Genomic DNA, 56,425 nt, shown 5'->3' on the forward strand with positions numbered 1-56,425 from the left:
GAGACCGGCGACGCCGCGTTGCGATCCATCAAGTACCGCTATTCGTAAAGCCACGCTGTTCCTGACCTGACCGCGCCGGCCGGATTCCCGGCCGCGCTGTCGCTCCCGCCTCCCCGCCCGTTCGCCGCGGCCTGCTTCAGCCGCCGCGCAGCGTCGGATCGACCGCCGCCCGCCAGCTGATGGCCTGCGCGCGCGCACCGTTGAAATACGCGATCCAGCCGGCGCGCGCCGCCGCGTCGGGCGCCACATAGTGCGTCGAAAGTTCGTTTACGAACGCGCAATAGTTCGCTTCGGTTAGCCCGCGATACCGTTTCGCCACGTACGCGTCGTACAGCGTCGAATAGACCGGCTGCGCATCCGCGCCCCAGTCGCGCGCCGTGCCGCCGCACGACGTCTGCAGATCGGCGAACGACGGCGCCCGCCAGTTGCCGGCCAGCGGCGGCGTGCCGGCGCTGCACCCGGCCAGAAGGACGGCGCACGCGCCGGCCCACATCCCAATACGCATGATTCACCTCGCGAAACGGTCGATCCCGCCAGTATCGTCCGGGATCGTGCCGCGCGCTACTGGCCCCGCTTCTTCGAACTTTACTTTTTCGATTCCGTTCGTTAAATTTCGAATTCGAACATTTCGTGTTCGCCCATTTCCCTCAGACGATAAGGACAGCAGGTGACCCAACCGAATCGCTTCGATCTGCTCGTGGTCGGCGGCGGCATCAATGGCGCGGGTATCGCGCGCGATGCGGCCGGCCGCGGCCTGTCGGTCATGCTCTGCGAGCAGGACGATCTCGCGTCGCACACGTCGTCGTCCAGCACGAAGCTGATTCACGGTGGCCTGCGCTATCTCGAGTACAACGAATTCGGGCTCGTGCGCAAGGCGCTGCAGGAACGCGAGACGCTGCTGCGCGCGGCGCCGCACATCATGTGGCCGCTGCGCTTCGTGATGCCGCACATGCCGAACCTGCGGCCGGCCTGGCTGATCCGCATCGGCCTGTTCCTCTACGATCACCTCGCGAAACGCGAACTGCTGCCTGGCTCGCGCGGCATCGACATGCGCCGCCATGCGGCCGGCGCGCCGCTGATCGACTCGATCAAGCGCGGCTTCGTGTATTCGGACGGCTGGGTCGACGACGCGCGCCTCGTCGTGCTGAACGCCATGGACGCGAAGGAGCGCGGCGCCGAGATCCTGACGCGCACCAAGCTCGTATCCGCCGAACGCCGCGGCGACGAATGGGAAGCGCGGCTGCAGCACGCCGACGGTTCGATCCGCGTCGTGCATGCGCGCGCGATCGCGAACGCGGCCGGCCCGTGGGTCGGCGAAGTGCTGCACGGCGCGCTCGGCCGCGGCGCGCATCATAGCGTACGGCTCGTGAAGGGCAGCCACATCATCACGCGCCGCCTGTTCGATCACGACCACGCGTACATCTTCCAGAACCCGGACAAGCGGATCATCTTCGCGATTCCGTACGAGCAAGACTTCACGCTGATCGGCACGACCGACGTCGAATACACGAACGATCCCGCGAAGGTCGCGATCGACCGCGACGAAACGCAGTACCTGTGCGATTCGATCAACCGCTACTTCAAGCGCAAGATCGCGCCGGCCGACGTGCACTGGACCTATTCGGGCGTGCGCCCGCTGCTGGAAGACGAGAACGCTACGAACGCATCGGCCGTCACGCGCGACTACCGCCTCGAGCTGGACGACGGCGCGGGCGCGCCGCTGCTGTCGGTGTTCGGCGGCAAGATCACGACCTTCCGCAAGCTCGCGGAAGAAGCCGGCGACATGCTGTGCCGCGCGCTCGGCCGCGACGCGAAAACCTGGACGGCCGGCGTTGCACTGCCGGGCGGCGACATCGCGAACGCGAAGTTCGACGCGTTCGCCGACGCGTTCGCCAAACGTCACCCGTGGCTGCCCGCCGCGCTCGCCCGCCGTTATGCGCGTGCCTACGGCACGCGTGCGGAGCGCGTGGTCGACGGTGCGAAGTCGCTCGCCGATCTCGGCGCCGAGATCGCGCCGGGCATCCGCGACGCCGAACTGCGCTACCTGCGCGACGCCGAATGGGCGACCTGCGCGCAGGACGTGCTGTGGCGCCGCTCGAAGCTCGGCCTGCACGTCACGCCGGGCTCGCTCGATGCCGTGACGGCCGCGGTCGATGCTTGGTTCGCCGCCGCGCACGCGCCGCACGCGTGACCCGAATGCAGTTGCAGTTGTCTTACCGACGTTGACTCACCGACGCGCCGCCCACCATGCGGCGCGCATCACAACTAAGCAATCCACGGATGGAGATGAGAGACATGCAGGACCAGTACATCCTCGCGCTTGACCAGGGCACCACGAGTTCCCGCGCGATGCTGTTCGATCGCCAGGGCAATATCGTATCGATCGCCCAGAAGGAATTCGAACAGATCTACCCGCAACCCGGCTGGGTCGAGCACGACCCTCAGGAAATCTGGTCGACGCAAGCCGGCGTCGCCGCTGAAGCCGTCACGCGCACGGGCCTGAACGGCACGTCGATCGCGGCGATCGGCATCACCAACCAGCGCGAAACGACGATCGTCTGGGATCGCGAGACGGGCCAGCCCGTCTACAACGCGATCGTCTGGCAGGATCGACGCACGGCCGACTTCTGCGACTCGCTGAAGCAGCAGGGTCTCGAAGCGAAGGTGCGCGCGAAGACCGGCCTGCCGATCGACTCGTACTTCTCGGCGACGAAGATCCGCTGGATCCTCGACAACGTGCCGGGCGCGCGCGACAAGGCGCGCCAGGGCAAGCTCGCGTTCGGCACCGTCGACAGCTGGCTCGTGTGGAACTTCACGAAGCACGAACTGCACGTGACCGACGTGACGAACGCATCGCGCACGATGCTGTTCAACATCCATACGCGCGAGTGGGACAACGAGCTGCTCGAACTGCTCGATATCCCGCGCAGCATGCTGCCGGAAGTGAAGGCATCGTCGGAAATCTACGGCTACACGAAGACGACCGTGTTCGCGTCGAAGATCCCCCTTGCGGGCATCGCCGGCGACCAGCAGGCCGCCCTGTTCGGTCAGATGTGCACGACGTCGGGCATGGTGAAGAACACCTACGGCACCGGCTGCTTCCTGATGATGAACACCGGCGACAAGCCGATCGAGTCGAAGAACAACCTCGTCACGACGATCGCCTGGCAGGTCGGCGACGACGTGCAGTACGCGCTCGAAGGCAGCATCTTCATCGCGGGCGCGGTCGTGCAGTGGCTGCGCGACGGCATGGGCATCATCAAGAGCGCCGCGGAAATCGAAGCGCTCGCCGCGAGCGTGCCGCACACCGACGGCGTCTATCTCGTACCCGCGTTCGCCGGCCTCGGCGCACCGCACTGGAACGCGCGGGCGCGCGGCTCGGTGTTCGGCGTCACGCGCGGCACGACGTCCGCGCACCTCGCACGCGCGGCGCTCGATGCGATCGCGTACCAGTCGCTCGACGTGCTGGCCGCGATGGAAGCCGATTCGGGCATCAGCATCGGCGAGCTGCGTGTCGATGGCGGCGCGAGCGCGAACAACCTGCTGATGCAGTTCCAGGCCGACCTGCTCGGCGTCGACGCGGTGCGGCCGCAGATCACCGAGACGACCGCGCTCGGCGCGGCGTATCTCGCGGGTCTCGCGATCGGCTACTGGAAGAACCTCGACGAAGTGCGCGACCAGTGGCAGCTCGACCGCCGCTTCTCGCCGTCGATGCCGAAGGAGCAGGTCGAACGCTGCATGTCCGGCTGGCAGCGTGCGGTGCGCGCGGCGAAGGCGTGGGCCGACGACACGCAGTAACCGTCAGCGCTCCATACGAAATACAACAACACCGGCGGACCGCGCAGCGCGCGAGTCCGCCGTGACATTCGAGAGACAACCATGTCACCTTATATTGCAGAATTCATCGGCACAGCGATCCTCGTGCTGCTCGGCAACGGCGCGGTCGCAAACGTGCTGCTTGCAAAGACCAAGGGCAAAGGCGCGGACCTGATCGTGATCGTGATGGGCTGGGCGATGGCCGTGTTCGTCGCCGTCTACGTGACCGCGTCGTTCAGCGGCGCGCACCTGAACCCGATCGTGACGATCAGTCTCGCGCTCGCGGGCAAGTTCGCGTGGTCGAAGGTCGGCGGCTACATCCTCGCGCAGATGCTCGGCGGGATGGCGGGCGCACTGCTCGTGTGGCTCGCCTATCGCCAGCACTTCGCGAAGGAAGCCGATGCCGACCTGAAGCTCGCGGTGTTCTGCACCGCGCCCGCGATCCGCAGCGTCACGCACAACGTGCTGACCGAAGCGATCTGCACGTTCGTGCTGATCCTCGGCGTGCTGTACCTCGCCTCGCCGCAAGTCGGCCTCGGCGCACTCGACGCGCTGCCCGTCGGCCTGCTCGTGCTCGGCATCGGCATCTCGCTCGGCGGCCCGACCGGTTATGCGATGAGCCCCGCACGCGACCTGTCGCCGCGCATCATGCACGCGCTGCTGCCGATTCCCGGCAAGCGCGACAGCGACTGGCGCTACGCATGGGTGCCCGTCGTCGGCCCGCTGCTGGGCGGCGCCGCGGCGGCCGGGCTGTATCTGCACCTGCACGCGACGGTCTGATCGCTGTTTCACCGAAACGCGCGGCGTCCGTCGCCGCGCGTTTTTCGCCTCCCCTCCCCCGCATCACCGCCGCTTCGCCGGCACCGCCTCCCGCTACCGCTCGCCTTCGGCCGACACCAGCGATTTCAGCTTCACGCCCGCATCCGCGACCGCGGCCGGCGTCACGTCGACTCTCCGCTCGACCAGCATTCTCGCCACGCGCATCTCCTTGACGAACCCCGATGCGCGGCCGAAACCGCTTGCCGCGACCAGCCGCGCATTGCCGTCGAAATGGAAATGGATTTCCGCGTCGTCGCCGAGCACGCGCGCGACCGACCGTTCGCCGAGTGCCGGCTCCCCGGCCACCTGCAGCTGCGCGTCGTACTGATCCGACCAGAACCATGGCGTCTCGCGATACGGCTCGTCGGCGCCGAGCATGTTGCGCGCGGCGACGCGCGCCTGCGTCTCGGCACCGTGCCATGTCTCCTGCCGGACGAGCCGCCCCGACAACGCGCTCGGAAACACCGCGACGTCGCCGGCCGCATGGATGCCGCGCGCCGATGTCTCGAGCCGCGCATTCACGACGATGCCGCGATCGACCGCGAGGCCTGCTTCGCGCGCCAGCTCGTCGGCCGGTTCGATACCGACGCCGGCCACGACCGTGTCGGCGATCAGCGTGTCGCCGTCGTCGAGCACGACGGTCAGTGCGCCACCTGCCGCGCGCTCGATCGCAACGGGTTTCCGGTTCACGCGAATCGCCACGCCCTGCTGCTCGTGCAGTGCCTGCACGCGCGCCGCGATCGGTTCCGGCACCGCGCGCCCGAGCAGGCGCGGCGCCGCGTCGAGCACCGTCACGCAGCAACCGCGCAGTCGCGCCGACGCCGCGACTTCGAGACCAATGAAACCACCGCCGATCAGCACGAGCCGCGCGCCGGGTACGAGGCGTGCGCCGAGCGCTGCCGCGTCGTCGAGCGTGCGCAGCGCGAACACGCCGTCTAACGCCGCGCCCGGGATCGCGAGACGGCGCGCGCGGCCACCGGTCGCGAGCAGCAGCGCGTCGTAGCCGAACACCCGCCCGCCGGACACGCGCACTTCGCGTGCGTGCGGATCGATGCGCTCGACCGTCGCGACGACCGGCTCGATGCCGTCGGCCGCCCAGGCGGCCGGATCGCGCAACCGGCACTGCGCCGCGCTGCGCTCGCCCGTCAGCACGCCCTTCGACAACGGCGGCCGCTCGTACGGCAAGTGCGCTTCGGCGCCGATCAGCACGATGCGCCCGCGCCAGCCGGATTCGCGCAGCACTTGCGCCGCACGGCCGCCCGCATGGCCCGCGCCGACGATCGCCATCACCCGGTCGGTCGTCATCGCGTCACACCTCGATCAGGATGCGGCCACCTTCCACCTTCGCGCGATACGTGCGCAGCTTCTCGCACGCGGGCGCGGACAGCGGCCGGCCGTCGCGCACATCGAAGCGACCGTTGTGCTTCGGGCATTCGATCACGTGATCGATCACGAGCCCGTCGGCGAGATGCACGTGCTCGTGCGTGCACAGGCCGTCGCTCGCATAGACGTGACCGTCGATCCGGTAGATCGCGTACGTGCGGCCTGCGTGGTCGAAGCGTGCGACGTCTTCATCGTCGATGTCGTCGAGCGCGCCGGCGTCGATCCATTGCGTCATGATGCGTGTCTCCTTTGTCGGGTGGTTCGATGTCCGTCACGCGCGCGCCGTGTCCGGCACCGGCCGCACGACGTGATGGGACGGATCGCGCGTCTGCCGGACGAGCGCCGGCACGATCTCCGCATACGCGGCGAGCGTGCTGCGGTACGGCGGCGGCATGTCGGCCTTCACGGCCTCGTGCAGCTTCGGCAGCGCGTGGAACGGCACCATCGGGAACATGTGGTGCTCGACGTGATAGTTCATGTTCCAGTACAGGAAGCGGAACACCGGATTCATCATCACGGTCCGGCAGTTGCGCCGGTGATCGAGCACGTTCTCGGGCATGCCCGCGTGCTGCGTGAGGCCGAAATACAGGTACAGCCACGCGCCGTAGAGGCTCGGCAGCCCGATGTAGAGCAGCGGCAGGATCGTGCGCCAGTACAGCGAGGCACCCACCACGAGCGCGTAGACCGCGAGATGGATGCGCGCCTCGCGCGCGACCTTCGGCCATTCTGATTCGGGCACGTAGGTGCGCGCCTCGTTGTCGAGGCGACCGGTGAACGCGACGGCGATCATCTTGCGCAGCTCGCTGGCCACATGCTTCAGCGCGACGACGTTCAGCACGAGCGCGAGCCAGTCGGTCGGCTTTGGCGCGGCGATTTCCGGATCGCGCCCGACGACCAGCGTATCGGTGTGATGGCGCGCATGGCTCCAGCGCCATGCCGTCGCGCCGCGAAACACCTGGAACGATGCGACCTGGTACAGCGCGTCGTTCATCCAGCGCGTGCGGAACGCGGTGCCGTGCCCGCATTCGTGCCAGCGCGAGTCGGCCGGGCTGCAGTAGAGCGTGCCGTACACGAAGAATGCGGGAATCGCCCACGCCGAATGCGCGTGCCACGCGCACCACGCGAGCACGCCGCTGGCCACAATCGCCGCGTACCAGATCAGCGTGTCGCGGATCGCGCGCGCGTCGCCGCGCTGCATCAGCTGCTTCATCAGCGGCCGTGGCACCGCGCATCGGTACCACACGGCGTTGACGAGCCCCGCCGCGTGTGCGCGCTCGCCGGCGCCGCCGATCAGTCGGTATTCCTGACGGCGCGCCGCCCTGCGATCGTGCGCCTGGTCGTCGGGATGGGCCACTCGTGTCTCCTGGGTTCGTTGTGCGTGGGAAGCGCGGCAAGCGGCTTCGGCATATCTCCGAAATTAGGCGTCCCGCCGCCCCCGCTCAATCGAAACGTTGACGAAATTTCGCCATCGTTTTAGCGTTCCCGGCAACGCCACGCACCCGATGATGGCGACCACCACGATGGAGACGACCATGGCAGGTGAATCCGGGCCGCGCTGGCGCAAGCGCACCGCGCGCTTCGACGAGATCGCGGCGCTCGCCGGCGTCAGCACGACCACCGTCGACCGCGTGCTGAACGAGCGCGGCAGCGTCTCGGCGCAGGCACGCGAACGCGTGGTGGCGGCGGCGCGGCAGCTCGGCGTGCCGCGCCAGCTGCCCGACACGCGGCACGGGCTGATCCACGTCGACGTGCTGCTGCCGGACACCGACACGCCGTTCTTCCGGCGGCTGCAACAGGCACTGCAGCGCTCGCTGCAGATGCTCGACCGGCGCGTGGTCGTGCACCGGACGATCCTGCCCGCCGCGGACGACGAGCGGGCCGCCGCGCTGATCGAACGGCCCGCCTACCGGCGGGCGGCGCTGATCGTCACGGCGCGCGACACGGCCCGCGTGCGCGACGCGCTGGCCGGCGCGATCGCACGCGGCGAGACCGTCGTCACGATGGTCACCGACATCGGCGGCATCGCGCGCAGGCACTACGCGGGCATCGACAACTACCGCGCCGGGCGCACGGCCGGCTACTACATCGGCCGCCTGGCGGCGCGCCCCGGCCGCGTGCTGCTGCTCGGCGGCCGCATGGGCTACCGCGCGCACGTCGACCGGATGGCCGGCTGCCGCGACCAGCTCGCCGACGCGTTCGCCGCGCTGCGCTGCGACGGCGAGCCCGTCGAGACGCTCGACCAGGACGACCGCTGCTACCGCGCTGTGACGAAGGCGATGCAGGCGCACGACGACATCGTCGCGATCTACAACAGCGGCGCCGGCTCGGCCGGCATCGAGGCCGCGCTGCGCAAGGCGGGCGCGACCGGGCGCGTGGTCTGGATCGGACACGAGATGCTCGACGAACACCGCGCCTTCATCGAAGCCGGCGCGATGGATCTTGCCATCGACCAGGATCCGGACGGCCAGGCGATTTCCGCGCTGCAGCACGTGCTGCATGCATGCGGGATCGTCGAACAGCCGCCGCCGGGCGACCCGGTCGAATTCCGTGTGTTCTGCCCGGCGAACGTGAGGACGAGCGCCTACCTGCAGGCCTGAATGTCGCCGCGCCGCGCGCCGAATGCGCGTGGCGAAAAAATCGACCGCCGCGTTGGCGATTTTTCGTCAACGTTTGTCATGCAGCCCGCGCGCCGCATCCGTACATTGGGCAGCCATCCCCAGCACAACAACGGACAGGAGACGATGGCTGAACCGATCCTCATCGGCGTGAACCTCGACGGCGTGCTCGACCACGACGGCCTGCCGCTGCCCGCGCCGGCCGAACGCTTCCGGATGATCGCCGGCGCCGGCGTGTTCGATTACGTCGAAAAGAACCCGACGCGCGACGAAGACCTGTCGCCGTATTTCGCGCTGGTCGAACGCCACGCGCTGCCGATTCGCGTGATCGGCGGCATCTGGCGCGCGGGCCGCGACGACGCACACGTCGCCGATATCATCGATGCGGGCACGCGCTTCGGCAGCACGGTGCTCAACTGCCAGTTGTACGCGCATCACGCGGACGGCCATCCGCTGTCGGACCGCGAAGTCGCCGATTTCTACCTGCGTGCCTATGAACGCGGCGAGCCGGCCGGCTGCCTGCCGAGCCTCGAAGTGCACGTCGACATGTGGAGCGAGGATTTCACGCGCATCGCGCACGTCGCGCGGCATGTCGAGCAGGCCGGTGTGCCGTTCCGGATCACGCTCGATCATTCGCACCTGCTGTTCAAGATCGGCAATCGCGCCGAACTCGATGCATCGGGCATTCGCGAGCAGGTCGACAGCGGCCGCGTCGTGCTCGACCCCGCATCGCCCGCGGCCATCTACGCCGACTGGATCGCGCGCGGCTGGGTCCGTCATGCGCATGCGCGCAGCGTGATTCCGAACAATCCGGACAACCGCTGGATGCGGCGCGCTGACGGCAGGCCCGGCCGCGGCATCCAGTACCCGTTCGTCGCGCCCGCGCCGGGCGCCTATCACGGCGAATGGCGCGCGGCGGCGCTCGATACGTGGAAGGCCGCGCTGCGCCAGTTGCTGCAAGCGCAGGTTCATGCGCGGCCGGCACGCCTCGAGCAGATCAGCTGCGAGTTCATTCCGTTTCCCGACTACGGCGGCGGCGCGCGTTATTCGATCTTCGACAACAACGTCGCGTGCGCGCAATGGCTGCGCGACACGTGGCATGCGCTCGCCGCTTCGCCGGCGAACCTGCCGGCAGGCGACGTCGTGTACGCCGGCCCCCGATTCGAACCCAGCCCCACTCGAGACACGAGGACAGAACGATGACGCAAGCATTCCACTTTTCGCTGAACCGCATGAGCGCGCCGCGCCTGCCGCTCGACCGCTATGTCGCACTGTGCCGGCGCCTCGGCGTCGACACGATCGAGATCCGCAACGATCTCGACGGCGTCGAGATCGCCGACGGCACGCCGGCCGCCGCCGTGCGCGCGACGGCCGAAGCCGGCGGTGTGACGATCCTGACGATCAACGCGCTGCAGCGCTTCGAGCAATGGAACGCCGAACGCGCGGACGAGGCGACCGCACTGGCCGACTACGCGGCGCACTGCGGCGCACGCGCGCTGGTGCTGTGCCCGACCAACAGCCGCGACGACGCGCGCGGCGCCGACATGCGCCATGCGGATCTCGTGAAGGCGCTGAAAGCGCTGAAGCCGATCCTCGACGCCCGCGGCCTGCTCGGTTTCATCGAGCCGCTCGGCTTCGAGGAGTGCGCGCTGCGCCGCAAGTCGGACGCGGTGAAAGGCATCTACGACGCGGCGGGCGAACAGGTGTTCCGGCTCGTGCACGACACGTTCCACCATCACCTGTCGGGCGAGGACATCTTCTTCCCGAACCTGACGGGCCTCGTGCACATCTCGGGCGTCGAGGAAGACGACCTGCCGGTGGACCGGATGCGCGACGGCCATCGCGTGCTGGTCGGCAGCGCCGACCGGCTCGGCAACCTCCGGCAATTGCGCGAGCTGCTCGCGCGCGGCTACCGCGGCGCGTTCTCGTTCGAGCCGTTCGCGAACGAAATCGCCGAAGCCGACGACATCGAAGACCGGCTGCGCGCCAGCATCGAATACGTGCGCGGCGAACTGGCGGATCGCTGACCGTCGCGACGGTGCGCGCCGACACGAGCCGCGTGCCGACAGAAGACAACCCACTCAACAGGAGAACGGAATGATCGAATTCGCTTTGTTCGGCGCGGGACGAATCGGCAAGATCCACGCGGCGAATCTCGCACGCCATCCGGGCGCGACACTCCGCTACGTGATCGACCGCCATGCGCCGTCGGCCGAGGCGCTCGCGCACGCACACGGCGCGCAGGTCGCCGACATCGACCGCGCGCTCGGCGATGCGGCCGTGCAGGCGGTCGTGATCGCGTCGAGCACCGACACGCATGCGGACCTGATCGTCGCGGCCGCGAACGCGGGCAAGGCCGTGTTCTGCGAGAAGCCGGTCGACCTGAGCGTCGAGCGCTCGCGCGCATGCGCGGACGTCGTCCGGCGCAACGGCGTGACCTGCATGCTCGGCTTCCAGCGCCGCTTCGACCCGACATTCGCCGCGCTGAAGGCGCGCGTCGAGCGCGGCGAGATCGGCGCGCCGGAAATGCTGATCGTCACGAGCCGCGACCCGGGCGCGCCGCCCGCCGACTACATCCGCAGCTCGGGCGGCATCTTCAAGGACATGCTGATTCACGACTTCGACGTGTTCCGCTGGATCCTCGGCGACGAAGCGCAGACGCTGCACGCGACGGGCAGCTGCCTGACCGACCCGGCCGTGCTCGATGCCGGCGATATCGATTCGACCGCCGTGACGATCCGCACGCGGCGCGGGCTGCTGTGCCAGATCAACACGTCGCGGCGCGCCGCCTATGGCTACGACCAGCGCTTCGAGCTGCTCGGCAGCAACGGGATGCTGCAGGCCGGCAACGTGCGGCCGACCGAAGTGAGCGCGTGGCTCGCGGGCGGCATCGCGACGGACGTGCCAGAGCCGTTTTTCCTCGAACGCTACCGGCATGCGTACGCGGCCGAGATCGCGCACTTCGTCGACGCGCTGCGCGACGGCACGCCGGTCAGGACGACGATCGACGACGGGCTCGTCGCGCTCGAGCTGGCCGAGGCCGCGATGACGTCGTGGAAAACGGGGCGCGTGATCGAGATGTGACGAAAGCGGCGGCGGCCCGTACAAGCGGGCCACCGCCGTACGACCGCCCCGCGGCACGCGGGCGCGATCGGCAACACACCTGTACGACATGCGGCGACCGTCCGGCTGCATCGGGCATATTTGCCGAAACGTCGTTCGGCATGCGCGTGAAAGCACGTATCATTGCGAGATGCTCGGCGTCGCCGACACCCGCTTTTTCACCATCATGCTCGATCACCTCATCTGTGACTGCGACGGCGTGCTCGTCGACAGCGAAGTCATCGCCGACCGCGTGCTGCTCGAGACGCTGTCCGCCACGTTCCCGAACATCGATTTCGAAGCCGCCGCGAAGTCCGCGTTCGGCCAGCAGACGTCGCGCTTCCTCGCCGGGCTCGAATCCCGCTTCGGGATCGAAACGCCCGCCAACTTCATCGAGACCATCGAGCACAACATCGAGATCGCGCTGGCGCAATCGCTCGCGCCGATCACCGGCGTACGCGACGCGCTGCTGAAGGTCAGCCTGCCGGCGGCCGTCGTGTCGAACAGCCGGCTCGTGCGCGTGCGCAACTCGTTGAAGCGCGCCTCGCTCACCGAGATCTTCGGCGACCGCGTGTTCAGCTCCGAGCAGGTGTCGCGGCCGAAGCCCTACCCCGACGTCTACCTGCACGCGGCGCAAACGCTCGGCGTCGCGCCGGAGCGCTGCATCGTCGTCGAGGACAGCGTGTCGGGGCTGAACGCCGCGCGCGCGGCGGGGATGAAGACGATCGCGTTCGTCGGCGCGAGCCACATCCCCGACAACTACGCGGACGCGCTGCGCGCGATGGGCATCACGCGGATCATGCGCAAGATGGACGAACTGCCGTCGCTCGTCGAAGCCGGCATGCGCGGCGAATTCGGCGACGTGCAGTCGTAAACGTAGCGCGACGGCACGTCGTTGAACGACAAACCGTCGCAAACGAAATGCGCCGTACAGCGCGGCAAGGGCAGCGGGATGCCGCAGGAACGGAAGCCGGCCGGCCAATTGCCGGACTCGATCAGCAGGACACGTCGTCAGTGCGATGCCCGGCGTGAAGCCGGGCCATCGACACTTAACGCAGCCATTCTCGCGGAATCTCCGGCGGGGTGTAGCCGTCCGGGAACATGTAGATGAAATAGCGGCCGCGCGAGCCGCCAACCGCCGCCCCCGGCCAAACGCCACGCTGTGCCGTATCCTCGCGGGCCGCGCCCCGCGCATCGATGGTGCCCGCCGGCAACTGAATCGTGTTCTGGCCGCCCGCCCCGCCACCGACGCACGCGCGTTCCGTCACGTTGATTGTTCGCATGATTTCCCTACCTCTGTTGGTTCGTGATCGACCCCGTGCGCGATCGTCACGGGCTCCCGTGCAAGCACGGCACCACGAACCGGACTGTCGGTGCGCAATGCCGTCGAGCCCGGTCGAGTATAGGTAGCGGTCCGGAAGCCGAACATCACCGAATCTCCAGATTTCGGGGCCCGCGCGGCCATCCGGCTACGCTTCGCTCAGGCAGCCTTCGCGTGCAGCAGCCAGCGCCTCGCGGAACTCGACGAGCTCCGCGATCGTCAGCATCGGCAGGCCGTGCCGTTGCGCGAAACGCTCGACATCATCGCCGCGCGTCATCGTGCCGTCCGGATTCATCAGCTCGCACAGCACGCCGGCCGGCTTCAGGCCCGCAAGGATCGACAGGTCGACCGTGCCTTCGGTGTGACCGCGGCGTGCCAGCACGCCACCCGGTTGCGCACGCAACGGAAACACGTGGCCGGGACGCACGATGTCGTACGGCTTCGCGTTGTCCGCGATCGCCGCGCGGATCGTCGTCACGCGGTCGGCCGCGGATACGCCCGTATGCACGCCTTCGCGTGCCTCGATCGATACGGTGAACGCGGTGCCGTTGCGGCTCTCGTTGGTCTGCACCATCGGCGGCAGCTCGAGCGCGCGCACTGTGTCGTCGGTCAGGCACAGGCACACGATGCCGCTGCACTCGCGGATCAGCAGCGCCATCGTCTCGGGCGTGATGCGCTCGGCAGCGACGATCAGGTCGGCCTCGTTCTCGCGGTCGTGATCATCCTGAAGCACGACCGCACGGCCCGCGCGCATGGCGTCGAGCGCAGCGGCGATGCGCGGCGGCACCGGTTCGGAATCCAGCAAAGGGAGATCGGCAAAGGCGTCGGCGGGTGCCGACGAAATGGACATCAAGGACATGTGAAACGCTCCTCGCAAATACGATTTGGGCGAAAAACGTTTCAGGGCATTGCAAACAGACAGAACGACAACCCGCTTCGCAAGTAGCGCGAAGCGGCCCTGGCGGACATGACTATCTGCACATCTTCTCTCATCCGGACTATGACCGTCGGCTCTGGCATTCGACCAGATCTGCTGACCCCGCGCGGATGCGCGGGCGCTCGCGGGCTCGCCGGCTTACGCCAGCCTACCGCCGGTGGGGAATTTCGCCCCGCCCTGAAGACGCACTGATTGCCGGATGGGGACTGCCCATCACCGGCGGGCCAAGCATACAACAGCTGCGCGCGCGGCGCAGCGAACCACATCGATAACCTTACTGACGACTCCGTCTAACGGCATCGTCCAAACGGCCGACGGCCCGGGTGCGACCCCGCCCGAGGCAGGGACAGCGGCCGTTCCGTGCGGCCCGCGCGGTCAGCCGGCCGCGTGCGCCGCATCGGGCACGAGCCAGCGCGGCGGCACCTCGGGGCTCACCGTCACGCGAAACGCGCGCGCCTCGCTGTCTCCCGGGTTGCGCAGGCTGTACGGCTGGTCGGCATCGAACACGATCGCGTCGCCGGTCGCGAGCAACTGGCGGCGATCATGCACGCTGACTTCGAGCGTGCCTTCGCTGACGACGAGGTTGACGGTCGTGCCGGGCGCGCGGCGGGCACCGGGCTCCGTATGCAGCGGCGCGATCCGCAGTTCGTGGAACTCGGCCGCGGCCGGTTCGCCTTCCGGATACAACGCACGCGCCGAGAAGCGGCCGTTCGAGCTGACGACCCGCGACGCGCGCTCGGCCGCCAGATGCTCGAAACCGTTCACCGCGTGGCGGCGCAGGAACGCGGCGACCGACACCTTCAGCGCCGCGGCAATCTTGCAGAGCACCTTGATCGACGGCACGCTGCGCGCTGACTCGATCTGCGCGAGCATCGCGCGCGACACGCCGGACAACCGCGCGAGCGCATCGAGCGACAGCTGCCGCTCGGCACGCAACCGCGCGAGATTCACACCGACGACCTGTTCGAGGACATCGAGCGACGCGGATGCCCGCGCGTCGGCGGCGTTGCCGGACTCGAAGGAAGACACGTCGCGCACGAGCGCCAGGGATGAAGACATAGCATTGCCTCCGGGCCGCCGCGCGGCCCTGCGTATGGGGTAAGCCGGGATCGGAATCGGGTTGCGCCAGCAATGGCGCGTATCGAGACGCTATCACCCGGCCTGGCGCGGGCAAACGAAGTTATCTTCACACCGTTATCAGCATCGCGGAGGAATGCGTTCCCCGCGAACCTTTTCCCGCCGCTATGGCGCCGCTCATTGCGGCGCCGGCGCCGCACCGCGTGCCGGACCGCGCGCATCGAGCCGCATCGCGAACCACGTGACGACCAGCGCCGCGAATGTCACCGCGACGGCGACCCACGGCAGCGCATCGAGCGCGAAGCCATGCTCCAGCGCGAGGCCGCCAAGCCACGCGCCGCCCGCGTTGCCGACGTTGAACGCGCCGATATTCAGCGTCGATGCGAGATGCGGTGCGCTCGCGGCCTTCTCGACCACGCGCGCCTGCAGCGGCGGCACCGTCGCGAACGCGGCGATCCCCCACACGAATACCGTGACGGCGGCCGCGACCGGCAGGTGGCTCGTCTTCGCGAACACGGCCATCACGGCCATCAGCGCGACGAGGATCGCGATCAGCGACGGCATCAGCGCGCGGTCGGCGAGCTTGCCACCGAGCGTGTTGCCGACCGTCAGTCCCGCGCCGAACAGCACGAGGATCAGCGCGACCGCGCGCGGCGAGAAGCCCGACACGGTTTCGAGAATCGGCGCGATGTACGTGAACACGACGAACACGCCGCCGAAACCGAGCACGGTCATCAGCAGCGCGAGCCACACCTGCGGCTCCTTCAGCACGCGCACCTCGTGGCCGAGGCCGACCGGCCCGCTGTCGTGGCGGTTCGGCACCAGCGCGGCGACTCCGCCGAGCGCCAGCACGCCGAGCGCGGCGACGATCCAGAACGACGCACGCCAGCCGAGCAGCTGGCCGACGAAGGTGCCGAACGGCACGCCGAGCACGTTCGACAGCGTGAGCCCCGTGAACATCAGCGCGATCGCACTCGCGCGCTTGTCGGCCGGCACGAGCGACGCGGCCACGACCGCGCCGATCCCGAAGAACGACCCGTGCGCGAACGACGTGACGACACGCGCGACCATCAGCATCGCGTAACCGGACGCGGTGGCGCACAGCACGTTGCCGACGATGAAGATCGCCATCAGCAGCTGCAGCGCGGCCTTGCGCGGCATGCGGCTCGTCAGCACCGCGAGGAGCGGCGCGCCGACCGCGACGCCGAGCGCGTAACCGGTGACGAGCAGGCCGGCCGACGGCAGCGACACGGCGAGGTCGTGCGCGACTTCGGGCAGCAGGCCCATGATGATGAATTCGGTGGTGCCGATGGCAAAGGCGCTGATCGCGAGCGCCAGTAACGGAATGGGCATGACGTTCTCCGGAGGGCGGCGGACGCGGCGCCCGGTCGGTGCCGCACCGCACAAAATGCGGGATGTGCGCGCATTGTCCCGAAGACGTCTATATTTGATAATTGGCGTGGCGTTTGAACCATTTTCAAATAATTTTGGAAAATCGAATGGATCGACTGGGCGATATCCGGCTGTTCGTCGAAGCGGCGGAACTGGGCAGCCTGTCCGCGGCCGGGCGCAAGCTGAACCTCACGCCGGCCGCCGCGAGCGCGCGCCTCGCGAAGCTCGAGGCGAAGACCGCGACGCGGCTGTTCGAGCGTTCGACGCGGCAGTTGCGGCTCACCGACGAGGGCCGGCTGTACCTGAACTGCTGCCGGCAGGCGCTGCAGGCGCTCGACGACGCGGACGCGATGCTGCAGGAAGGCCGCAACGTCGTCAGCGGCAAGGTGCGGCTGTCGTCGACGTCCGATTTCGGCCGCAACCAGTTGCTCGACTGGCTCGACGAATTCACGACGCGCCATCCCGACGTCACGTTCTCGCTGACGGCGTCCGATTCGTCGTCGAACCTGTGGCAGGACGAGATCGACCTCGCGATCCGCTTCGCCGCGCCGCCCGACGGCGCGCTGATCGCCCGCCGGCTCGCGACCAACCGGCGCGTGCTGTGCGCGGCGCCGTCGTTCGTCGAACGCCACGGCATGCCGGCCGATCCGCACGATCTGGCCCGCTTTCCGTGCAACGTGATCACGATCGCGTCCGGGCCGATGAACACCTGGCACTTCACGCGCGGCGACGAGGTGCAGATCCACACGGTGCCGGTCTCGACCGCGTTCGAGACCAACGACGGCGGCCTCACGCGCGAATGGACGCTGCGCGGCCACGGCATCGCCCTGAAATCGCTGTGGGACATCGCCGACGACGTCCGCGCGGGCCGGCTGCGCGTGCTGCTGCCCGACTGGCGCCATCAGGACGCGCCGCTGCACGCGATCTATCACAGCAAGCGCTACATGGCGCCGCGCGTGCGCGTGCTGCTCGACTTTCTCGCCGAACGCTTCGCGCGCGAGGAAGCCGCGCTCGACGACCTGCTGAACGCGTGCCGCTGACGGCCGGCGCACCGCCGTCCCAGGGTCGGAACCTGACGTTCGGCGTCGCGCGCCCGCAACCGGCCGCCCGTCCGGGGCGGCGTGAAAAGCTATAATGGAAAGCTTTCCCGACGGCTTTCCATGCTTGATGCGCGCCACCTGCGTGCCGCGCGCGGCCGTCCCGATTCACCCTTGACGACGCCCCCAGGTCAACCACTGCGAACGGCGAACCCCCATGACCAAGAAAGTTTACGTAAAGACCTTCGGCTGCCAGATGAACGAGTACGACTCGGACAAGATGGTGGACGTACTCAATGCGGCCGAAGGCCTCGAAAAGACCGACACGCCGGAAGACGCGGACATCATCCTGTTCAACACGTGCTCGGTGCGTGAAAAGGCGCAGGAGAAGGTGTTCTCCGATCTCGGCCGCGTGCGCGAGCTGAAGGAAGCGAAGCCCGGCCTGCTGATCGGCGTCGGCGGCTGCGTCGCGAGCCAGGAAGGCGCCTCGATCGTGTCGCGCGCGCCGTACGTCGACCTCGTGTTCGGCCCGCAGACGCTGCACCGCCTGCCGCAGATGATCGACGCGCGCCGCGAGAGCGGCCGCGCGCAGGTCGACATCTCGTTCCCCGAGATCGAGAAGTTCGACCACCTGCCGCCCGCGCGCGTCGAGGGGCCGAGCGCGTTCGTGTCGATCATGGAAGGCTGCTCGAAGTACTGCAGCTACTGCGTGGTGCCGTACACGCGCGGCGACGAGGTATCGCGCCCGCTCGACGACGTGCTGACCGAAGTGGCCGGCCTCGCCGACCAGGGCGTGCGCGAAGTCACGCTGCTCGGCCAGAACGTGAACGCCTATCGCGGCGCGCTGACGGCCGGTGCGTCCGAGATCGCCGATTTCGCGACGCTGATCGAATACGTCGCCGACATCCCCGGCATCGAGCGGATCCGCTATACGACGTCGCACCCGAAGGAATTCACGCAGCGCCTGATCGACACCTACGCGAAGGTGCCGAAGCTCGTGAGCCACCTGCACCTGCCGGTCCAGCACGGCTCCGACCGCATCCTGATGGCGATGAAGCGCGGCTACACGGTGCTCGAATACAAATCGGTGATCCGCAAGCTGCGCGCGATCCGCCCCGACCTGTCGCTGTCGACCGACATGATCGTCGGTTTCCCCGGCGAGACCGAGGACGATTTCGACAAGATGATGGCACTCGTGCACGAGATGAGCTACGACACCAGCTTCTCGTTCATCTACAGCCCGCGCCCCGGCACGCCGGCCGCGAACCTGCACGACGACACGCCGCGCGAAGTGAAGCTCAAACGCCTGCAACATCTGCAGGCGACCATCGAGGAGAACGTCGCGCGCATCAGCCAGTCGATGGTCGGAAAGGTCGAGCGGATCCTCGTCGAGGGCCCGTCGCGCAAGGACCCGAACGAACTCGCGGGCCGTACCGAGAACAACCGGGTCGTGAATTTCCCGGCGCCGCTCGCGTCGCACCCGCGCCTGATCGGCCAGATGATCGACGTGAAGATCAACCATGCGTACCCGCACTCGCTGCGCGGCGAGCTCGTGCTCGTCAGCGACGACGCGAGCGCGGCCACCCACTGACTGACGCATCACCGGAGCCCGACGCCACTTTGAAGACCACCCAACCCCTGGAATTCATCGCGCCGCGCGACGACAACGCGCGCCTCGCCAATCTCTGCGGCCCGCTCGACGAAAACCTGCGGCAGATCGAACAGGCGCTCGACGTGACGCTGTCGCGACGCGGCCACCGGATCACGATCCGCGGGCGCGGCGCCAAGCTCGCGCTCGCGGCACTCGACAACTTCTACAACCGCGCGCGCGATCCGCTGTCGGTCGACGACATCCAGCTCGCGCTGGTCGAAGTGCGCCACACCGCCGGCAACGGCCGCGAGACCACGCTCGACGTGCGCTTCCGCGGCGACCCCGATCATCCGTTCGACGAGCCGGTCGTGCAGCTCGACGACGAGGCGCTCGAAGAGCAGGGGCCGAAGCTCTACACGCGACGCGCCGACCTGCGCGGCCGCACGCCCGCGCAGCGCGAATACCTGAAGCAGATCCTGTCGCACGACGTGACGCTCGGCATCGGGCCGGCCGGCACCGGCAAGACCTACCTCGCGGTCGCTTGCGCGGTCGACGCGCTCGAGCGCGACCAGGTCAAGCGGATCGTGCTGACGCGCCCGGCCGTCGAGGCCGGCGAACGGCTCGGCTTCCTGCCGGGCGACCTCGCGCAGAAGGTCGACCCGTACCTGCGGCCGCTGTACGACGCGCTGTACGACCTGCTCGGCTTCGACAAGACGGCGAAGATGTTCGAGCGCCAGATGATCGAGATCGCGCCGCTCGCGTACATGCGCGGCCGCACGCTGAACCACGCGTTCATCATCCTCGACGAGGCGCAGAACACCACGCCCGAGCAGATGAAGATGTTCCTCACGCGGATCGGCTTCGGCTCGAAGGCGGTCGTGACCGGCGACACGAGCCAGGTCGACCTGCCGCGCGGCCACAAGAGCGGGCTCGTCGAGGCGCAGCAGGTACTCAGCGGCGTGCGCGGCATCGCGCTCACGCGCTTCACGAGCGCGGACGTCGTGCGCCATCCGCTCGTCGCGCGCATCGTCGAGGCGTACGACGAATTCCACGCTCAGCACCAGGACGGCTGACCGGCCGGCGGCGCCCGCGCGCTGCCCCGGCTCCCCGGCCCGGCCCGCCAGACGGCGCGCCGGGCTTTTTTTCGCCCGCGCGAATTCGGGTGCGATCGGCCGTTTGGTGTATCCTCAACGCGTCCCAATCGCCGCACGCGTCATGAAATCCTCCCGTTCTCGCAAGTCCGGGCGCGCCCAGTCCGCCGCGCCCGAATCTCCCCGTCTTTCGCTGTTCGATGCGAAGGGCAAGGCCCGGACCGTCAACGCGCAAGGGCTGCGGATCGACTTCCCGGACGGTCGCAGCCTGATGTTCGACCTGTCGGGCAGCTCGGGCGACGCGGCCGTCGCGATCGTCGCTCAGCACAACGATCCGGCGATGCGCGCGAAGCTCGCGCTGCAGCCTGAACACTACGACAGCGTGACGCTGCACGTGGGTGCCGAGCCCGCGCCGCGCGAAGACGAAACCGACGACGAGCTGCTCGAGCTGGAACTCGACCTGTCCGTGCAGTATGGCGACGAGATCACGAGCGACGTGCGCAAGACGCTGCCCAAGCGCAAGCTGATCGCCGAATGGATCGAGCCGGCGCTGTTCGCCAGCGCGCAGCTCACCGTGCGCTTCGTCGGCGAAGTGGAAGGCCGCACGTTGAACGACGGCTACCGCCACAAGGACTACCCGACCAACGTGCTGACCTTCGCATACGACGCGGCGCCCGACGGCACCGTGATCGGCGACCTCGTGCTGTGCTGCCCGGTCGTCGAGAAGGAAGCGCGCGACCAGGGCAAGCCGCTCGCGGCCCACTACGCGCACCTGCTGGTGCACGGCGCGCTGCACGCGCAGGGCTACGACCACGAGACGAGCGACGAGGACGCGGCCGAGATGGAAGCGCTCGAAGTCGACATCCTCGCGAAGCTGGGCTTCCCGAATCCGTATCAGTAAGTCAGTCGCCCGATGCGCAACGCCGCGATGCTCCCGCCCGCCTACCCGCCGTCGATCGGCGACGGGCGGCTGCTGACGGAAGACGAGCTCGCGACATCGCTCGCGCACACGATGCGCGACTGGGACGGCCGGCAGGACCTCTGGCTGTTTGGTTATGGCTCGCTGATCTGGAACCCGGGCTTGCCGACCATTGCCGCCGTGCGCGGCAAGGTGCACGGCTACCATCGCGGGCTGTACCTGTGGTCGCGCGTGAACCGCGGCACGCCCGAACGTCCGGGCCTCGTGCTTGCGCTCGATCGCGGCGGCTCGTGCTCGGGCATTGCGTTCCGGCTCGCGGGCCCGACCGCGCAGCCGCACCTCGAGACGCTGTGGAAGCGCGAGATGCCGATGGGGTCGTATCGGCCCGCGTGGCTGCCGTGCTCGCTCGAGAACGGCGAACGCGTGAACGCGCTCGCGTTCGTGATGCGCCGCGACGTACCGACCTATACGGGCAAGCTGTCGGATCCCGTCGTAAAGGAGGTCTTCAGTTGCGCGGCCGGCCGCTACGGCACGACGCTCGACTACGTGAGTCGCACGGTCGACGCGCTGCGCGCGAGCGGCATCCCCGATCGCGCGCTGGAAGGGCTGCTCGCGCGATGCCGGTGACGCCTCGCGCCGCCCGGCTTGCCGCCACCCGATGCCGCACTCCCCGCTGATTCGAACGAGGCCCCTGCCGATGAAACCGTCACCTTGGTCGCGCTGCAAGATCGCCGCGCTGCTCGTCGCCGCGAGCGTCGCGCTGTCCGGCTGCGGAATATTCGGCTGCGGCGGCGCCGCGAGCAACGGCGGAGCCGCCGGCGGCTGCTCGGCCGGCATGCGGTTCTGAGCCGCGCGCCGAACGCGATCGCATGCGGCAGAATGCCGCCGGCGCCGCCCGGCCGGCCGGGCGCCCTTGCGCGTCATACCGGCCCGCTCTTCCCGCACCCGTTTTTTGCCGCTGCTGCGCCGCCGGCCTTTTCTGAGATAGGATGGGCACAAGGACGATGTCGCGCCCGGCGCGGCCGTCCGCGAGCGGGGCCCGCGCGAGCTGCCCACCCTGGCCGTGCGGCCGGTGTGACACGGTCGCGTCGTGCCCTTGGTGTATCCTTGCCTACTCCGTGACAGCGCGCCCCGGCATGACCCGGGCGCACCACCATGAACGATTCGTATCCCAGTCGTAAGCCAACCGACAAACCGCAAGAAAAGCGCTCATTGCTCGAGCGCCTGACCGACTTCATCTCGCCCGAGCCCGAATCCCGCGGCGAGCTGCTGGAAATCCTCCAGGACGCCCACGAACGCAACCTGATCGACGCCGACTCGCTGTCGATGATCGAAGGCGTGTTCCAGGTATCCGATCTGTGCGCCCGCGACATCATGGTGCCGCGCGCACAGATGGACGCGATCAACATCGCGGACAAGCCCGAGGATTTCATCCCGTTCGTCCTCGAGAAGGCGCACTCGCGCTACCCCGTGTACGAAGAGAACCGCGACAACGTCATCGGCGTGCTGCTCGCGAAGGATCTGCTGCGCTTCTATGCCGAAGAAGAATTCGACGTGCGCGGGATGCTGCGCCCGGCCGTGTTCATTCCGGAATCGAAGCGCCTGAACGTGCTGCTGCACGACTTCCGCGTGAACCGCAACCACCTGGCGATCGTTGTCGACGAATACGGCGGCGTCGCGGGGCTGATCACGATCGAGGACGTGCTCGAACAGATCGTCGGCGACATCGAGGACGAATACGACTTCGACGAGGAAGCCGGCAACATCATCTCGGGGCCGGACGGCCGCTACCGCGTGCGCGCGCTCACCGAGATCGAACAGTTCAACGACGTGTTCGGCACCGATTTCCCCGACGACGAGGTCGATACGATCGGCGGCCTGATCACCCATCATTTCGGACGCGTGCCGCACCGCGGCGAGAAACTGCAGCTCGGCAACCTCGTGTTCGAGATCCAGCGCGGCGATGCGCGCCAGGTCCATGTGCTGCTGGTGCGTCGCAACCCGCTCACCAGCCGTCGCGCCGAAACCTCGCACGAGGACTGAGCGTCCCGCGCCAGCCGCGTTTCCTTCAACCGCTCGCCCACTTCCGCTTCACATGGACGATCCGATCCCGTCCCGCCCGGCTGGCGGCCTTCTCGCGCCGGCGCCCGGCCGCGCGCTGCCGCGCTGGCACTACCCGGCCGCGCTGCTCGCCGGCGCGGCCAATACGCTCAGCTTCGCACCGACGCCGCACGGCGGCTGGCTGCAACTCGTCGTATTCGTCTGGTTTTTCGCGCAACTGACGCGCACGTCGAGCTGGCGCGGCGCGGCGCTCACGGGCGGCGCGTTCGGCTTCGGCAACTTCATCAGCGGCATCTGGTGGCTCTACATCAGCATGCACGTGTACGGCGAGATGGCCGCGCCGCTCGCGGGCGGCGCGCTCGTGCTGTTCTCGCTGTACCTGTCGCTGTACCCGGCGTTCTCGGCCGGGCTGTGGTCGTTCTGCGCGGGCCATGCGTGGCATCGCCGCGAACCCGACCCGCGGCCGTTCTCGCCGACCTGGCACGGCGCATTCGCGTTCGCGAGCGCGTGGGCTTTCAGTGAATGGCTGCGCGGCACCCTGTTCACCGGCTTCCCGTGGCTCGCGAGCGGCTACCCGCAGGTCGACGGCCCGTTCGCGGGCTTCGCGCCGATCGTCGGCGTGTACGGGATCGCCTGGGTCCTCGCGCTGTTCGCCGCGCTGGTCGTGCAGGCGCTCGCCGCCGCGCGCACGTCGGACGCGCATGAAAGCGGCGCCGGCGGCAACGCGCGCGTGCGCATTGCCGCGCCGGCCGGCATCGCCGTCGCGCTCGTCGCGGCCGGCCTCGGGCTGTCGCAGGTCACGTGGACCGTGCCCGCGAACGCGCCGCTCACCGTGCGGCTGCTGCAAGGCAACGTGAAGCAGGACATCAAGTTCGAGGAAGCGGGCATCGACGCGGCGATCAAGATGTACCAGCAGATGATCATCGAGAAGCCGGCCGACCTGATCGTCACGCCCGAGACCGCGATCGCGGTGATGATCCAGGAGCTGCCCGAGCCGTTCGCCGTCGCGATCCGCAAGTTCAGCGACACGACGGGCTCGGCCGTGCTGTTCGGCGCGGTCGGCGCGTCGGTGACCGAGGACGGTCGTTACGTCGACTATACGAACAGCCTGTACGGCGTGACGCCGAACTCGCGCGACATCTATCACTACGACAAGCACCACCTCGTGCCCTTCGGCGAATTCATTCCGTGGGGCTTCCGGTGGTTCGTCGACCTGATGAAGATGCCGCTCGGCGATTTCGCGCGTGGCGCGCCCGTGCAGAAGCCGTTCCTGGTGCACAACCAGCCCGTGATGGCCGACATCTGCTACGAGGACTTGTTCGGCGAGGAAATCGCCGCGACGATCCGCGACAATCCGCAGCCGCCCGGCGTGCTCGTCAACGTGACGAACCTCGCGTGGTTCGGCGACACGATCGCGCTCGACCAGCACCTGCAGATCGCGCGGATGCGCTCGCTCGAGACGGGCCGGCCGATGCTGCGCTCGACCAACACGGGGATGACGGCCGCGATCGACGCGCACGGCCGCGTGCTCGGTCAGCTGAAGCCGTTCACGATCGGCTCGCTCGACGTGCGGATCGAAGGCACCAGCGGCTTCACGCCCTACGTGACGAGCGGCAACAACATCGTGCTCGCGGTGTCGTTCGTGCTGCTCGCGTTCGGCTTCACGTTCGGGCCCGGGCTGCGCCGGCGGTCGAACTAGGTCCACGGACGCCAGCATGCGATGTCCGGCCCCGGACGTGTCCCCCACCACACATGACAAGGAATAACGAGAAAATCGATCGATGACGAATCCATCTCGATTTGATCAAGTCATTGCACCGCACCGCCGACGACAGTAAGGTTTCCGACAGCAAAGCAATCAGGCGCCTTCTCCCGGGTGCGTATCGGACGCGATACCCACCCAACTCGATTCGAGGGTAAGCAAATGACGATGCAAGTTCTGTCGGAAAACGAAATTCGTAACGTGTCGGGAGGATTAGGCCCGGTCGGAATGATTCCTGGTGCGCTCGGAGGATTGGCCATGTATGCCGGCGGCCAATTTTTCTCCAGTAAGCCGATGACATGGCAAGGCGCAGCCTGGGCCGCCGGCACAGGTGCCGCGGTCGGTGCAACGGGCGGTGCGCTTATGGTTGCATCCGGCGGCGGACTTGCCGCAAATCTCGCATGGCGTCCCGGCATGGCGGGTACCAATTTGGGCCTCGGCCAGTATTCCGGATATAAAGGCTGGTAATACAGGCGGGTGATTGCTTTCATCGCGTCGCCGCGCGCGACGCGATGAAAGCCCCTGAAAAACCACATGCTCGAGCTCCTGGTCAGCTTCGTCGCCGGCGCGATGGAAGCCCGTTTTCAGCAACAACGCACGAAACCGATGCGTGCGTTCTTGCTCACCTTTCTCTCGTTCACACTCATTTCCGCCATCGGCCTGCCATTGGCCACGCCCTCCGATGCGCCGCAGCGAAGCTGGACGTTCGTCGCTCTGCTGTCTGCAGGATTAGGGCTATTCATGGGTCTCCTGATGTTCGCCCTGATGCATTTCCACCGGCGCAAATCGAAAACCATCGACGCCGATCAATGAACGCCGACGCGTTTGCGATCCTGGTCCGCTGGCCAACGCACTACACCTGTCAATCCGCGGGCCTGTTGTCCGCGAGACACCGCAAATCCCGCGTCACGTCGCCCATCACCGGCTCCCACGCACCGAACGTCCGTTGCCGGTACAGCGTCGCGGTCGGGTACCACGGGCTGTCGCGGCGCTCGAGCAGCCACGGCCAGTGCGGATTCACGTCGAGCAGCACCCAGGTGCGCGCGCCGAGCGCGCCCGACAGGTGCGCGACCGACGTGCACACGGTAATCACCAGATCCAGCGCGCCGATGAATGCGGCCGTATCGTCGAAGCTCGTCAGTTCCGCCGTCCAGTCCTCGATCGCGAAGCCGGCCGCGCGCGCCGCCGCGACATCCGCATGCGCGCCCGGCTGCAGCGAATGAAACGCGACGCCGTCGATCCCGCGGAACGCATCGGCATAACGCTCGAGCCCGACGCGCCGGAACGGATTGCGCTGGTGGCCCGCACTGCCCGTCCACACGAGCCCGACCTTCAGCCGGCCGTCGCCCGCGAGCCGCGCGCGCCACGCATCGCTTGCGCGCGGATCGGCCCGCAGGTACGGCACCGACGATCCGAGCGTCTCGTTCTCCATGCCGAGCATCAGCGGCAGGCCGATCAGCGGCACTTCGTAATCGAATGCGGGCAGCACGTCGACGCCGCCGCCCGCGCCGAACGCATCCGCATGCGCGCCGAGGCTGCGCTGCATCAGCGTGCCCACCTGCGGAAACGTATTCCACACGAGCCGGCCGCCCTCGCGATGCACGCGCTCGGCGAGCGGCGCGACGAAGCGGCTGAACTGCAGTACGTCGCCGAGCCCCTGTTCGCCCCACACGAGCAGCGTCTTGCCCGCGAGCGGCTCGCCCTGCCAGCGCGGGCCCGGCAGCACCGGCCGGCGGCCGCGCAGTTCGCCCGCGCCGTCCCAGCGCGCCTCGTGGCCGCGCCAGCCGGCCGCGTAATTGCCGCGCACGAGCTGGATGATCGCGAGATTGAAACGGAACGACGCATCGTCGGGCGCCAGCTCGCACGCACGTGCCGCGTAACGCTCGGCATCGTCCCAGCGCTGCGCCTCCTTCATCGCCATCGCGACGTTGTTCATCGCGAGTCCGTTGTCGGGCGCGAGGTCCGCGAGCCGCGCGGCACACGCGAGCGCGCCGTCCAGGTCGTGCGTCGCGATCCGCGCGACGACGAGGTTGATCCACGCCTGCACGTCGCGCGGATCGGCAATCACGGCCGCATCGAGCAGCGCGATCTCCTCCGCGCGGTCGCCGCCCGACAGCCGCAGCGCGATCGCGAGGTTGTTGCGCAGCGACGGCCAGCCGGCATCGACCGCCAGCGCGGCGCGGTACGGTGCGATGGCGTCCGCGTGACGGCCGGCCATCTGCAGCGCGTAGCCGTGATTGAAGTGCGCGGCCGCGCCCGGCCGCACGCGCGCCGCGCATTCGGCGAGCGCGAGCGCGTCGGCCACGCGCTGCCGCGCGACGAGCGCCACCGTGAGCTGCGCGAGCGCATCGGCGTCGACCGCATGCAGATGGGCGGCGGCGGCGAGCCACAGATCGTGCGCGGCGCGCTCGCCGCGCGCCTGCGCATCGGCGGCCTGCCCGAGCAGCGCGAGGAATGGCGGAAGCAGCGGAATGAGGATGTCGGTCGAGTCGTCCATGCAATCGGGATCGGCAAGCGGTGGCGCGGCACGCGTCGCGCGCCGCAATATGCGCATCTTAACGCCCGCGCGAAGCGGCGCGGAACGTACGGCCCGAACACGCGCAACGGTGCCTTCTGCCGCGTTCCGGCCGCATCCGGCCGCCGATCCGGTAAAATTACGCGTTTCAGCACACTAACAAGCCGCGCCGCCGCGCGAGCCGACCCTCCGGGCCCGCCCGGAGCGCCGCCCGCAACGGAGCGCCAGCGCCACGAAGGCTCTTCATGCTTACGTTTCAGCAAATCATCCTGACGCTGCAGTCCTACTGGGACAAGCAGGGTTGCGCTCTGCTCCAACCCATCGACATGGAAGTCGGCGCGGGCACGTCGCACGTCCACACGTTCCTGCGCGCGGTCGGCCCCGAGCCGTGGCGCGCCGCCTACGTGCAGCCGTCGCGCCGCCCGAAGGACGGCCGCTACGGCGAGAACCCGAACCGCCTGCAGCACTACTACCAGTACCAGGTCGTGCTCAAGCCGGCGCCGGAGAACATCCTCGACCTGTACCTCGGCTCGCTCGAAGCGCTCGGCTTCGACCTGAAGCAGAACGACGTGCGCTTCGTCGAGGACGACTGGGAAAACCCGACGCTCGGCGCGTGGGGCCTCGGCTGGGAAGTGTGGCTCAACGGGATGGAAGTCACGCAGTTCACGTATTTCCAGGAAGTCGGCGGCCTCGAATGCAAGCCCGTGCTCGGCGAAATCACGTACGGCCTCGAGCGCCTCGCGATGTACCTGCAGAAGGTCGAGAACGTGTACGACCTCGTGTGGACCGAGTGGGAAGAGCAAGGCCCGAACGGCCCCGAGCTGCGCCGCCTGTCGTATGGCGACGTCTACCACCAGAACGAGGTCGAGCAGTCGACCTACAACTTCGAGCACGCGAACGTCGATCTGCTGTTCACGTTCTTCAACAGCTACGAAGCCGAAGCGAAGCGGATGATCGACGCGCAGCTCGCGCTGCCCGCGTACGAACTCGTGCTGAAGGCCGGCCACACGTTCAACCTGCTCGATGCGCGCGGCGCGATCTCGGTGACCGAGCGCGCGGCGTACATCGGCCGCATCCGCGCGCTGTCGCGTCTCGTCGCACAGGCTTATTACGACTCGCGCGAGAAGCTCGGCTTCCCGATGCTCGGCAACCCGCCGGGCGTGCCGGGCCTCACCACCGATGCCCAGGAAGCCGCGCAACCGGCATGGGCGCCGCCGCTCAAGGTCGAACGCAAGATCGATCAGGACTGACGAGACGAGATTTATTCCAAACATGACGCACAATCATCCCGCCCCCCTGCTCGTCGAACTGCTGACCGAAGAGCTGCCGCCGAAGGCCCTCGCGCGCCTCGGCGACGCATTCGCCGAAGGTCTCGCGCAACGCCTCGCGGCGCGCGACCTCGTCGAAGGCGAACTCGTGTTCGAACGCTACGCCACGCCGCGCCGCCTCGCCGTCGTCGTGCAGAACGTGCGCGCCGTCGCGCCGGACAAGCAGGTCCGCGAAAAGGTCCTGCCCGTATCGGTCGCGCTCGACGCGGAAGGCAAGCCGACGGCCCCGCTCGCGAAGAAGCTCGCGGCGCTCGGCCACCCGAACCTGTCGATCGCCGATCTCGAGCGCGCGCAGGACGGCAAGGCCGAAGCGTTCTTCGTCAACTATTCGGCAGCCGGCGCGACGCTCGCCGACGGCCTGCAGGCCGCGCTCGACGAAACGCTCGCGAAGCTGCCGATCCCGAAGTTCATGACCTACCAGCGCCCGGACGGCTCCGACGTGAAGTTCGTGCGCCCCGTGCATCGCCTCACGGTGCTGCATGACGATCGCGTCGTGCCCGTCACCGCGTTCGGCATCGACGCCGGCGACACCACGCTCGGCCATCGCTTCCTGTCCGACGGCCTCGTCGCGATCCAGCACGCGAGCGCGTATGCCGACACGCTGCGCGACAAGGGCCGCGTGATCGCGCACTTCGTCGACCGCCGCGAAACGATCCGCACGCAGCTGAACGAACACGCGAACGGCGACACGGTCGTGATGCCCGAATCGCTGCTCGACGAAGTGACGTCGCTGGTCGAATGGCCGGTCGTCTACCCGTGCCGCTTCGAGGACGAATTCCTGCAGGTTCCGCAGGAATGCCTGATCCTCACGATGCAGACGAACCAGAAGTATTTCGCGCTGACCGACGTCGAAGGCAAGCTGCGCTCGCGCTTCCTGATCGTGTCGAACATCGCGACCAAGACGCCCGGCGAGATCATCGAAGGCAACGAGCGCGTCGTGCGCCCGCGCCTCGCCGATGCGAAGTTCTTCTTCGAGCAGGACAAGAAGAAGCCGCTCGCCGACCGCGTGCCGCAGCTCGCGAACGTCGTGTATCACAACAAGCTCGGTTCGGCGCTCGCGCGCGTCGAGCGCCTCGAGGCGCTGGCCGGCGAGATCGCGCCCGCGATCGGCGCCGACGCCGCGCACGCGCAGCGTGCCGCGCGCCTGGCGAAGGCCGACCTGCTGACCGACATGGTCGGCGAGTTCCCGGAACTGCAGGGCACGATGGGCACGTACTACGCGCGCCACGACGGCGAAGCCGACGACGTCGCCCTCGCATGCGCCGAGCATTACCAGCCGCGCTTCTCCGGCGACGCGCTGCCGACCACGCCCGTGTCGACCGCCGTCGCGCTCGCCGACAAGCTCGAGACGATCGTCGGCATCTGGGGCATCGGCCTCGCGCCGACCGGCGAGAAGGATCCGTTCGCGCTGCGCCGTCACGCGCTCGGCGTGCTGCGCCTGCTGCTCGAGAAGCAGCTGCCGCTCGATCTCGTGTCGCTGCTGCGCACGACCCATGCGCGCTTCGAAGGCGTGCCGGGCGTGGCCGAATCGACCGACGCCATCTTCGCGTTCTTCATCGATCGCCTGCGCGGCCTGCTGCGCGAGCGCGGTTATTCGGCCGGTGAGGTCGACGCGGTGCTGAGCCTGAACCCGACGCGCGTCGACGATCTCGTCGCGCGCCTCGACGCGGTGCGCGAGTTCACGCGCCTCGCGGAAGCCGAAGCGCTCGCGGCCGCGAACAAGCGGATCTCGAACATCCTGAAGAAGTCGGAAGGCGGCGCGAACGGCGCGGTGCAGCCGGCGCTGCTCGTCGAGCCCGCCGAGAAAGCGCTGCACGAACAGCTCACGGCCGTGACGCCGCACGTGCAGTCGCAGCTCGAGGCGCGTGCGTACACGGGCGCGCTGTCGGCGCTCGCCGCGCTGCGCGTGCCGGTCGACACGTTCTTCAACGACGTGATGGTCAACGCGGAGGATCCGGCGCTGCGAGCGAACCGTCTCGCACTGCTGTCCGCGCTGCACCAGCAGATGAACTGCGTCGCCGACATCTCGAAGCTCGCCGCATAAGGGCCGCACGATGCCGACCAGCCCCAACCGAAAGCTCGTCGTCCTCGACCGGGACGGCGTGATCAACGTCGATTCGGATGCGTTCATCAAGACGCCCGACGAATGGATCGCGCTGCCCGGCAGCCTCGAGGCGATCGCCCGGCTCAACCACGCAGGCTATCGCGTGGTGGTCGCGACCAACCAGTCCGGCATCGGTCGCGGGCTGTTCGACATGGCCGCGCTCAACGAGATGCACCTGAAGATGCATCGCGCGGCGGCCGCGGTCGGCGCGCGCATCGACGCGGTGTTCTTCTGTCCGCACACGGCCGAGGATCACTGCGACTGCCGCAAGCCGAATCCCGGCATGATGCAGATGATCACCGAACGCTTCGAGATCGATCCCGATCACACGCCGGTCGTCGGCGATTCGCTGCGCGACCTGCAGGCCGGCGTCGCGGTCGGCTTCCAGCCGCACCTCGTGCTGACCGGCAAGGGCAAGAAAACGCTCGCCGCGGGCAATTTGCCGCCCGGCACGAAGGTCCACGACGACCTGCGCGCGTTCGCGCTCGATTTTCTTTCACACGAACACGAGTGATGCAGCCGCCGCGCGCATCCTCCCTAACGCCAGACCCACGCCGATGCGCTTCGTCCGCTCCCTGCTGCTGCTGATTTACTTCATCGTATACACGGTGCCGTACGCCACCGCGTGCTTCATCGCGTTCCCGTTCATGCGCCCCGACGCGCGCTACTGGATGGCGGCCGGCTGGTGCAAGTCGACGCTGTGGGTCGTGCGCTGGCTGAACGGCATCCACTACCGGATCGAAGGGATGGACAACCTGCCCGACGGCCCGGCCGTGCTGCTGTCGAAGCATCAGTCCGCGTGGGAAACGCTCGCGTTTCCGGCGCTGATGCCGAAGCCGCTCTGCTACGTGTTCAAGCGCGAGCTGCTGTACGTGCCGTTCTTCGGCTGGGCGCTCGGGCTGCTGCACATGGTCAACATCAACCGCAAGGAAGGCAAGAACGCGTTCACCTCGGTGATCCGCCAGGGCAAGAAGCGCCTGTCGGAAGGCGCGTGGATGATCATGTTCCCCGAAGGCACGCGCACGCCGGTCGGCAAGCAGGGCAAGTACAAGACGGGCGGCGCACGCTTCGCGATCGAAACCGGCGCGCCCGTCGTGCCGATCGCGCACAATGCAGGACGGGTGTGGCCGCGCAACTCGTTCACGAAATTCCCTGGCGTCGTCACCGTGTCGATCGGCAAGCCGATCCCCGTCGAGGGGCTGACGCCCGATGCATTGAACTCGCAGGTCGAAGCATGGATCGAAGCGGAAATGCGCCGCATCGATCCCGACTCCTATCGCCAGGCGGGCAATGCAGGCACGCGCGATGCCGCGCGCGTCTGAATCCCGCGGATTGCAGCCGTTGCATACGACAACAAGAAGCGAACTGATGAAACAGCGTCCGCGGCCACGGCCAGCCGTCGTGGCCCTCGATCATCGCCAGATGGATCTGCCGCTCTTCGACGGGCCGGCCGCCGCACCGTCGGCGCCCGCCAAACCGCCGGCGCCGCCCGAAGCGGCGCCCGCAGCGCCTCTCGATCCGGGCCCGGCACCCGACCGCTCGCGCGTGCGCACGTTCGCCCTCGACAGCCGCGTGCTCGAATACCGCCTGAAGCGCTCGGCGCGCCGCACGATCGGCTTCACGATCGACGGCAGCGGGCTGTCGATCACCGCACCGCGCTGGGTCACGCTCGCCGACATCGAGGCCGCGATCTCCGAGAAACAACGCTGGATCTTCGCGAAGCTCGCCGAGTGGAAGACGCGCACCGAGCAGCGCGCGCTGCCGCAGATCGACTGGCGCGACGGCGCGCAGCTTCCGTATCTCGGCAAGACAGTGACGATCGCGCTCGGCGCGGGCGCCGTCGCATTCGATGCCGAAGCGCTGCGGCTCTCGCTGCCGCTGCCCGTGCAGGCCGACATGCAGCAGATCAAGGATCGCGTGCAGGGCTGGCTGCAGGGCGAGGCCAAGCGGATCTTCGGCGAACGCCTCGCGGTCTATGCGGAAATGCTCGGCGTCACGTATTCGATGTATGCGCTGTCGTCGGCCGCGACGCGCTGGGGCAGTTGCTCGAGCGACGGCAAGATCCGCCTGAACTGGCGGCTCATCCATTTCCCGATGTCGATCATCGACTACGTCGTCGCGCACGAGCTGTCGCACCTGCGCGAGATGAACCACAGCCCGGCCTTCTGGCAGACCGTCGAGTCGATCTTCCCCGAGTTCCGCGAGGCACGGCACACGCTCAAGCATCATCCGCCCGAGCTGCTGCCGTCGCTGTAACGCCCGCCGGCCTTGCCGTAAACGCGAACGGGCGATGCGGGTCACCCCGCACCGCCCGTTGACGCCACCGCCGCGCGCATCGCGCGCCGCGGTGCGTTCATCCGGCGCTCAGTGCGCCTTCTTCTGGATGAACTCGATCTTGTAGCCGTCCGGATCCTCGACGAACGCGATCACGGTCGTGCCGTGCTTCATCGGGCCCGCTTCGCGCGTGACCTTGCCGCCTTGCGCCTTGATCTTCTCGCACGCCGCGTAGGCATCCTCCACCGCCACCGCCAGGTGGCCGAAGCCGTTGCCGAGATCGTAGGACGGCGTGTCCCAGTTGTGGGTCAGCTCGATCACGGTGCCCTTGCTTTCGTCTTCGTAGCCGACGAACGCGAGTGTGAACTTGCCTTCCGGATAATCCTCGCGACGCAGCAGCTTCATGCCGAGCAATTCGGTGTAGAACTTGATCGAGCGGTCGAGATCGCCGACTCGCAGCATCGTATGCAGCAAACGCATGTCTTGTACTCCTGTGGGGGCCTTTCCAGAACCGGAAACTCTACCAGAGACGGGTGAACTTCGCCGGGGACGCCCGGCCGGCAGCGACCGATACCGCGCAGCGGTTCGATATCCGCGAGCGCGAGCGCCGCAGCGACCAACAGCACAACCTGGCTCCCCCCTGCTCCCCCGCCGATCGGGTAACATCCCTCCACTTCGCACCAAAAGCGGGCATGCGGCCCACGCCCCGAACGCGACCACCTTCCCATTCAGCCACACTGCCGTGCGAAACCGCCCCTTCGAGCGCGCCGGACGCGCCGCTCACCCGACCTCGCGGCCGCCGTGCCGGACCGGCGAGGTGCGCCGATGACCGCACTCGCCGCCGCCCCCGTGCGCCGCGCGCTCGACACGCGCGCCGTCGGCCTGATGTTGCTGCTGTGCGCGATCTGGGGCTTCCAGCAGGTCGCGATCAAGAGCACCAACGCCGCGATCGCGCCGATGTTCCAGGCCGGGCTGCGCTCGGTGATCGCCGCGATGCTGCTGTGCGGCTGGACCCGCGCGCGCGGCACGCCACTGTTCCAGGCGGACGGCACGTTCCGCGCGGGCCTCGCGGCCGGTACGCTGTTCGCCGGCGAATTCGTCTGCGTGTTCTTCGGGCTGACGCTGACGAGCGCGTCGCACATGGCGATCTTCCTGTACACGGCACCGTGCTTCACCGCGCTCGGGCTGCACCTGTTCGCGCCGGGCGAACGGCTGCAGCGCACGCAGTGGGTCGGCGTCGGCCTCGCGTTCGCCGGCATCGCGCTCGCGTTCGCGGACGGCTTCCTGAAGCCGCGCGCGCCCGGCGCATCCGTGCTGGCGGGGCTGGCCGGCGACGCGCTCGGCATTCTCGGCGGTGCGATGTGGGCCGCGACGACGGTCGTCGTGCGCTCGACGGCGCTCGCGCGCGCAAGCGCGAGCAAGACGCTGTTCTACCAGCTCGCGGTATCCGCCGTCGTGCTGGTCGCGCTCGCCGCGCTGTTCGGCCAGGTATCGTTCGCGCACGTCACGCCGATAGCGGTGGCGAGCCTCGCGTACCAGTCGGTGATCGTCGCGTTCGTCAGCTACCTGTCGTGGTTCTGGCTGCTGACGCGCTACAGCGCGTCGCGGCTGTCCGTGTTCACGTTCCTGTCGCCGCTGTTCGGCGTCGCGTTCGGCGTACTGCTGCTCGGCGAATCGGTCGGCTGGCGTTTCATGTCCGCGGCCGCGCTCGTGCTGACCGGCATCGCGCTGGTCAACGCGCCGCCGCGCAGGCGGGCGTGACGGCGGGCGGCGGCCCGCCCCGACGTGCGAACGGCACGCATGCAATAAAAAAGGCTGCCCCGTCGGGCAGCCTCGTCGATACTTCCGCTCCGGCTCGGGCGACGTGCGTTACCCGGCCTTGCGCAGCGCCGCGAGCGCCTGCGCGACGCCGACGTATTCGGCCACGCTCACGTCCTCCGCACGGCGCGCGAGGTCGAAGCCGAGCGCATCGAAATCGATCGTCTCGCGGTAGTCGCCGAGCGTATTGCGCAGCATCTTGCGACGCTGCGAAAACGCGGCGGTGACGATTTCACCGAGCAGCACGGGATCGACGTCGGGCAGTTCGTGCGGCTCGTACGGAATCATCCGGACGATCGCCGAATCGACCTTCGGCGGCGGCTGGAACGATTCCGGCGGCACGTCGAGCATCTTTTCCATCACGTAGCGGTACTGCAGCATCACCGACAGCCGCGAAAACGCCTTCGTGCCCGGCTCCGCGACCATCCGTTCGACGACTTCGTTCTGCAGCATGAAATGCTGGTCGATGACCGCATCGGCGAACGTCATCAGGTGAAACAGCAACGGGCTGGAAATGTTGTACGGCAGGTTGCCGACGATCCGCAGCGACGGCTTGTCGCCGGGCACCGCGAGCGACCGGAAGTCGAACGCGAGCGCGTCGCCCGCGTGCAGCTCGAGCAACGCGCCGAAGCGCTGTTGCAGGCGCCCGATCAGGTCGCGGTCGAGCTCGACCGCATGCAGCGGCGCCTCGGGCGTCGCGAGACGCTCGATCAGCGGCCCGGTCAGCGCGCCGAGCCCGGGGCCGATCTCGACCATGCGCTGGCCGCGCGCGGGGCCGATCGTCGAGACGATCGAGTCGATCACGCCGTGATCGACGAGGAAGTTCTGCCCGAAGCGCTTGCGCGCGAAGTGGCCTTGGTGCTGTCTGCTGTTCGACATCGACTGAGTAAAGCGAAAAATACGACGAATGAGGTGAGGCCGGGCCGCGTCAGGCGGCGCGGCGATGGCGCGCCATCGTGACGGCCGTGTCGAGCGCGGCAATCATGCTGCCCGGATCCGCGCGGCCCGTGCCGGCCAGATCGAGCGCGGTGCCGTGATCGACCGACGTACGGATGATCGGCAGCCCGAGCGTCACGTTGATGCCCTCGCCGAACGTCGCGTATTTCAGCACGGGCAAACCCTGGTCATGGAACATCGCGAGCACGCAATCGGCGTCCGCGAGATGGCGCGGCTGGAACAGCGTGTCGGCCGGATACGGGCCGCGCGCGTCGATGCCCTGTGCTTGCGCGCGGGTCAGCGCCGGCGAGATCACGTCGATCTCCTCGCGGCCGAGATAACCGTTCTCGCCCGCGTGCGGGTTGAGGCCCGTCACGAGGATGCGCGGCGCGGCAAGACCGAAGTCGCGCCGCAGGTCGCGATCGATGATCGCGAGCGTCTCGACGAGCCCGTCGATCGTCAGCGCGGCCGACACGTCCTTCAGCGGCAGGTGCGTCGTCGCGAGCGCGACGCGCAGCGGCTTGTCGCCGGTGCCCGCCAGCATCATCACGACACGCGGCGTATGCGTGCGTTCCGCCAGGTATTCGGTATGGCCGGTAAACGGCACGCCCGCATCGTTGATCGTGCTCTTCTGCAGCGGCGCGGTAACGATCGCGTCGTACCGGCCTGCCAGCGCGCCGTCGATCGCCGCGTCCAGCAGCCCGAGCACGTACCGGCCGTTCGCCGCGTCGAGCTTGCCCGCCTGAGCGGGGACGGCGAGCGCGCAATGCGCGACCGACACCTGCCCGCCACCGGCAAGCGTGGTGCGGTCGGCGCCGACGGCTGCCGCACGCGCGTCGAGCAGCGCCGCATCGCCGAGCACGATGAAATGCGCGTCGGGCCAGCGCTGCGCGGCGTCACGCAGCGCCTGCACGGTCAGCTCCGGGCCGACTCCCGCGGGTTCGCCAGTCGTGATCGCGATCTGCAGCGCGGGCGTGGTCATCCGAAGCTCGCTCAGTTCGCCGGACCGGCGCCGCCGATCTTGTACTGAACGTACGACGAATCGCGCAGCTCGCGCAGCCAGTCGGCATACGCCTGCTCGGCCTTGCGCTGGCCGATCGCCTGGCGCGCGATGTCCATCTGCTGCTGCACCGAGCCTTCCGCGTCGCGGCGGTTCAGCACCTGGATCAGGTGGTAGCCGTATTCGGTACGAATCGGCTGGCTGATCTGGCCGTCCTGCAGGTTGTTCATCGCACGCTCGAATTCCGGCACGGTCTCGCCCGGGCTGATCCAGCCGAGATCGCCGCCCTGCGACGCCGAACCGTCCTGCGAGTAGGTACGCGCGAACTTCGCGAAATCGCCGCCGGCCTCGACCTGCTTGCGGATGTCGACCAGTTGCTGGCGCGCCTGGCCTTCCGACTTGCCCTCGCCCACGCGCAGCAGGATGTGGCGCACGTGCGTCTGGACGATCTTCGGCGCCGCGGCCGTCGCGCCCTGGCTCTGGCGGCGGTCGACGAGACGCACGATCTCGAAGCCGTCCGGCACGCGGATCAGCGTCGGGTTGACCTCGCCCGGGCGCAGCTTCGAGGCGGCATCGACGACTTCGGGCGGCAGCGTGCTCGGCGCCTTGAAGCCGAGATCACCACCCTTCTTCGCGTCGTTCGCTTCCGAATTGTTCTTCGCGAGCCGCTCGAAATCGGCGCCCGACTTCGCCTGCTGCAGCAGCGCTTCGGCCTTCTTCTGCGCTGCGTCGATGTCGGCCTGCGGCGCGTTGGTCGGCGCCTTGATGAAGATGTGCTGGAAGCGCAGGTCCTGCTGCTGGGCCGCGTTCGGCCCGCGCTGGCTCGCGATGTAGTTCGCGACTTCGGCGTCCGACACGGTGATCTTGCCGTCGACCTCGCGCTCGCGCAGCTTCGACAGCATCAGCTCGGTGCGCGCATCGCTCGTGAAGATGCTCCACGGCACGCCTTGCGCCTCGAGACGCGCGCGATACTGGTCGAGCGTCATCCCGTTCGCTTGCGCGAGACGCTGCAGCGTGGACTGCACGGTCGCGTCGTCGATGCGGATTCCGTCGTCCTTGGCCTTCTGCACCTGGATCCGCTCGAGCACCATCTGGTTCAGCACCTGTGCGCGCAACTGGTCGTCAGGCGGCACCGGCGCGTTCTGCTGCTGCAGGCGGCGCGCGATCAGGCCGGCGCGCTGGTCGAGTTCGCGGCTCGTGATCACGTCGTTGTTGACGACCGCGACGACTTCGTCGGCGAGCTGCGCACCCTGCGAACCGAGCGCCTGCGCCGCGGCCGGCGCGGCGGCGAGCAGCACGGCGGACGCGGCGAGGCTGGACACGACTGCCGCGAAACGAAGGTTTTTCTTCATTGCCACTGAAACTCCATTGAAATCGTGCTGACCGGTGCAGACAAGCCGGCGTTACTCGTAGTTGCTGAAGCGGGACATCGGCGGCGGCGGCGGCGGTAACGGCGTGTAGCCAGCCACCCCGGCGCGGAATGCGGACACGAGGCCGTTGTCGATGGTCGACAACCCCTTGAGCGTGAGCTGCATCATGAAACGCGTCGACGAACTCTGCTGTCCCGACGAATTGATGCCGTTCGCAGCCCGCTGCACGCCGACCCCGAGCGCCCAGCAATCCGCGTCGTATTGTAAGCCGAGCAGACCGTCGACCACGCGATCGCCGGCGAGATCGAAGTTGAAGCGGCCGATCGCATACAGGCGGCGCGTGAGCGGCCATTGCGCGGACACCAGGAACTGGTTGATCGGCAGGCCGTCGAGCGTGGGGGTCGCGCGCGTATAGCGGTAGCCGACGTTGATCACGCGGCGCTCGCCCGGGCTGTAACCGAAACCGATGCTCGACTTCGCGAGCTGGTTGTTGTTCTGGTTGTACTGGAACGCCGTCTCCGACATGAAGCCCGAGCCGAGCTTCAGCGAGGCGCCGACGATCAGGTCCGAGTGGCGCGCCTGTGCGGCGGTCTGGCCGGAATTCAGCGTGACGCGCTGATCGGCGAAGTAGTACTGCTGCGCGATCACGAAACGCGCACGCTCGTCGCCGGTGCGCGGGTCGATGAAGCGCGACGTGAGGCCGGCCGTGATCCGGTTCGCATCGGCGATCCGGTCGTTGCCGACGAACGTGTTCGGCTGGTAGATCTCCGCGAGGCCGAAGTCCGATTCCGCAGTGTCGAACAGCGGCGCGTTCGACTGGTCGCGGTACGGTGTGTACACGTAGTACAGGCGCGGCTCGAGGGTCTGGATGAAGTCCTGGCCGAACAGGTGCACCGAGCGGTCGAAGATCAGGCCCGTATCGAAGCTGACGGTCGGGATCGACTCGGTGAAGCGCTTCGGGCTGTTCGGCGTTTTCGACGACAGGTAGTTCAGGTCGTACGACGCGAAGTGGTACTGGACCTTCGGCACGACGAAGTAGCCGGGGCCGTACACGCCATACGCGATGTACGGGTTGAAGACGATCCGGTCGCCTTCGGTCGCATCGGCCGTCGTGATGCGGAACCGCGAATAGTCGGCCTCCGCGCCGTAGTCGAAGCCGCCGACGTTGTACTTCGTGTACTTCACGTTCAACTGCGGCTCGCGGCTGTACGGCGCGATCGACGGCGGCAGCGTCTGCCAGTGCTGGTAGCGCGCAAGCACCGACCACGGGCCGTTGTTGTACGTAAGGCCCGCTTCCTGCTGGTACAGCGTCTGCGTCCCGTTGATGAACTGGTTCGACGAACCCAGTTGTTCGGGATAGGTGTTGTCCGAGACCTTGTTGTAGTAGATGTAGCCGCCGAAACCGCCGCCGAAGTTCTGCTGGTGCTGCCAGTAGATCGCGTAGCGGTTGCGGTGCTCGAGCCGGTCATCCGGCAGGTAATTGGCCGTAAACGTGCCCGAATACGACGGCGACAGGTAGCGGAACGTCGCCTCGGTCATCACGCCGCGCCGCGAGATGATGCGCGGCGTGAGCGTCAGGTCGCGGTTCGGCGCGATGTTGAAGTAGTACGGCAGCGTCAGCTCGAACCCGTTGCTCGAGTTCACCGAGAACGTCGGCGGCAGCAGGCCGCTGCGCCGATCGCCCGACAGCGGGAACGTCATCCACGGGCTCGCGAAGATCGGCACGCCCTGGAAGAACAGCACGCTGTTGCGCACGGTGCCTTCGTCGGCGCCCGTATCGAAGTCGAAGCGGCTGCCCTTGATGTACCACGCGGGGTTCGTCGAGCACTGGCACGCGGTGTAGGTGCCGTTGAAGAACACCGAGCGCTCGTTGTCGAGCATGTCGGCGCGCTCCGCGCTGCCCGACCCGCCCGTCATGTTGAAGTGATACTTCGGCGCCGTCATGAAACCCTGGTTCGCCTCGATCTTCAGATGCGCCTCGGGGCCGACGAACGACGTGCCGGAATTGAATACCTTGACCTGGCCGTATGCATCGGCCATGTCGGTATCCTGATCGTAGTGGATCGCGTCGGCCTTCACGATGGCCTCACCGCGCCGCAGTTCGGCCGAACCCTTCGCGGCAAGATCCTGCTCGGCCGTGCCGCTCGTGTGGTCGGCGATCACGAAGGCGGCCGGCTTCGCGCCGTCCTTCAGCGGATGATCCTCGAGCTGGGGTGCGAGACGCAGATCCCACGGCGAGTCGAGCGGCTGCGGCTGCGCGGCCGCGCCCGACAGCTGCGCGTACGACACGGCCGGCACGAGGCCGGGCACGGCCAGGAGCGCGAGCGCGAGCCGCCGTTTGCGCGGCGCCCCGTCACCGGGGAAAACATTCGGGAATAGCGGTTTGGGCGGCATCTATCGTTTGGCGAATCGCCCCTTGTCAACCGCGCCTTCACACACGGCGGGCCGCGCCGTCGCACCGCGACTGCGGCTGAGCGCAAACCGGGGAGGCGATCGGGCGGACGGCGCGACAGGCGGCGGGCCTGCACGGCGGAAGCTGACGCGGGGCGCGTCAAAAAAGTCGTGGGGTATTATATGGCAAGACGTTCTCCCCTCCCCCGAGTTTCATGACGCCCCCATCCGCCGCATCCCAGCCCGACGCCCGCATCGAAGCGCTTACCGCGTGGCTGCACCCGCTCGCCGAGCGCTACGCCCTCGACCTGTCGACCCTCGCGCCGGCGTCGTCGGACGCCAGTTTCCGCCGCTATTTCCGTGTCGCATCGGCCACGAGCCCGGGCGGCACGCTGATCGCCGTCGACGCGCCGCCGCCCGAGAAGTGCCGCGAATTCGTCCAGGTCGCGCAATTGCTCGCCGCGGCCGGCGATCACGTGCCGGACGTGCTGGCCCACGATTTCGACGCGGGCTTCATGCTCGTGACGGACCTCGGCCGCACGTCGTACATCTCGGTGCTCGATCCGGCCAACCCGGCCGCCGCGAAGCCGCTGATGCGCGACGCGCTCGACGCGCTGATCCGCTTCCAGCTCACGTCGAAGCCCGACGTGCTGCCGCCGTTCGACGAGGCGTTCCTGCGCCGCGAAATGGAGCTGATGCCCGAGTGGTACGTCGGCCGCCACCTCGGCAAGCCCGTCACCGACGCGATGCGCGGCACGCTCGACCGCACCTTCGCACTGCTGGTCGCCAGCGCGCACGCGCAGCCGCAGGGTTTCATGCTGCGCGACTTCATGCCGCGCAACCTGATGGTCTGCGAGCCGAACCCGGGTGTGCTCGACTTCCAGGACGCCGTCTACGGGCCGCTGACGTACGACGTCGTGTCGCTGCTGCGCGACGCGTTCATCAGTTGGGACGAGGAGTTCGAGCTCGACTGCTTCGCGTACTACTGGGAAAAGGCGAAAAAGGCCGGCCTGCCGGTCGACCCCGATTTCGGCGAGTTCTACCGCCAGCTCGAATGGATGGGCCTGCAGCGCCACATCAAGGTTCTCGGCCTGTTCGCGCGCATCAATTACCGCGACGGCAAGCCGCACTACCTGAACGACCTGCCGCGCTTCGTCACGTATGCGCGCAAGGTCGCGCTGCGCTACCGCCCGCTCGTGCCGTTCGCGAAGCTGCTCGACGCGCTCGAGGGCAACGCGCCGGCCGACGTCGGCTATACGTTCTGACCGTCCCGACCGACCCCACACCCAGCCGAACATGAGCGACACCCTGACCACGGCGATGATCTTCGCCGCCGGGCGCGGCGAACGGATGCGCCCGCTGACCGACACCCACCCGAAACCGCTGCTCGAAGCGGGCGGCAAGCCGCTGATCGTGTGGCAGATCGAAGCGCTCGCGCGTGCGGGCATCGAGACGATAGTGATCAACCACGCCTGGCTCGGCGAGCGGATCGAGGCCGCGCTCGGCGACGGTTCGCGCTGGGGCGTGCGGATTGCGTATTCGGCCGAGGGCGACGCGCTGGAGACCGCCGGCGGAATTGCGCAGGCGCTGCCGCTGCTGGAGCGCGACGGGCGGTCGACGGTGTTCGTCGCGGTGGCCGGCGACGTGTTCGCCGAGTTCGATTACGGCAAGCTCGCCGTCCGTGCAGCGCGCATGTCGACGCTCGACGCGCCCGCGATGCATCTCGTGATGGTGCCGAATCCGCCGTTCCATCCGTCCGGCGACTTCGTGCTCGGTGGCGACGGGCGCCTGTCGCTCGACGGCGGCGAGCGCGTCACGTTCGGCAGCATCGGCCTGTACGACACGCGCATGTTCCGCGATCTCGCACCCGGCACGCGACGCGCACTGACGCCGTACTTCCGCGCGACGATCGAAGCCGGACGCGCGAGCGGCGAACTGTACGAAGGCATCTGGGAGAACGTCGGCACGCCTGCGCAACTCGGCGAGCTCGACGCGCGGCTGCGCGCCGCGGACTGACCGAACGACGGACGGTCCGGCACGGCGCCGCCCGCACATCCTTCCGGCAGACCGCCGCCTGCCTGCCGCGCGCCACGGCGCGCAGCCCCGCCGCTTACGCGGCCTCGGCCTCTTCGCCGCCCGCCGCCGCGCGCTGCTGCTGCAGCGCCCACATCTGCGCATACAGTCCGTCCGCGCGCACGAGTTCGTCGTGCGTGCCGCGCTCGACGATCCGCCCGTGATCCATCACCAGGATCTGCTGCGCGTGCACGACCGTCGACAGCCGGTGCGCGATCACGAGCGTCGTGCGATGCCGCGCGATCTGGTCGAGCTCGTGCTGGATCGCGCGTTCCGAGCGCGAATCGAGCGCCGACGTCGCCTCGTCGAACAGCAGGATCGGCGGATCCTTCAGCAGCGTGCGCGCGATCGCGACGCGCTGCTTCTCGCCGCCCGACAATTTCAGCCCGCGCTCGCCGACCGGCGTGTCATAGCCCTTCGGCAAGCTTTCGATGAATTCGTGGATGTGCGCGGCGCGCGCGGCCGCGACCACCTCGTCGCGGGTCGCGGTCGGCCGGCCGTACGCGATGTTGTAGTAGATCGAATCGTTGAACAGCACGGTGTCTTGCGGCACGATCCCGATCGATGCGCGCAGCGAGTCCTGCGTGACGTCGCGGATATCCTGGCCGTCGATGCGGATCGCGCCGCCGGCCTGCCGGTCGAGATCGTAGAAGCGGAACAGCAGCCGCGACAGCGTCGACTTCCCGGAGCCGCTGTGGCCGACCACCGCGGTCGTCGTGCCCGCGTCGATCGTGAACGTCACGTCGTGCAGGATCGGCCGCGCCGGCTCGTACGCGAAGTTCACGTGCTCGAAGCGCACCTGCGCGCCGGCCACCGCGAGCGGCCGCGCATCGGGCAAGTCCGCGACTTCCTTCGCGGACGACAGCAGCCCGAACATCCGGTCCATGTCGGTGAGGCTCTGCTTCAGCTCGCGATAGACGACGCCGAGAAAATTCAGCGGAATATAGAGCTGCAGCATGAACGTGTTGATCAGCACGAGATCGCCGAGCGTCAGCTTGCCCGCGAGCACGCCCTGCGTCGCGCGCCACAGGATCAGCACGAGCCCCGTGCCGATGATCGCCTGCTGGCCGAAGTTCAGCACCGACAGCGAATTCTGCGAGCGGATCGCGGCCTTCCGGTAGCGCTTCAGGTTCTCGTCGTAGCGCTGCGCTTCCCACTCCTCGTTGCCGAAATACTTCACCGTCTCGTAGTTGATCAGCGAATCGATCGCCCGCGAGTTCGCGCGCGAGTCGAGCTCGTTCATCGTGCGGCGGAAGTGCGTGCGCCAGTTGGTGACCTTCACGGTGAACACGATGTACGTGGCCAGCGCCGCGAACGTCACGTACGCGTAATAGGCCTCGTACTTGACCACGAAGAAGCCGAGCACGAGCCCGACCTCGACGAGCGTCGGCAGGATGCTGTACAGCGAATAGGAGATCAGTTGCTGGATGCCGCGTGTGCCGCGCTCGATGTCGCGCGACATGCCGCCCGTCTGGCGCTCGAGATGGAAGCGCAGCGACAGCCCGTGCAGGTGCCTGAACACCTGCAGCGCGAGCTGGCGCACCGCGCTCTCGGTGACCTTCGAGAACAGGATCTCGCGCAGTTCGGTAAACAGCGACGTCGACAGCCGGACGAGCGCATACGCGATGACCAGCAGCCCGACGCCGCCCGCGAGCACGATGCCGGCCGACTGTTCGGCGCGGCCGAGCGCGGTGAGCTGCTGCACGGACGACAGGTGGTCGACGATGCGCTTCATCACGACCGGCACGCCAAGGTTGGCGACCTTCGCGCCGATCAGGCAGCCGAGCGCGAGCGCGACACGCCATTTGTAGGTGGCCAGATACGGCAGCAGCGACCGGATGGTCTGCCAGTCGTTGCGGGGCCCGGTCGAAGCCGGCGCGGGCTCACCGGAAGCAGGAAATCGGCGCATGGGGGGAAGGATCGGCGGCTGCGCCGGACGCGTGCATCGGCGGCCGGCTCGCCCGCTTTCTCGTACAATTTGCGAACGTTGTATTGTCGCAGAAGCCGCTTCGCGCCGCTGCCGGCGGCCTCGCCGGCCAGCCTGCGCGCGGTGGCCTATTTATTACAGGATGAAAGCCCCCGCCATGACCGATTCGACCCTCGACCTCCCGCAAATGCAGCCCGCGCTGCGCGTCGTCCCGCAACCGCACGACGCGAACGTCCACGGCGACGTGTTCGGCGGCTGGATCATGTCGCAGGTCGACATCGCCGGCTCGATCCCCGCGAGCCAGCGCGCGAACGGCCGCGTCGCGACGGTCGCGGTCAACTCGTTCGTGTTCAAGCAGCCGGTGTTCGTCGGCGATCTGCTGAGCTTCTACGCGACCATCACGCGCACCGGCAACACGTCGATCACGGTCGACGTCGAGGTGTACGCGCAGCGCATGCGCCTGATGGGCGAAGTCGTAAAGGTCACCGAAGCAACGCTCACGTACGTCGCGACCGGCCCGGACCGCAAGCCGCGGCAACTGCCGCCGCTCTGACAGGCGAGCGCTGCTCTGCTGCGCGGCACGCGACCACGTCAGTGCGTGGCCGTCAGCCCGAACTCCCGCATCGCGGGCAGGAAATCGTGATTCAGCTTCGGCTTGCGCGACAGCTTCACCAGCACGTAGCGCTGGAACGGCGCGAGCCGCTGCCACTGCGCGAGCGCGGGCGCCGACAGCCCGGCCAGCGCGCTCTGCTGCACGAGCGACTCCGGCACCGTATCGACGGCGCGCCAGGTCGGCCGCTCGTCCGGCTGGAACCATGACGGTTCCAGATCGGCATGCGTGCGCAGCATCTCGAACAGCGCGTGATCGAAGTTGGGCTCGATCGCGGTGTCGTCGTCGGCCGGAAAGCGCGCGAGCAGCTTGCGGTCCTCGAGCGGCAGCAACTGCCATTGCTCGAGCGAAATCCGCAAACCGAAGCGGTCGAGGTTGAAACGCACGATCATCGGGATGTACGTGAAGTTTTCCGACGAATCGTGTTCGAAATTGAATAGCAACGGAGCGTCGCTGAGTCCCATGGTCGTTACCTGACTTGGCGGATGCCGGCGCGGCCGGCCTGCCTGAGGTATTTTAGAACCTCTGCGCGCGGGCGGCGGACACGATTGTCGCCGGCCGTGCTTCGAATCAACGGGAGTGCTCGTGAATCCGACCAAGATCGATCAACCGCGCGACGAACCGGGCGCCGAACCGCGCGGCGCGATCGAACTGTCCGTGAGCCGCACGCGCGGCGGCACCGTCGAAACCGCGCACGACTACGTCGGCCAGGAATGGCCCGTCGCACTCGTCTTCAACGGCATCTCGCATGCGGTGATGATGTGTACGCCATGCGACCTCGAGGCGTTCGCGGTCGGTTTCGCGATCTCGGAAGGGATCGTCGCGCGCGGCAGCGACATCAAGGACATCGAGGTGATCCTGCATACCGACGCGCCGCTGCCGCACGCGGAAGTGCACCTGGAAGTCGTCCAGCAGGCGTTCGCCGCGCTGAAGGACCGGCGCCGCGCGCTCGCGGGGCGCACCGGCTGCGGCGTGTGCGGGATCGAAAGCATCGATTTGCTCGACCTCGCGCCCGAACGCGTGCCCGACACGGGCTTTCTCGCGCGCCTCGCGCCCGACGCGCTGGCACGCGCCGCGCATGCGCTGCCGGCCCACCAGGCGCTCACGCAGCTCACGGGCGGCCTGCATGCGGCCGCGTGGTGCGACGCAACAGGCGCGATCCGGACGGCGTTCGAGGACGTCGGCCGCCACAACGCGCTGGACAAGCTGATCGGCTCGCTCGTGCTGTCGCGCGCCGACACGACCGACGGCTTCGTATTCCTGTCGAGCCGCGCCAGCTACGAACTCGTGCGCAAGGCCGCCCGGGTCGGCATCCCGCTGGTCGCGACAATCTCCGCGCCGTCATCGCTCGCGATCGAGATCGCGAAGGCGGCCGGTTTGCGGCTCGTCAGCTTCTGCCGCGAAACCGGCCACGTCGACTACGGCACGGCCTGATCGCAAGGGCGGGATCGCGCCGGCGGTCCCCCGCCGGCGCGGCCCGTTCCGTCAGTCGAACTGACGGAAATCCGGCTTGCGCTTCTCGAAGAACGCCGTCATCGCCTCGCGCGCTTCCGGCGCGCGCAGCATCGCGGAGAAATGCCCCGCCTCTTCGGCCATCCGCGCGGCGGTCGCCACGCCGCCCGTATCCTTCAGCAGCGCCTTCGTCACGCGCAGCGACGACGCCGGCAGCGCCGCGAGCTTCGCCGCCTGCTTCGCCGCGAACGCGTCGAGCTCGGCCGCCGGCAGCACGCGGTTCACGATACCGATCCGGTGCGCTTCCAGTGCGTCGAACGCCTCGCCGAGCAGCAGCTTCTCCGCGGCGACCTGATGGCCGGCCAGGCGCGGCAGCAGCACGCTCGATGCGGCTTCCGGGCACAGCCCGAGCTGCGCGAACGGCAGAGAGAACACTGCGGTATCGGCCGCGTAGACCAGATCGCAGTGCAACAGCATCGTCACGCCGACGCCGACCGCGATGCCCGGCACCGCAGCGACGACCGGTTTCTGCGCACTGCTGATCCGCGCGAGGAACTGGAACACCGATGCGGTCTCATCCTTCGGCGGCGCCTTCAGGAAATCCTCGAGATCGTTCCCCGCGCTGAAATTGCCGTCGCTGCCGCGCAGCAGGATCACGCGGACCGCCTTGTCTTCCTGCGCGTCGGCGAGGGCATCGGCCATCGTCTGGTACATCGCCGCCGTCAGCGCATTCTTCTTCGCCGGGCGCGCGATCGTGATCGTCATCACGCCTTCGGCGCGTTCCACTTGAATTTCGGACACAGCCGTCTCCTTTGACTTGCCTCTACCGGAATGAAAAAACGGTGCGCGAGCTCGTGGCCCACGCACCGTCGTCGCTATGGTCGCGTCCCGCTTACAGACGTTCGATGATGCCTGCGGCGCCCATGCCGGTGCCGACGCACATCGTGACCATGCCGTACTTCAGGTTGCGGCGGCGCAGGCCGTGCACGACGGTCGCCGCGCGGATCGCGCCGGTCGCGCCGAGCGGGTGGCCGAGCGCGATCGCGCCGCCCAGCGGGTTGACCTTCGACGGGTCGAGGCCGAGATCGCGGATCACCGCCAGCGATTGCGCGGCGAACGCCTCGTTCAGCTCGATCCAGTCGAGATCGTCCTGCTTCAGGCCCGCAGCCTTCAGCGCGGCCGGAATCGCTTCCTTCGGGCCGATGCCCATGATTTCCGGCGGCACACCGCGCACCGCGAAGCTCACGAAGCGCGCGAGCGGCGTCAGGTTGAACGCCTTGAGCACCTTCTCCGACACGACCAGCAGCGCACCCGCGCCGTCCGACGTCTGCGAGCTGTTGCCGGCCGTGACCGAACCCTTGTTCGCGAACACCGCGCGCAGCTTCGCGAGGCCTTCGATCGACGTATCCGCACGCGGACCTTCGTCGAGCGCGATCTCGCGCGTCTTCACGTCGACTTCGCCCGTTGCCAGGTTCGGGAAACGCTCGGTGAGCGTGTACGCGGCGATCTCGTCGTTGAACTCGCCGGCCTGCTGCGCGGCGAGCGCCTTGCGGTGCGACTCGACCGAGAACGCGTCCTGGTCTTCGCGGCTCACCTTCCACTGTTCGGCGACACGCTCGGCCGTCAGGCCCATCCCGTACGCGATGCCGAAATCTTCGTTGCGATCGAAGATGTGCGGCGACATCGACGGCTTGTTGCCCATCATCGGCACCATGCTCATCGATTCGCAGCCGCCCGCGAACAGCGCATCCGACTCGCCGACGCGGATGCGGTCGGCCGCCATCGCGAGCGCGGTGATGCCCGACGCGCAGAAACGGTTGACCGTCACGCCGCCGACCGTCTGCGGCAGGCCCGCGAGCAGCGCGCCCATGCGCGCGACGTTCAGGCCCTGTTCGGCTTCCGGAATCGCGCAGCCGATGATCGCGTCCTCGATCAGCTTCGTGTCGAAGCCGGGCACCTGCGCGACCGCCGACTTGATCGCGTGGACCAGCAGCTCGTCCGGGCGCGTGTTCTTGAACACACCGCGCGGTGCCTTGCCGATCGGGGTGCGGCTGGCGGCGACGATGTATGCGTCTTGCAATTGTTTGCTCATTTCAAACTCCTGTTGGACGGAGCGGGTGCTTCGGCGCCCGCTCCGGTCCCATGCAAAGTTGTCCGCTCGCTCAGTTACGCACCGGCTTGCCGGTCTGCAACATGCCCATGATCCGTTCCTGCGTCTTCTGCGTACCGAGCAGCTCGACGAACGCACGGCGCTCCAGCGCGAGCAGCCACTGCTCGTCGACGAGGCTGCCGGCTTCGACGTCGCCGCCGCACACGGCTTCGGCGATGCGGCTCGCGATCAGGTAGTCGTGGTCGCTGATGAAGCGGCCGTCACGCATGTTGACGAGCGATGCCTTGATCGTCGCGATGGCCGAGCGGCCCGCGACCGGCACGTCCTTCGCCCGCAGCGGTGCGCGGTAGCCGGTTGCGGCCAGCGCGCGCGCTTCCTTCTTCGCGGTGTCGAGCAGTTCGAACACGTTGAAGATGATCGTGTCGGACGGCTTCAGGTAGCCCATCGCACGTGCGTCGTGCGCGGAAGCCGACACCTTCGCCATCGCCGCGTTCTCGAACGACTTCGTCACGAACTTCAGGATGTCGGTGGTCGCGTTCGCGGCCGTTGCGGCTTCCGCCGCGCGCAGCGCCGCTTCCTTCAGGCCGCCGCCCGCCGGCACGAGGCCGACGCCCACTTCGACGAGACCGACGTAGCTTTCGACGTGCACGACACGCTTCGCGCTGTGCAGCATCAGCTCGCACCCGCCACCGAGCGCGATGCCCGACACGGCCGCGACGACCGGCACGTTCGCGTACTTCACGCGCAGCATGCCTTCCTGGAACTTCTTCACGAACGGCTCGATGCCCTTCGCGCCGCCCATCATGAACGCGGGCATCGCCTCTTCGAGGTTCGCGCCGGCCGAGAACGGGCCGCCCGGCGTGCCGAGCTTCAGCGACGTCGGCTGCCAGATCACCACGCCCTTGTAGTCCTTCTCCGCGAGTTCGATCGCCTGCACGAGGCCGTCGATCACGCTCGGTCCGATCGTGTTCATCTTCGACTTGAACGACACGATCACGACGTCGTCCTCGCCCGCACGGTCATCGACCCATGCGCGCACCGCGTCGGTCTCGAACAGCGTCTTGCCGTACGACTTCGGATCGGCACCCGCTTCGCCGAGCAGCGGCGCGCGGAAGACCTGCTTGCCGTAGACCGCGAGGTCCGAACGCGGCACGAAGCGCTGCGCAGCCGGCGCCCACGAGCCTTCGGCCGTGTGCACGCCGCCCTTCTCGGCGACCGCGCCTTCGAGCACCCACGACGGCAGCGGCACGTTCGCGAGCGCCTTGCCGGCCGCGATGTCTTCCTGCACCCACTCGGCGACCTGCTTCCAGCCGGCAGCCTGCCAGCCTTCGAACGGACCTTCGTTCCAGCCGAAGCCCCAGCGGATCGCGAGGTCGACGTCGCGCGCGTTGTCGGCGATCGACTCGAGATGCACGCCGATGTAATGGAACACGTCGCGGAAGATCGACCACAGGAACTGCGCGTGCGGATGATCCGTCTCGCGCAGCAGCTTCAGCCGTTCGGCCGGCGGACGCTTCAGGATGCGGCCGACGGTTTCGTCAGCCTTCGCGCCGGCGTCGACGTAGCTGCCCGTCTTCGCGTCGAGCACCTTGATCGCCTTGCCTTCCTTCTTGTAGAAACCGCCGCCCGTCTTCTGGCCGAGCGCGCCCTGCTTCACCAGTTCGGCGAGCACGGCAGGCGTCTGGTAGACCGGGAAGAACGGATCGTCGGCCAGGTTGTCCTGCATCGTCTTGATCACGTGCGCCATCGTGTCGAGGCCGACCACGTCCGCGGTGCGGAACGTCGCCGACTTCGCGCGGCCGAGGCGGCTGCCCGTCAGATCGTCGACTTCGTCGAAGCGCAGGCCGAACTTCGCGGCCTCGGTGATCACCGCGAGGATCGAGAAGATGCCGACGCGGTTCGCGATGAAGTTCGGCGTGTCCTTCGCGCGCACGACGCCCTTGCCGACGATGCTCGTCAGGAACGTCTCGAGCTGGTCGAGGATCTCCGGGCGCGTATGCGCGGTCGGGATCAGCTCGACGAGGTGCATGTAGCGCGGCGGGTTGAAGAAGTGCACGCCGCAGAAGCGCGACTTCAGCTCGTCCGAGAAACCTTCGGACAGCTTCGTGATCGACAGGCCCGACGTGTTGGTCGCGAAGATCGCGTTCGGTGCGATGTGCGGTGCGACCTTCTTGTACAGGTCGTGCTTCCAGTCCATCCGCTCGGCGATCGCTTCGATCACGACGTCGCACTCGGCGAGCTTCGCGATGTCGTCTTCGTAGTTGGCTGCCTCGAGGTACTTCGCGTCGTCCTTCACGCCGAACGGCGCGGGCGACAGCTTCTTCAGGTTCTCGATCGCCTTCAGCGCGATCGCGTTTTTCGGGCCTTCCTTGGCCGGCAGGTCGAACAGCAGCACCGGCACGCGCGCGTTGATGAGGTGCGCGGCGATCTGCGCGCCCATCACGCCGGCGCCCAGCACGGCGACCTTGCGAATCAGGAAATTGCTCACGGGATGTCTCCGGATTATGTCGTGCAGCGCGAGGGTGGGGGCTGCACGGCGAAGTGAGTACCAGGAACCGTTGCGTTCGGGCGGCGCGCATCGCGCACCGCCCGGACTCGCATCAGAACAGCGATTCGTCGACTTCCATCAGCGTCTTCGAACCGGCGCGCGCGGCGCGGATCGTCGATGCCGTCTCGGGCAGCAGGCGCGCGAAGTAGAAGCGGGCCGTCGCGAGCTTCGACTTGTAGAACGGATCGCCCGACGCTTCGTTGTCGAGTGCGAGGCGTGCCATCCGCGCCCAGAAGTACGAGAACACCAGGTGGCCGACGGTGCGCAGGTACGGCACGGCGGCAGCACCGACTTCGTCGGGGTTCTGCATCGCCTTCATGCCGATTTCCATCGTCAGCTTCTGCACCTTGTCGCCGATGTCGGCGAGCGGGTTGATGAACTCGGCCATTTCCGGCTTCACGCCTTCGGCTTCCGCGAATTCCGTGACGAGCTTGCCGAACTTCTTCAGCTTCGCGCCCATGTCGCCGAGCACCTTGCGGCCCAGCAGGTCGAGCGACTGGATCGAGTTCGTGCCTTCGTAGATCATGTTGATCCGCGCGTCGCGCACGTACTGCTCCATGCCCCACTCGGAGATGAAGCCGTGGCCGCCGTAGATCTGCATCGCGTGGTTCGTGCACTCGAATGCGTTGTCGGTCAGGAACGCCTTGATGATCGGCGTGAGCAGCGCGACGAGGTCGGCCGCTTCCTTGCGCACCGCCTCATCGGCGTGCGACAGCTCCTTGTCGATCTGCAGCGCGGACCAGTACGTGAACGCGCGCGCGCCTTCCGCATAGGCCTTCTGCGTGAGCAGCATGCGGCGCACGTCCGGGTGCACGATGATCGGGTCGGCCGGCTTGTCCGGTGCCTTCGGGCCCGTCAGCGAGCGCATCTGCAGGCGCTCCTTCGCATACGTGAGCGAGTTCTGATACGCGACTTCCGTGAGGCCGAGGCCTTGTGCGCCAACGCCGAGACGGGCCGCGTTCATCATCACGAACATCGCGTTCAAGCCCTTGTTCGGCTCGCCGACCATCCAGCCCTTCGCGTTGTCGAGGTTCATCACGCAAGTCGAATTGCCGTGGATGCCCATCTTGTGCTCGATCGAGCCGCACTTGATGCCGTTGCGCTCGCCCGGAGCGCCCGCTGCGTCGGGAATGAATTTCGGCACGATGAACAGCGAGATGCCCTTCGTGCCCTGCGGCGCTTCCGGCAGGCGCGCGAGCACGAGGTGGACGATGTTCTCCGCCATGTCGTGTTCGCCGCTCGAGATGAAGATCTTCGTGCCGCTGATCGAGTAGGAGCCGTCGCCGTACGGTTCGGCCTTGGTGCGCAGGATGCCGAGGTCGGTGCCGCAGTGCGGCTCGGTCAGACACATCGTGCCGGTCCATTCGCCCGTCACGAGCTTCGGCAGGTAGGCCTTCTGCAGTTCCGGCGCGCCGTGCGCGTGCAGGCATTCGTACGCGCCGTGCGACAGGCCCGGATACATCGTCCATGCCTGGTTCGCCGAATTCATCATTTCGTAGAGCGCGTTGTTCACGAACGCGGGCAGGCCCTGGCCGCCGTAGTCCGGATCGCAGCCGAGCGCCGGCCAGCCGGCCTCGACGTATTGCTGGTAGGCCTCCTTGAAGCCGGTCGGGGTCTTCACGACGCCGTCGCCTTCATACGTGCAACCTTCGCGGTCGCCGACCTGGTTCAGCGGGAACAGCACCTCGGAGCAGAACTTGCCCGCTTCTTCGAGGACCTGGTTGATCGTGTCGGCGTCGAGGTCCGCATGCTTGGGCATTTGCTTGACTTCGGCTTCGACGTTCAGAAGCTCGTGCAACACGAATTGCATGTCGCGCAGCGGCGCGGCGTACTGTCCCATGACTCTCTCCAAAGGTGGGCAAAACGGCTCGAGCTCCTGGCGGGCGGTTGACGCGCCGCTAACGGCTCTCGCTCTGATACGAAACAATCGTCTTTTCCAGCGCGGCCCACGTGAGGCGCACGGCGTCCGGCGAATGCAGGAAGCGCGCGTCGTGATGAAGGCCGAGCGTGAAGCTGTACAGCTCGAAGAGCATCAGGTCCGGATCGGTATCCGTGCGCAGATGCCCCTCTTCCATCGCCTGCGAAATGGCGCGCAGCAACGCGGCACGCCAGGCTGTCACGCTCGCGATCAACTGCTCGCGCACGGGGCTGTCCGGCCGGTCGTCGTACTCCACTGCGCCGCTGATGTAGATGCACCCAGTCGTCACCTCCTGGATGCGCTTCTCGATCCAGCGCGCCAGCATCGCCCGCAGACGCGGCAGACCGCGCGACTCGCGCAGGCTCGGAAAGAACACCTCGTTTTCGAAACGATGGTGGTACTCGCGGACAACCTCGACCTGCAGGTCCTCGCGCGATCCGAAGTGCGCGAACACACCGCTCTTGCTCATCTGCATGCGCTCGGCCAGCAGGCCGATCGTCAGCCCCTCCAGCCCGTCACGGCTGGCGAGGTCCAAAGCAGCTTCAAGTATCGCGGCACGCGTCTGTTCGCCTTTTCGCATAGCTATTTCTGTAACCGTTCGGGGGTTCGAATAAAATCGAACGGCCGTACTATTATTGAGTGCGGCCGCTCGCGAAACAAGGAAATTATTAGAAACCGGTGTCTAACCGAGCCGCTATTTTGCGCGATTCCGGCGAGACCGGAGCGGCTTTTCCGCACGAACGTGCGGACAGATTTTTTGAAGCGAACGCTTAGTCCGCGTCAGTCGTAACCGCCGACCGTCAATGCCTTCATCACGACACGATACGTCGTATAGGCCAGCCAGTTCAGCAGACGCTCGATGCGCGGGCGCGCGGCAAATCGCGCGGGATCGATCTCCCGGCCGTCGGCGAACGCGGCCGTGATCGCGTCGCGCAGTTCGTTCGTCACTGCATCGTAGCGCACCAGCACGACGTTCGCCTCATTGTTCAGCATCAGGCTCAGCGCGTCCAGATTCGACGAGCCGACCGTCGCCCAGTTGTCGTCGATCACGGCCACCTTGCCGTGCAGCATCGTCTTGTCGTATTCGGCCACGCGCACGCCCGCGCGCAGCAGCGCATGGTAGAGGAACGGCACGGCCGTATCGAGCGCCGCGAACTCCTTGCGGCCGACCAGGATCCGCACGTCGACGCCGCGCCGCGCGGCGCCCGTCAGCGCGCGGCGCAGCTTGCGGCCCGGCATGAAGTACGGATTCGCGAGCAGGATCTGCTGGCGCGCCTGGCCGATCGCCGCGAGATAGGCCTTCTCGATCGCGCGACGGTTCACGACGTTGTCGCGCGCGACGAACGCGACGCTCGGCTCCGTCACGACCCGCAGCGCGCCGGCCTTGATCCACCGGTGGCTGCGCATCCAGCGCCGGAACATGTCGGGGAACGCTTCGCCGCCGTGCAGCCCGGCCGCGTATTGCGCATACGGCTTGTGGCCGAACCGGATCCGGTGCCACTGCAGTTCGAACGCGGCGCGCACGTCGGACACCGCGGGCCCCGCCATCTCGACCGCGAAATCCCAGCGCGGAAACGGCAGTGTCGCGCCGCCCTGCGCATAGTCGTCGACGATGTTGATGCCGCCGCAGAACGCGACCGCGTGATCGATCACCGCGAGCTTGCGGTGCGTGCGCGAGAAGCCGAAGCGGCCGAACAGGAAGCGGTTGTAGATGCTGTGCTCGACGCCGGCCGCGACCCACGTGTCGAACAGCGGCAGGCGCGCGGTGCCGATGCCGTCGGTGATCACGCGCACGCGCACGCCGCGCTGCGCCGCGCGGATCAGCGCGTCCGACACCGGGCGACCGGCCGCGTCGTCGCAGAAGATGTAGGTTTCGAGCATCACCTGCTCGCAGGCGGCATCGATCCGCTCGATCAATGCCGCGAAGAATTCGCCACCGCCCTCGCACAGCCGCACCGTGTTGCCCGCCGTGAACGCGAGCCGCGACGCGGAGCCGCGTTCCTGCAGGAACATCTGCCGCAATTGCGCGAAACGCTTGCGGGTCTCCGCAGTCATGCGGACGAGCCGTGCGGCGCCCGCGAGAGTGCCACGCGCGCGGGCAATTGCAGGATCGCCTCGGCGTTCGACGGCGAGAAGCAGCGCGCGGCCGCCTCGCGGAACGGCAGCCACGCATGGTCGACATGCTCGCGCGGCGACAGCGTCACGTCGACGCGATGCGGCACGCACAGCCCGAACCAGTGCTCGGTGTTGCGCGTGACGCCCGGTGCATAACGATGCAGGTATTGCGGATAGATCGTGTATTCGATCCGGTGGCGCCAGTCGGCGAGCGCGGTGGCGGGCACGTCCGGCGTGCCGATCGAGATGCCGGTTTCCTCGGCCACTTCGCGTGCGGCAGTGACCGCGAGCGGCTCGTCGAGCGTGTCCTTCGATCCGGTCACCGATTGCCAGAAATCGGGCTGGTCGGCACGCTTGATCACCAGCACATCGAGGTCGGGCGTGTAGATCACGACGAGAACGGATTCGGGGATTTTCGGCGGCTTCGTCATCTTTGTTTCATGCGGCAGGGCCGCGCGCCGGGCATGTGCTCCGAACGTGCGGCAAGTGCTGCGACTGTACCGCAAAAAACGAAAAAGGCGCATCGCAGCGCCTTTTTCATGTGCGTCGTGTGCGCGTCGCCGCACACACGAGGGGTGGCGAAAGCGCGTTACGCCTTCGGCTGTTCCGGCTGACGCAGGCGGATGTGCAGTTCGCGCAGCTGACGCTCGTCGACCGGGCTCGGCGCCTGCGTGAGCAGATCCTGCGCACGCTGCGTCTTCGGGAACGCGATCACGTCGCGGATCGAATCGGCGCCGGCCATCATCGTGACGATGCGGTCGAGACCGAATGCGATACCGCCGTGCGGCGGCGCGCCGTATTGCAGCGCGTCCAGCAGGAAGCCGAACTTCAGCTGAGCCTCTTCCGCGCCGATCTTCAGTGCGCGGAACACCTTGCTCTGCACTTCCTCCTGGTAGATACGCACCGAGCCGCCGCCGATTTCCCAGCCGTTCAGCACCATGTCGTAGGCCTTCGCGAGGCAACGGCCCGGGTCGGTCTCGAGGTACTCGAGGTGCTCGTCCTTCGGGCTCGTG

Annotated in this window: 53 protein-coding genes and 1 riboswitch (2 of these 54 running past the window's edge); of the genes, 29 read left to right on the forward strand and 24 right to left on the reverse strand. The window is 67.8% G+C overall.

Annotated elements, in window-relative coordinates:
- A protein-coding gene (locus ACN22W_RS14935) for a hypothetical protein (RefSeq protein ID WP_006477892.1) crosses the window boundary here: on the forward strand, positions 1-48 show its end. The gene continues 150 nt to the left of window position 1, outside the view; only the last 48 of its 198 coding nucleotides appear in the window; the start codon falls outside the window, past its left edge; it ends in the stop codon at positions 46-48.
- 88 nt (positions 49-136) lie between these two features.
- On the opposite strand, the gene ACN22W_RS14940 is transcribed toward ACN22W_RS14935, so the two are convergent.
- The gene (locus ACN22W_RS14940; RefSeq protein WP_193098999.1) at positions 137-505 is read right to left on the reverse strand and encodes a hypothetical protein; all 369 of its coding nucleotides are present in this window, start codon (positions 503-505) and stop codon (positions 137-139) included.
- A 162-nt stretch (positions 506-667) separates the two neighbouring features.
- Between ACN22W_RS14940 and glpD the strand changes: the two genes are divergently transcribed.
- The 3 genes from glpD (at position 668) to ACN22W_RS14955 (ending at position 4,596) form a co-directional block, all read left to right on the forward strand.
- On the forward strand, positions 668-2,191 hold the full coding sequence (glpD, locus tag ACN22W_RS14945; protein WP_419685281.1) for a glycerol-3-phosphate dehydrogenase: 1,524 nt from the start codon (positions 668-670) through the stop codon (positions 2,189-2,191).
- Between the two features lie 104 nt (positions 2,192-2,295).
- Positions 2,296-3,798 carry a glycerol kinase GlpK gene (glpK, locus tag ACN22W_RS14950; protein ID WP_419685282.1) on the forward strand — a complete coding sequence of 501 codons (1,503 nt, stop codon included), beginning with the start codon at positions 2,296-2,298 and terminating at the stop codon, positions 3,796-3,798.
- An 81-nt stretch (positions 3,799-3,879) separates the two neighbouring features.
- A complete protein-coding gene (locus tag ACN22W_RS14955) occupies positions 3,880-4,596 on the forward strand; it encodes an MIP/aquaporin family protein (RefSeq protein ID WP_048242695.1) in 717 nt (238 codons plus the stop codon).
- A 93-nt stretch (positions 4,597-4,689) separates the two neighbouring features.
- Here ACN22W_RS14955 and ACN22W_RS14960 read toward each other — a convergent pair whose 3' ends face one another.
- From ACN22W_RS14960 to ACN22W_RS14970, 3 genes are read right to left on the reverse strand one after another with little or no spacing between them, the layout of a single operon-like run.
- Positions 4,690-5,940: an NAD(P)/FAD-dependent oxidoreductase gene (locus ACN22W_RS14960; protein WP_419685283.1), complete on the reverse strand. Its 1,251-nt coding sequence runs from the start codon at positions 5,938-5,940 to the stop codon at positions 4,690-4,692.
- Positions 5,941-5,944: 4 nt separating this feature from the next.
- Positions 5,945-6,253, reverse strand: coding sequence for a non-heme iron oxygenase ferredoxin subunit (locus tag ACN22W_RS14965; protein ID WP_193099005.1), 309 nt, complete (start codon positions 6,251-6,253; stop codon positions 5,945-5,947).
- A 36-nt stretch (positions 6,254-6,289) separates the two neighbouring features.
- Complete coding sequence (locus tag ACN22W_RS14970; RefSeq protein WP_419685284.1) at positions 6,290-7,372, reverse strand: fatty acid desaturase family protein; 1,083 nt, start codon at positions 7,370-7,372, stop codon at positions 6,290-6,292.
- Between the two features lie 178 nt (positions 7,373-7,550).
- Between ACN22W_RS14970 and ACN22W_RS14975 the strand changes: the two genes are divergently transcribed.
- The 5 genes from ACN22W_RS14975 (at position 7,551) to ACN22W_RS14995 (ending at position 12,609) form a co-directional block, all read left to right on the forward strand.
- Positions 7,551-8,615, forward strand: a complete 1,065-nt coding sequence (locus tag ACN22W_RS14975; RefSeq protein ID WP_419685285.1) for a LacI family DNA-binding transcriptional regulator — start codon at positions 7,551-7,553, stop codon at positions 8,613-8,615.
- A 144-nt stretch (positions 8,616-8,759) separates the two neighbouring features.
- On the forward strand, positions 8,760-9,836 hold the full coding sequence (locus tag ACN22W_RS14980; RefSeq protein WP_419685286.1) for a xylose isomerase: 1,077 nt from the start codon (positions 8,760-8,762) through the stop codon (positions 9,834-9,836).
- Positions 9,833-10,660: a TIM barrel protein gene (locus ACN22W_RS14985; protein WP_419685287.1), complete on the forward strand. Its 828-nt coding sequence runs from the start codon at positions 9,833-9,835 to the stop codon at positions 10,658-10,660. Before ACN22W_RS14980 ends, ACN22W_RS14985 begins: the two co-directional genes overlap by 4 nt.
- 70 nt (positions 10,661-10,730) lie before the next feature.
- A complete protein-coding gene (gene iolG, locus ACN22W_RS14990; RefSeq protein ID WP_419685288.1) occupies positions 10,731-11,717 on the forward strand; it encodes an inositol 2-dehydrogenase in 987 nt (328 codons plus the stop codon).
- 205 nt (positions 11,718-11,922) lie between these two features.
- Positions 11,923-12,609: an HAD family hydrolase gene (locus tag ACN22W_RS14995; protein ID WP_048242804.1), complete on the forward strand. Its 687-nt coding sequence runs from the start codon at positions 11,923-11,925 to the stop codon at positions 12,607-12,609.
- 175 nt (positions 12,610-12,784) lie between these two features.
- Here the strand turns inward: ACN22W_RS14995 and ACN22W_RS15000 are convergent, their stop codons facing one another.
- From ACN22W_RS15000 to ACN22W_RS15015, 4 genes are all read right to left on the reverse strand, one after another.
- Positions 12,785-13,018, reverse strand: a complete 234-nt coding sequence (locus tag ACN22W_RS15000; protein ID WP_419685289.1) for a hypothetical protein — start codon at positions 13,016-13,018, stop codon at positions 12,785-12,787.
- 186 nt (positions 13,019-13,204) lie between these two features.
- Entirely contained in the window at positions 13,205-13,915 is a 711-nt protein-coding gene (gene ribB, locus ACN22W_RS15005; protein WP_419685290.1) for a 3,4-dihydroxy-2-butanone-4-phosphate synthase, read from the reverse strand.
- Between the two features lie 118 nt (positions 13,916-14,033).
- Positions 14,034-14,182, reverse strand: a riboswitch (FMN riboswitch).
- A gap of 186 nt (positions 14,183-14,368) precedes the next feature.
- Positions 14,369-15,052 carry a helix-turn-helix domain-containing protein gene (locus ACN22W_RS15010; RefSeq protein ID WP_048242705.1) on the reverse strand — a complete coding sequence of 228 codons (684 nt, stop codon included), beginning with the start codon at positions 15,050-15,052 and terminating at the stop codon, positions 14,369-14,371.
- A gap of 195 nt (positions 15,053-15,247) precedes the next feature.
- On the reverse strand, positions 15,248-16,423 hold the full coding sequence (locus ACN22W_RS15015) for an MFS transporter (RefSeq protein WP_048242707.1): 1,176 nt from the start codon (positions 16,421-16,423) through the stop codon (positions 15,248-15,250).
- A gap of 146 nt (positions 16,424-16,569) precedes the next feature.
- Between ACN22W_RS15015 and ACN22W_RS15020 the strand changes: the two genes are divergently transcribed.
- From ACN22W_RS15020 to ACN22W_RS15065, 10 genes are all read left to right on the forward strand, one after another.
- Positions 16,570-17,502 (forward strand): LysR family transcriptional regulator, encoded by a 933-nt coding sequence (locus ACN22W_RS15020; RefSeq protein WP_129512915.1) that lies wholly within the window; start codon positions 16,570-16,572, stop codon positions 17,500-17,502.
- 214 nt (positions 17,503-17,716) lie between these two features.
- Positions 17,717-19,090 (forward strand): tRNA (N6-isopentenyl adenosine(37)-C2)-methylthiotransferase MiaB, encoded by a 1,374-nt coding sequence (gene miaB / locus ACN22W_RS15025; protein ID WP_048242709.1) that lies wholly within the window; start codon positions 17,717-17,719, stop codon positions 19,088-19,090.
- Positions 19,091-19,119: 29 nt separating this feature from the next.
- Positions 19,120-20,163, forward strand: coding sequence for a PhoH family protein (locus ACN22W_RS15030; protein WP_129512917.1), 1,044 nt, complete (start codon positions 19,120-19,122; stop codon positions 20,161-20,163).
- A gap of 142 nt (positions 20,164-20,305) precedes the next feature.
- Complete coding sequence (gene ybeY, locus ACN22W_RS15035; protein WP_419685291.1) at positions 20,306-21,082, forward strand: rRNA maturation RNase YbeY; 777 nt, start codon at positions 20,306-20,308, stop codon at positions 21,080-21,082.
- Positions 21,083-21,094: 12 nt separating this feature from the next.
- Positions 21,095-21,727: a gamma-glutamylcyclotransferase gene (locus tag ACN22W_RS15040; RefSeq protein ID WP_419685292.1), complete on the forward strand. Its 633-nt coding sequence runs from the start codon at positions 21,095-21,097 to the stop codon at positions 21,725-21,727.
- Between the two features lie 70 nt (positions 21,728-21,797).
- Positions 21,798-21,947 carry a hypothetical protein gene (locus ACN22W_RS15045; protein WP_164991970.1) on the forward strand — a complete coding sequence of 50 codons (150 nt, stop codon included), beginning with the start codon at positions 21,798-21,800 and terminating at the stop codon, positions 21,945-21,947.
- 308 nt (positions 21,948-22,255) lie between these two features.
- Entirely contained in the window at positions 22,256-23,143 is an 888-nt protein-coding gene (locus ACN22W_RS15050) for an HlyC/CorC family transporter (RefSeq protein ID WP_048242713.1), read from the forward strand.
- Between the two features lie 52 nt (positions 23,144-23,195).
- Entirely contained in the window at positions 23,196-24,860 is a 1,665-nt protein-coding gene (gene lnt / locus ACN22W_RS15055) for an apolipoprotein N-acyltransferase (protein WP_419685293.1), read from the forward strand.
- A 225-nt stretch (positions 24,861-25,085) separates the two neighbouring features.
- Positions 25,086-25,391, forward strand: a complete 306-nt coding sequence (locus ACN22W_RS15060) for a class IIb bacteriocin, lactobin A/cerein 7B family (protein WP_419685294.1) — start codon at positions 25,086-25,088, stop codon at positions 25,389-25,391.
- 66 nt (positions 25,392-25,457) lie between these two features.
- On the forward strand, positions 25,458-25,736 hold the full coding sequence (locus ACN22W_RS15065; protein ID WP_419685295.1) for a hypothetical protein: 279 nt from the start codon (positions 25,458-25,460) through the stop codon (positions 25,734-25,736).
- A gap of 49 nt (positions 25,737-25,785) precedes the next feature.
- On the opposite strand, the gene ACN22W_RS15070 is transcribed toward ACN22W_RS15065, so the two are convergent.
- Positions 25,786-27,420, reverse strand: a complete 1,635-nt coding sequence (locus tag ACN22W_RS15070) for a hypothetical protein (RefSeq protein ID WP_419685296.1) — start codon at positions 27,418-27,420, stop codon at positions 25,786-25,788.
- A 263-nt stretch (positions 27,421-27,683) separates the two neighbouring features.
- Between ACN22W_RS15070 and glyQ the strand changes: the two genes are divergently transcribed.
- The 5 genes from glyQ to ACN22W_RS15095 are packed head-to-tail and all read left to right on the forward strand — an operon-like array spanning position 27,684 to position 33,126.
- Positions 27,684-28,688: a glycine--tRNA ligase subunit alpha gene (glyQ, locus tag ACN22W_RS15075; protein ID WP_080970672.1), complete on the forward strand. Its 1,005-nt coding sequence runs from the start codon at positions 27,684-27,686 to the stop codon at positions 28,686-28,688.
- A gap of 22 nt (positions 28,689-28,710) precedes the next feature.
- Positions 28,711-30,810 (forward strand): glycine--tRNA ligase subunit beta, encoded by a 2,100-nt coding sequence (gene glyS / locus ACN22W_RS15080; protein ID WP_419685297.1) that lies wholly within the window; start codon positions 28,711-28,713, stop codon positions 30,808-30,810.
- A 10-nt stretch (positions 30,811-30,820) separates the two neighbouring features.
- Entirely contained in the window at positions 30,821-31,384 is a 564-nt protein-coding gene (gene gmhB, locus ACN22W_RS15085; protein ID WP_129512924.1) for a D-glycero-beta-D-manno-heptose 1,7-bisphosphate 7-phosphatase, read from the forward strand.
- A gap of 43 nt (positions 31,385-31,427) precedes the next feature.
- Entirely contained in the window at positions 31,428-32,192 is a 765-nt protein-coding gene (locus ACN22W_RS15090) for a lysophospholipid acyltransferase family protein (RefSeq protein ID WP_343492397.1), read from the forward strand.
- Positions 32,193-32,238: 46 nt separating this feature from the next.
- Entirely contained in the window at positions 32,239-33,126 is an 888-nt protein-coding gene (locus ACN22W_RS15095; protein ID WP_129512926.1) for a M48 family metallopeptidase, read from the forward strand.
- Positions 33,127-33,234: 108 nt separating this feature from the next.
- Here ACN22W_RS15095 and gloA read toward each other — a convergent pair whose 3' ends face one another.
- The gene (gloA, locus tag ACN22W_RS15100; RefSeq protein ID WP_419685298.1) at positions 33,235-33,624 is read right to left on the reverse strand and encodes a lactoylglutathione lyase; all 390 of its coding nucleotides are present in this window, start codon (positions 33,622-33,624) and stop codon (positions 33,235-33,237) included.
- A 345-nt stretch (positions 33,625-33,969) separates the two neighbouring features.
- On the opposite strand from gloA, the gene ACN22W_RS15105 reads away from it, so the two are divergent.
- Positions 33,970-34,905: a DMT family transporter gene (locus tag ACN22W_RS15105; RefSeq protein WP_419685299.1), complete on the forward strand. Its 936-nt coding sequence runs from the start codon at positions 33,970-33,972 to the stop codon at positions 34,903-34,905.
- 108 nt (positions 34,906-35,013) lie between these two features.
- Here ACN22W_RS15105 and rsmA read toward each other — a convergent pair whose 3' ends face one another.
- From rsmA to ACN22W_RS15125, 4 genes are read right to left on the reverse strand one after another with little or no spacing between them, the layout of a single operon-like run.
- Positions 35,014-35,841, reverse strand: a complete 828-nt coding sequence (rsmA, locus tag ACN22W_RS15110) for a 16S rRNA (adenine(1518)-N(6)/adenine(1519)-N(6))-dimethyltransferase RsmA (RefSeq protein ID WP_129512928.1) — start codon at positions 35,839-35,841, stop codon at positions 35,014-35,016.
- A 49-nt stretch (positions 35,842-35,890) separates the two neighbouring features.
- Positions 35,891-36,880 carry a 4-hydroxythreonine-4-phosphate dehydrogenase PdxA gene (gene pdxA / locus ACN22W_RS15115; protein WP_419685300.1) on the reverse strand — a complete coding sequence of 330 codons (990 nt, stop codon included), beginning with the start codon at positions 36,878-36,880 and terminating at the stop codon, positions 35,891-35,893.
- Between the two features lie 11 nt (positions 36,881-36,891).
- Entirely contained in the window at positions 36,892-38,250 is a 1,359-nt protein-coding gene (locus ACN22W_RS15120; protein ID WP_419685301.1) for a peptidylprolyl isomerase, read from the reverse strand.
- A 51-nt stretch (positions 38,251-38,301) separates the two neighbouring features.
- Positions 38,302-40,662, reverse strand: coding sequence for an LPS-assembly protein LptD (locus tag ACN22W_RS15125; RefSeq protein WP_419685302.1), 2,361 nt, complete (start codon positions 40,660-40,662; stop codon positions 38,302-38,304).
- Positions 40,663-40,874: 212 nt separating this feature from the next.
- On the opposite strand from ACN22W_RS15125, the gene ACN22W_RS15130 reads away from it, so the two are divergent.
- Both ACN22W_RS15130 and murU read left to right on the forward strand, forming a co-directional pair.
- Entirely contained in the window at positions 40,875-41,924 is a 1,050-nt protein-coding gene (locus tag ACN22W_RS15130) for an aminoglycoside phosphotransferase family protein (protein WP_419685303.1), read from the forward strand.
- 31 nt (positions 41,925-41,955) lie between these two features.
- A complete protein-coding gene (gene murU / locus ACN22W_RS15135; protein WP_419685304.1) occupies positions 41,956-42,675 on the forward strand; it encodes an N-acetylmuramate alpha-1-phosphate uridylyltransferase MurU in 720 nt (239 codons plus the stop codon).
- Between the two features lie 94 nt (positions 42,676-42,769).
- Here the strand turns inward: murU and ACN22W_RS15140 are convergent, their stop codons facing one another.
- Positions 42,770-44,641 (reverse strand): ABCB family ABC transporter ATP-binding protein/permease, encoded by a 1,872-nt coding sequence (locus tag ACN22W_RS15140; RefSeq protein WP_419685305.1) that lies wholly within the window; start codon positions 44,639-44,641, stop codon positions 42,770-42,772.
- A gap of 175 nt (positions 44,642-44,816) precedes the next feature.
- Between ACN22W_RS15140 and ACN22W_RS15145 the strand changes: the two genes are divergently transcribed.
- Positions 44,817-45,212 carry an acyl-CoA thioesterase gene (locus ACN22W_RS15145; protein WP_048242730.1) on the forward strand — a complete coding sequence of 132 codons (396 nt, stop codon included), beginning with the start codon at positions 44,817-44,819 and terminating at the stop codon, positions 45,210-45,212.
- A 38-nt stretch (positions 45,213-45,250) separates the two neighbouring features.
- Here the strand turns inward: ACN22W_RS15145 and ACN22W_RS15150 are convergent, their stop codons facing one another.
- Complete coding sequence (locus ACN22W_RS15150) at positions 45,251-45,733, reverse strand: nitrate reductase associated protein (protein WP_048242731.1); 483 nt, start codon at positions 45,731-45,733, stop codon at positions 45,251-45,253.
- 115 nt (positions 45,734-45,848) lie between these two features.
- Here ACN22W_RS15150 and fdhD point away from each other — a divergent pair, with 115 nt between their 5' ends.
- Complete coding sequence (gene fdhD, locus ACN22W_RS15155; protein WP_419685306.1) at positions 45,849-46,703, forward strand: formate dehydrogenase accessory sulfurtransferase FdhD; 855 nt, start codon at positions 45,849-45,851, stop codon at positions 46,701-46,703.
- 51 nt (positions 46,704-46,754) lie between these two features.
- Here fdhD and ACN22W_RS15160 read toward each other — a convergent pair whose 3' ends face one another.
- The 8 genes from ACN22W_RS15160 to aspS form a co-directional block, all read right to left on the reverse strand.
- Entirely contained in the window at positions 46,755-47,522 is a 768-nt protein-coding gene (locus ACN22W_RS15160; protein WP_419685307.1) for an enoyl-CoA hydratase, read from the reverse strand.
- A 91-nt stretch (positions 47,523-47,613) separates the two neighbouring features.
- Positions 47,614-48,813, reverse strand: coding sequence for an acetyl-CoA C-acyltransferase (locus ACN22W_RS15165; protein ID WP_048242734.1), 1,200 nt, complete (start codon positions 48,811-48,813; stop codon positions 47,614-47,616).
- Between the two features lie 70 nt (positions 48,814-48,883).
- Positions 48,884-51,319, reverse strand: coding sequence for a 3-hydroxyacyl-CoA dehydrogenase/enoyl-CoA hydratase family protein (locus tag ACN22W_RS15170; RefSeq protein ID WP_048242735.1), 2,436 nt, complete (start codon positions 51,317-51,319; stop codon positions 48,884-48,886).
- A 112-nt stretch (positions 51,320-51,431) separates the two neighbouring features.
- Positions 51,432-53,219 (reverse strand): acyl-CoA dehydrogenase C-terminal domain-containing protein, encoded by a 1,788-nt coding sequence (locus ACN22W_RS15175; protein ID WP_419685308.1) that lies wholly within the window; start codon positions 53,217-53,219, stop codon positions 51,432-51,434.
- Between the two features lie 58 nt (positions 53,220-53,277).
- Positions 53,278-53,877: a TetR/AcrR family transcriptional regulator gene (locus ACN22W_RS15180; RefSeq protein ID WP_047898994.1), complete on the reverse strand. Its 600-nt coding sequence runs from the start codon at positions 53,875-53,877 to the stop codon at positions 53,278-53,280.
- 200 nt (positions 53,878-54,077) lie between these two features.
- Complete coding sequence (clsB, locus tag ACN22W_RS15185) at positions 54,078-55,352, reverse strand: cardiolipin synthase ClsB (protein ID WP_419685309.1); 1,275 nt, start codon at positions 55,350-55,352, stop codon at positions 54,078-54,080.
- Positions 55,349-55,843, reverse strand: coding sequence for a dihydroneopterin triphosphate diphosphatase (nudB, locus tag ACN22W_RS15190; protein ID WP_343492411.1), 495 nt, complete (start codon positions 55,841-55,843; stop codon positions 55,349-55,351). The genes clsB and nudB overlap by 4 nt, the downstream gene beginning before the upstream one ends.
- A 158-nt stretch (positions 55,844-56,001) precedes the next feature.
- Positions 56,002-56,425: the 3' end of an aspartate--tRNA ligase gene (gene aspS, locus ACN22W_RS15195; protein ID WP_129512941.1), read on the reverse strand. It continues 1,379 nt past the right edge of the window; 424 of the gene's 1,803 nt are visible here — the last part of the coding sequence; its start codon lies off the right edge, out of view; its stop codon occupies positions 56,002-56,004.

Origin of the sequence: Burkholderia theae (assembly GCF_048565265.1) — a bacterium.
Taxonomy (GTDB): domain Bacteria; phylum Pseudomonadota; class Gammaproteobacteria; order Burkholderiales; family Burkholderiaceae; genus Burkholderia; species Burkholderia theae.

What these genes read in the sequence shown, in the direction of transcription:
- gmhB (WP_129512924.1), top strand. Translation starts at nt 30,821, where the DNA reads ATGCCGACCAGCCCCAACCGAAAGCTCGTCGTCCTCGACCGGGACGGC.
- ACN22W_RS15095 (WP_129512926.1), top strand. Translation starts at nt 32,239, where the DNA reads ATGAAACAGCGTCCGCGGCCACGGCCAGCCGTCGTGGCCCTCGATCAT.
- ACN22W_RS15120 (WP_419685301.1), bottom strand. Translation starts at nt 38,250, where the DNA reads ATGAAGAAAAACCTTCGTTTCGCGGCAGTCGTGTCCAGCCTCGCCGCG.
- lnt (WP_419685293.1), top strand. Translation starts at nt 23,196, where the DNA reads ATGGACGATCCGATCCCGTCCCGCCCGGCTGGCGGCCTTCTCGCGCCG.
- ACN22W_RS15175 (WP_419685308.1), bottom strand. Translation starts at nt 53,219, where the DNA reads ATGGGACAGTACGCCGCGCCGCTGCGCGACATGCAATTCGTGTTGCAC.
- murU (WP_419685304.1), top strand. Translation starts at nt 41,956, where the DNA reads ATGAGCGACACCCTGACCACGGCGATGATCTTCGCCGCCGGGCGCGGC.
- ACN22W_RS14975 (WP_419685285.1), top strand. Translation starts at nt 7,551, where the DNA reads ATGGCAGGTGAATCCGGGCCGCGCTGGCGCAAGCGCACCGCGCGCTTC.
- gloA (WP_419685298.1), bottom strand. Translation starts at nt 33,624, where the DNA reads ATGCGTTTGCTGCATACGATGCTGCGAGTCGGCGATCTCGACCGCTCG.
- clsB (WP_419685309.1), bottom strand. Translation starts at nt 55,352, where the DNA reads ATGACTGCGGAGACCCGCAAGCGTTTCGCGCAATTGCGGCAGATGTTC.
- ACN22W_RS14995 (WP_048242804.1), top strand. Translation starts at nt 11,923, where the DNA reads ATGCTCGATCACCTCATCTGTGACTGCGACGGCGTGCTCGTCGACAGC.
- ACN22W_RS15090 (WP_343492397.1), top strand. Translation starts at nt 31,428, where the DNA reads ATGCGCTTCGTCCGCTCCCTGCTGCTGCTGATTTACTTCATCGTATAC.
- ACN22W_RS15040 (WP_419685292.1), top strand. Translation starts at nt 21,095, where the DNA reads ATGCGCAACGCCGCGATGCTCCCGCCCGCCTACCCGCCGTCGATCGGC.
- pdxA (WP_419685300.1), bottom strand. Translation starts at nt 36,880, where the DNA reads ATGACCACGCCCGCGCTGCAGATCGCGATCACGACTGGCGAACCCGCG.
- ybeY (WP_419685291.1), top strand. Translation starts at nt 20,306, where the DNA reads ATGAAATCCTCCCGTTCTCGCAAGTCCGGGCGCGCCCAGTCCGCCGCG.
- ACN22W_RS14960 (WP_419685283.1), bottom strand. Translation starts at nt 5,940, where the DNA reads ATGACGACCGACCGGGTGATGGCGATCGTCGGCGCGGGCCATGCGGGC.
- ACN22W_RS15150 (WP_048242731.1), bottom strand. Translation starts at nt 45,733, where the DNA reads ATGGGACTCAGCGACGCTCCGTTGCTATTCAATTTCGAACACGATTCG.
- nudB (WP_343492411.1), bottom strand. Translation starts at nt 55,843, where the DNA reads ATGACGAAGCCGCCGAAAATCCCCGAATCCGTTCTCGTCGTGATCTAC.
- ACN22W_RS14955 (WP_048242695.1), top strand. Translation starts at nt 3,880, where the DNA reads ATGTCACCTTATATTGCAGAATTCATCGGCACAGCGATCCTCGTGCTG.
- ACN22W_RS15070 (WP_419685296.1), bottom strand. Translation starts at nt 27,420, where the DNA reads ATGGACGACTCGACCGACATCCTCATTCCGCTGCTTCCGCCATTCCTC.
- ACN22W_RS15180 (WP_047898994.1), bottom strand. Translation starts at nt 53,877, where the DNA reads ATGCGAAAAGGCGAACAGACGCGTGCCGCGATACTTGAAGCTGCTTTG.
- ACN22W_RS15045 (WP_164991970.1), top strand. Translation starts at nt 21,798, where the DNA reads ATGAAACCGTCACCTTGGTCGCGCTGCAAGATCGCCGCGCTGCTCGTC.
- ribB (WP_419685290.1), bottom strand. Translation starts at nt 13,915, where the DNA reads ATGTCCTTGATGTCCATTTCGTCGGCACCCGCCGACGCCTTTGCCGAT.
- ACN22W_RS15050 (WP_048242713.1), top strand. Translation starts at nt 22,256, where the DNA reads ATGAACGATTCGTATCCCAGTCGTAAGCCAACCGACAAACCGCAAGAA.
- ACN22W_RS14940 (WP_193098999.1), bottom strand. Translation starts at nt 505, where the DNA reads ATGCGTATTGGGATGTGGGCCGGCGCGTGCGCCGTCCTTCTGGCCGGG.
- iolG (WP_419685288.1), top strand. Translation starts at nt 10,731, where the DNA reads ATGATCGAATTCGCTTTGTTCGGCGCGGGACGAATCGGCAAGATCCAC.
- glyS (WP_419685297.1), top strand. Translation starts at nt 28,711, where the DNA reads ATGACGCACAATCATCCCGCCCCCCTGCTCGTCGAACTGCTGACCGAA.
- ACN22W_RS15145 (WP_048242730.1), top strand. Translation starts at nt 44,817, where the DNA reads ATGACCGATTCGACCCTCGACCTCCCGCAAATGCAGCCCGCGCTGCGC.
- glyQ (WP_080970672.1), top strand. Translation starts at nt 27,684, where the DNA reads ATGCTTACGTTTCAGCAAATCATCCTGACGCTGCAGTCCTACTGGGAC.
- ACN22W_RS15010 (WP_048242705.1), bottom strand. Translation starts at nt 15,052, where the DNA reads ATGTCTTCATCCCTGGCGCTCGTGCGCGACGTGTCTTCCTTCGAGTCC.
- ACN22W_RS15125 (WP_419685302.1), bottom strand. Translation starts at nt 40,662, where the DNA reads ATGCCGCCCAAACCGCTATTCCCGAATGTTTTCCCCGGTGACGGGGCG.
- ACN22W_RS15015 (WP_048242707.1), bottom strand. Translation starts at nt 16,423, where the DNA reads ATGCCCATTCCGTTACTGGCGCTCGCGATCAGCGCCTTTGCCATCGGC.
- ACN22W_RS14980 (WP_419685286.1), top strand. Translation starts at nt 8,760, where the DNA reads ATGGCTGAACCGATCCTCATCGGCGTGAACCTCGACGGCGTGCTCGAC.
- glpK (WP_419685282.1), top strand. Translation starts at nt 2,296, where the DNA reads ATGCAGGACCAGTACATCCTCGCGCTTGACCAGGGCACCACGAGTTCC.
- rsmA (WP_129512928.1), bottom strand. Translation starts at nt 35,841, where the DNA reads ATGTCGAACAGCAGACAGCACCAAGGCCACTTCGCGCGCAAGCGCTTC.
- ACN22W_RS14985 (WP_419685287.1), top strand. Translation starts at nt 9,833, where the DNA reads ATGACGCAAGCATTCCACTTTTCGCTGAACCGCATGAGCGCGCCGCGC.
- miaB (WP_048242709.1), top strand. Translation starts at nt 17,717, where the DNA reads ATGACCAAGAAAGTTTACGTAAAGACCTTCGGCTGCCAGATGAACGAG.
- ACN22W_RS15105 (WP_419685299.1), top strand. Translation starts at nt 33,970, where the DNA reads ATGACCGCACTCGCCGCCGCCCCCGTGCGCCGCGCGCTCGACACGCGC.
- ACN22W_RS15060 (WP_419685294.1), top strand. Translation starts at nt 25,086, where the DNA reads ATGACGATGCAAGTTCTGTCGGAAAACGAAATTCGTAACGTGTCGGGA.
- ACN22W_RS15165 (WP_048242734.1), bottom strand. Translation starts at nt 48,813, where the DNA reads ATGAGCAAACAATTGCAAGACGCATACATCGTCGCCGCCAGCCGCACC.
- ACN22W_RS15130 (WP_419685303.1), top strand. Translation starts at nt 40,875, where the DNA reads ATGACGCCCCCATCCGCCGCATCCCAGCCCGACGCCCGCATCGAAGCG.
- ACN22W_RS15065 (WP_419685295.1), top strand. Translation starts at nt 25,458, where the DNA reads ATGCTCGAGCTCCTGGTCAGCTTCGTCGCCGGCGCGATGGAAGCCCGT.
- ACN22W_RS15020 (WP_129512915.1), top strand. Translation starts at nt 16,570, where the DNA reads ATGGATCGACTGGGCGATATCCGGCTGTTCGTCGAAGCGGCGGAACTG.
- ACN22W_RS14965 (WP_193099005.1), bottom strand. Translation starts at nt 6,253, where the DNA reads ATGACGCAATGGATCGACGCCGGCGCGCTCGACGACATCGACGATGAA.
- ACN22W_RS15000 (WP_419685289.1), bottom strand. Translation starts at nt 13,018, where the DNA reads ATGCGAACAATCAACGTGACGGAACGCGCGTGCGTCGGTGGCGGGGCG.
- ACN22W_RS15140 (WP_419685305.1), bottom strand. Translation starts at nt 44,641, where the DNA reads ATGCGCCGATTTCCTGCTTCCGGTGAGCCCGCGCCGGCTTCGACCGGG.